General features: G+C 39.5%; 52 protein-coding genes and 2 rRNA genes. 25 read left to right on the top strand and 29 right to left on the bottom strand.

Features of this window, described 5'->3' with window-relative positions:
- Positions 1 to 184: 184 nt before the first annotated feature.
- Positions 185 to 1,402 (top strand): serine hydrolase domain-containing protein, encoded by a 1,218-nt coding sequence (locus BUC20_RS14855; protein WP_200800964.1) that lies wholly within the window; start codon positions 185 to 187, stop codon positions 1,400 to 1,402.
- A 6-nt stretch (positions 1,403 to 1,408) separates the two neighbouring features.
- Here BUC20_RS14855 and recG read toward each other — a convergent pair whose 3' ends face one another.
- The 6 genes from recG to meaB form a co-directional block, all read right to left on the bottom strand.
- Positions 1,409 to 3,514 (bottom strand): ATP-dependent DNA helicase RecG, encoded by a 2,106-nt coding sequence (gene recG, locus BUC20_RS14850; RefSeq protein ID WP_073231897.1) that lies wholly within the window; start codon positions 3,512 to 3,514, stop codon positions 1,409 to 1,411.
- Between the two features lie 4 nt (positions 3,515 to 3,518).
- Positions 3,519 to 4,415, bottom strand: a complete 897-nt coding sequence (locus tag BUC20_RS14845) for an EamA family transporter (RefSeq protein WP_234994521.1) — start codon at positions 4,413 to 4,415, stop codon at positions 3,519 to 3,521.
- An 18-nt stretch (positions 4,416 to 4,433) separates the two neighbouring features.
- Positions 4,434 to 4,820: a RidA family protein gene (locus BUC20_RS14840; RefSeq protein ID WP_073231895.1), complete on the bottom strand. Its 387-nt coding sequence runs from the start codon at positions 4,818 to 4,820 to the stop codon at positions 4,434 to 4,436.
- Positions 4,821 to 4,876: 56 nt separating this feature from the next.
- Positions 4,877 to 5,017, bottom strand: coding sequence for a DUF6728 family protein (locus tag BUC20_RS34395; protein WP_317042787.1), 141 nt, complete (start codon positions 5,015 to 5,017; stop codon positions 4,877 to 4,879).
- Positions 5,018 to 5,093: 76 nt separating this feature from the next.
- The gene (locus BUC20_RS14835) at positions 5,094 to 6,422 is read right to left on the bottom strand and encodes an OmpA family protein (RefSeq protein ID WP_073232673.1); all 1,329 of its coding nucleotides are present in this window, start codon (positions 6,420 to 6,422) and stop codon (positions 5,094 to 5,096) included.
- Between the two features lie 951 nt (positions 6,423 to 7,373).
- Positions 7,374 to 8,276: a methylmalonyl Co-A mutase-associated GTPase MeaB gene (gene meaB / locus BUC20_RS14825; RefSeq protein WP_073231893.1), complete on the bottom strand. Its 903-nt coding sequence runs from the start codon at positions 8,274 to 8,276 to the stop codon at positions 7,374 to 7,376.
- A 142-nt stretch (positions 8,277 to 8,418) separates the two neighbouring features.
- On the opposite strand from meaB, the gene BUC20_RS14820 reads away from it, so the two are divergent.
- The 5 genes from BUC20_RS14820 to BUC20_RS14800 are packed head-to-tail and all read left to right on the top strand — an operon-like array spanning position 8,419 to position 13,746.
- Positions 8,419 to 10,242, top strand: coding sequence for an ABC transporter ATP-binding protein (locus tag BUC20_RS14820; protein WP_073231892.1), 1,824 nt, complete (start codon positions 8,419 to 8,421; stop codon positions 10,240 to 10,242).
- 8 nt (positions 10,243 to 10,250) lie between these two features.
- Positions 10,251 to 11,036: a glycosyltransferase family 2 protein gene (locus BUC20_RS14815; RefSeq protein ID WP_073231891.1), complete on the top strand. Its 786-nt coding sequence runs from the start codon at positions 10,251 to 10,253 to the stop codon at positions 11,034 to 11,036.
- Entirely contained in the window at positions 11,023 to 11,823 is an 801-nt protein-coding gene (locus BUC20_RS14810; protein WP_073232672.1) for a glycosyltransferase family 2 protein, read from the top strand. The genes BUC20_RS14815 and BUC20_RS14810 overlap by 14 nt, the downstream gene beginning before the upstream one ends.
- Before the next feature lie 28 nt (positions 11,824 to 11,851).
- On the top strand, positions 11,852 to 12,769 hold the full coding sequence (locus BUC20_RS14805; protein WP_073231890.1) for a glycosyltransferase family 2 protein: 918 nt from the start codon (positions 11,852 to 11,854) through the stop codon (positions 12,767 to 12,769).
- 8 nt (positions 12,770 to 12,777) lie between these two features.
- Entirely contained in the window at positions 12,778 to 13,746 is a 969-nt protein-coding gene (locus BUC20_RS14800; protein WP_073231889.1) for a glycosyltransferase, read from the top strand.
- Between the two features lie 99 nt (positions 13,747 to 13,845).
- On the opposite strand, the gene BUC20_RS14795 is transcribed toward BUC20_RS14800, so the two are convergent.
- From BUC20_RS14795 to BUC20_RS14785, 3 genes are read right to left on the bottom strand one after another with little or no spacing between them, the layout of a single operon-like run.
- Positions 13,846 to 14,649, bottom strand: a complete 804-nt coding sequence (locus tag BUC20_RS14795; protein WP_073231888.1) for a glycosyltransferase family 2 protein — start codon at positions 14,647 to 14,649, stop codon at positions 13,846 to 13,848.
- On the bottom strand, positions 14,646 to 15,371 hold the full coding sequence (locus BUC20_RS33710) for a hypothetical protein (protein WP_143166818.1): 726 nt from the start codon (positions 15,369 to 15,371) through the stop codon (positions 14,646 to 14,648). The genes BUC20_RS14795 and BUC20_RS33710 overlap by 4 nt, the downstream gene beginning before the upstream one ends.
- A gap of 23 nt (positions 15,372 to 15,394) precedes the next feature.
- Entirely contained in the window at positions 15,395 to 16,219 is an 825-nt protein-coding gene (locus BUC20_RS14785; protein ID WP_073231886.1) for a glycosyltransferase family 2 protein, read from the bottom strand.
- A 109-nt stretch (positions 16,220 to 16,328) separates the two neighbouring features.
- Here BUC20_RS14785 and BUC20_RS14780 point away from each other — a divergent pair, with 109 nt between their 5' ends.
- Positions 16,329 to 17,471 (top strand): glycosyltransferase family 4 protein, encoded by a 1,143-nt coding sequence (locus BUC20_RS14780; protein ID WP_084528926.1) that lies wholly within the window; start codon positions 16,329 to 16,331, stop codon positions 17,469 to 17,471.
- A 54-nt stretch (positions 17,472 to 17,525) separates the two neighbouring features.
- On the opposite strand, the gene BUC20_RS14775 is transcribed toward BUC20_RS14780, so the two are convergent.
- The 6 genes from BUC20_RS14775 to BUC20_RS14750 form a co-directional block, all read right to left on the bottom strand.
- The gene (locus BUC20_RS14775; RefSeq protein ID WP_073231885.1) at positions 17,526 to 18,341 is read right to left on the bottom strand and encodes a class I SAM-dependent methyltransferase; all 816 of its coding nucleotides are present in this window, start codon (positions 18,339 to 18,341) and stop codon (positions 17,526 to 17,528) included.
- Between the two features lie 39 nt (positions 18,342 to 18,380).
- A complete protein-coding gene (locus BUC20_RS14770) occupies positions 18,381 to 19,553 on the bottom strand; it encodes a glycosyltransferase (protein WP_073231884.1) in 1,173 nt (390 codons plus the stop codon).
- A gap of 92 nt (positions 19,554 to 19,645) precedes the next feature.
- Positions 19,646 to 22,714 carry a translation initiation factor IF-2 gene (gene infB, locus BUC20_RS14765; protein ID WP_073231883.1) on the bottom strand — a complete coding sequence of 1,023 codons (3,069 nt, stop codon included), beginning with the start codon at positions 22,712 to 22,714 and terminating at the stop codon, positions 19,646 to 19,648.
- A 116-nt stretch (positions 22,715 to 22,830) separates the two neighbouring features.
- Entirely contained in the window at positions 22,831 to 24,066 is a 1,236-nt protein-coding gene (nusA, locus tag BUC20_RS14760) for a transcription termination factor NusA (RefSeq protein ID WP_069379272.1), read from the bottom strand.
- A 2-nt stretch (positions 24,067 to 24,068) separates the two neighbouring features.
- Positions 24,069 to 24,533: a ribosome assembly cofactor RimP gene (gene rimP / locus BUC20_RS14755; protein WP_073231882.1), complete on the bottom strand. Its 465-nt coding sequence runs from the start codon at positions 24,531 to 24,533 to the stop codon at positions 24,069 to 24,071.
- Positions 24,534 to 24,724: 191 nt separating this feature from the next.
- A complete protein-coding gene (locus BUC20_RS14750) occupies positions 24,725 to 25,159 on the bottom strand; it encodes a hypothetical protein (RefSeq protein ID WP_073231881.1) in 435 nt (144 codons plus the stop codon).
- Between the two features lie 18 nt (positions 25,160 to 25,177).
- Between BUC20_RS14750 and BUC20_RS14745 the strand changes: the two genes are divergently transcribed.
- On the top strand, positions 25,178 to 25,525 hold the full coding sequence (locus BUC20_RS14745) for a phage holin family protein (protein ID WP_073231880.1): 348 nt from the start codon (positions 25,178 to 25,180) through the stop codon (positions 25,523 to 25,525).
- 192 nt (positions 25,526 to 25,717) lie between these two features.
- On the opposite strand, the gene BUC20_RS14740 is transcribed toward BUC20_RS14745, so the two are convergent.
- The 3 genes from BUC20_RS14740 to panC form a co-directional block, all read right to left on the bottom strand.
- Entirely contained in the window at positions 25,718 to 26,857 is a 1,140-nt protein-coding gene (locus BUC20_RS14740) for an acyl-CoA dehydrogenase (RefSeq protein WP_073231879.1), read from the bottom strand.
- A gap of 98 nt (positions 26,858 to 26,955) precedes the next feature.
- Positions 26,956 to 27,306 (bottom strand): aspartate 1-decarboxylase, encoded by a 351-nt coding sequence (panD, locus tag BUC20_RS14735; protein ID WP_073231878.1) that lies wholly within the window; start codon positions 27,304 to 27,306, stop codon positions 26,956 to 26,958.
- A 44-nt stretch (positions 27,307 to 27,350) separates the two neighbouring features.
- The gene (panC, locus tag BUC20_RS14730; RefSeq protein WP_073231877.1) at positions 27,351 to 28,190 is read right to left on the bottom strand and encodes a pantoate--beta-alanine ligase; all 840 of its coding nucleotides are present in this window, start codon (positions 28,188 to 28,190) and stop codon (positions 27,351 to 27,353) included.
- Positions 28,191 to 28,344: 154 nt separating this feature from the next.
- Between panC and BUC20_RS14725 the strand changes: the two genes are divergently transcribed.
- The 3 genes from BUC20_RS14725 to glmS all read left to right on the top strand — a co-directional run bounded on the left by BUC20_RS14725 (position 28,345) and on the right by glmS (position 32,578).
- Complete coding sequence (locus BUC20_RS14725) at positions 28,345 to 29,169, top strand: glycogen/starch synthase (RefSeq protein WP_073232670.1); 825 nt, start codon at positions 28,345 to 28,347, stop codon at positions 29,167 to 29,169.
- A 23-nt stretch (positions 29,170 to 29,192) separates the two neighbouring features.
- Positions 29,193 to 30,665, top strand: coding sequence for a DUF4270 domain-containing protein (locus BUC20_RS14720; RefSeq protein WP_073231876.1), 1,473 nt, complete (start codon positions 29,193 to 29,195; stop codon positions 30,663 to 30,665).
- 74 nt (positions 30,666 to 30,739) lie between these two features.
- On the top strand, positions 30,740 to 32,578 hold the full coding sequence (glmS, locus tag BUC20_RS14715) for a glutamine--fructose-6-phosphate transaminase (isomerizing) (protein ID WP_073231875.1): 1,839 nt from the start codon (positions 30,740 to 30,742) through the stop codon (positions 32,576 to 32,578).
- Between the two features lie 77 nt (positions 32,579 to 32,655).
- Here glmS and BUC20_RS14710 read toward each other — a convergent pair whose 3' ends face one another.
- Genes BUC20_RS14710 through mutY form a run of 3 tightly spaced genes read right to left on the bottom strand, consistent with a single transcriptional unit; the run spans position 32,656 to position 34,637 of the window.
- Entirely contained in the window at positions 32,656 to 33,144 is a 489-nt protein-coding gene (locus BUC20_RS14710) for a DinB family protein (protein WP_073231874.1), read from the bottom strand.
- Positions 33,145 to 33,573: a single-stranded DNA-binding protein gene (locus BUC20_RS14705; protein ID WP_069379262.1), complete on the bottom strand. Its 429-nt coding sequence runs from the start codon at positions 33,571 to 33,573 to the stop codon at positions 33,145 to 33,147.
- Positions 33,574 to 33,584: 11 nt separating this feature from the next.
- Positions 33,585 to 34,637 (bottom strand): A/G-specific adenine glycosylase, encoded by a 1,053-nt coding sequence (mutY, locus tag BUC20_RS14700; protein WP_073231873.1) that lies wholly within the window; start codon positions 34,635 to 34,637, stop codon positions 33,585 to 33,587.
- A 172-nt stretch (positions 34,638 to 34,809) separates the two neighbouring features.
- Between mutY and BUC20_RS14695 the strand changes: the two genes are divergently transcribed.
- From BUC20_RS14695 to BUC20_RS14665, 7 genes are all read left to right on the top strand, one after another.
- Positions 34,810 to 35,112: an HU family DNA-binding protein gene (locus BUC20_RS14695; RefSeq protein WP_008240139.1), complete on the top strand. Its 303-nt coding sequence runs from the start codon at positions 34,810 to 34,812 to the stop codon at positions 35,110 to 35,112.
- Between the two features lie 8 nt (positions 35,113 to 35,120).
- Positions 35,121 to 35,993, top strand: a complete 873-nt coding sequence (locus BUC20_RS14690) for a tetratricopeptide repeat protein (RefSeq protein ID WP_073231872.1) — start codon at positions 35,121 to 35,123, stop codon at positions 35,991 to 35,993.
- A 248-nt stretch (positions 35,994 to 36,241) separates the two neighbouring features.
- Complete coding sequence (locus BUC20_RS14685; protein ID WP_073231871.1) at positions 36,242 to 37,792, top strand: Rne/Rng family ribonuclease; 1,551 nt, start codon at positions 36,242 to 36,244, stop codon at positions 37,790 to 37,792.
- A gap of 131 nt (positions 37,793 to 37,923) precedes the next feature.
- A complete protein-coding gene (gene radA, locus BUC20_RS14680) occupies positions 37,924 to 39,300 on the top strand; it encodes a DNA repair protein RadA (protein ID WP_073231870.1) in 1,377 nt (458 codons plus the stop codon).
- 333 nt (positions 39,301 to 39,633) lie between these two features.
- The gene (locus BUC20_RS14675; RefSeq protein ID WP_084528924.1) at positions 39,634 to 40,104 is read left to right on the top strand and encodes a DUF4920 domain-containing protein; all 471 of its coding nucleotides are present in this window, start codon (positions 39,634 to 39,636) and stop codon (positions 40,102 to 40,104) included.
- A 55-nt stretch (positions 40,105 to 40,159) separates the two neighbouring features.
- The gene (locus BUC20_RS14670) at positions 40,160 to 40,717 is read left to right on the top strand and encodes a LemA family protein (protein WP_073231869.1); all 558 of its coding nucleotides are present in this window, start codon (positions 40,160 to 40,162) and stop codon (positions 40,715 to 40,717) included.
- A complete protein-coding gene (locus tag BUC20_RS14665; protein WP_073231868.1) occupies positions 40,717 to 41,673 on the top strand; it encodes a DUF3137 domain-containing protein in 957 nt (318 codons plus the stop codon). Before BUC20_RS14670 ends, BUC20_RS14665 begins: the two co-directional genes overlap by 1 nt.
- 84 nt (positions 41,674 to 41,757) lie before the next feature.
- Here BUC20_RS14665 and carB read toward each other — a convergent pair whose 3' ends face one another.
- Positions 41,758 to 44,574, bottom strand: coding sequence for a carbamoyl-phosphate synthase large subunit (carB, locus tag BUC20_RS14660; protein WP_073231867.1), 2,817 nt, complete (start codon positions 44,572 to 44,574; stop codon positions 41,758 to 41,760).
- Positions 44,575 to 44,806: 232 nt separating this feature from the next.
- A complete protein-coding gene (locus BUC20_RS14655) occupies positions 44,807 to 45,124 on the bottom strand; it encodes a carboxypeptidase-like regulatory domain-containing protein (RefSeq protein ID WP_073232668.1) in 318 nt (105 codons plus the stop codon).
- Positions 45,125 to 45,388: 264 nt separating this feature from the next.
- Between BUC20_RS14655 and BUC20_RS14650 the strand changes: the two genes are divergently transcribed.
- From BUC20_RS14650 to BUC20_RS14620, 7 genes are all read left to right on the top strand, one after another.
- The gene (locus BUC20_RS14650) at positions 45,389 to 45,913 is read left to right on the top strand and encodes a hypothetical protein (protein ID WP_143166817.1); all 525 of its coding nucleotides are present in this window, start codon (positions 45,389 to 45,391) and stop codon (positions 45,911 to 45,913) included.
- 170 nt (positions 45,914 to 46,083) lie between these two features.
- Positions 46,084 to 46,701, top strand: coding sequence for a nicotinamide riboside transporter PnuC (gene pnuC, locus BUC20_RS14645; protein ID WP_073231865.1), 618 nt, complete (start codon positions 46,084 to 46,086; stop codon positions 46,699 to 46,701).
- Entirely contained in the window at positions 46,685 to 47,215 is a 531-nt protein-coding gene (locus tag BUC20_RS14640) for an AAA family ATPase (RefSeq protein WP_073231864.1), read from the top strand. The genes pnuC and BUC20_RS14640 overlap by 17 nt, the downstream gene beginning before the upstream one ends.
- A 241-nt stretch (positions 47,216 to 47,456) precedes the next feature.
- On the top strand, positions 47,457 to 49,904 hold the full coding sequence (locus BUC20_RS14635; RefSeq protein WP_073231863.1) for a TonB-dependent receptor: 2,448 nt from the start codon (positions 47,457 to 47,459) through the stop codon (positions 49,902 to 49,904).
- A gap of 5 nt (positions 49,905 to 49,909) precedes the next feature.
- The gene (locus BUC20_RS14630) at positions 49,910 to 50,542 is read left to right on the top strand and encodes a thiamine phosphate synthase (RefSeq protein ID WP_073231862.1); all 633 of its coding nucleotides are present in this window, start codon (positions 49,910 to 49,912) and stop codon (positions 50,540 to 50,542) included.
- A gap of 40 nt (positions 50,543 to 50,582) precedes the next feature.
- On the top strand, positions 50,583 to 51,224 hold the full coding sequence (locus tag BUC20_RS14625; protein WP_073231861.1) for an alpha/beta hydrolase: 642 nt from the start codon (positions 50,583 to 50,585) through the stop codon (positions 51,222 to 51,224).
- Between the two features lie 55 nt (positions 51,225 to 51,279).
- Positions 51,280 to 52,554: an MFS transporter gene (locus BUC20_RS14620; RefSeq protein ID WP_073231860.1), complete on the top strand. Its 1,275-nt coding sequence runs from the start codon at positions 51,280 to 51,282 to the stop codon at positions 52,552 to 52,554.
- 9 nt (positions 52,555 to 52,563) lie between these two features.
- Here BUC20_RS14620 and BUC20_RS14615 read toward each other — a convergent pair whose 3' ends face one another.
- The 6 genes from BUC20_RS14615 to BUC20_RS14590 form a co-directional block, all read right to left on the bottom strand.
- On the bottom strand, positions 52,564 to 54,312 hold the full coding sequence (locus BUC20_RS14615) for an ABC transporter ATP-binding protein (RefSeq protein ID WP_073231859.1): 1,749 nt from the start codon (positions 54,310 to 54,312) through the stop codon (positions 52,564 to 52,566).
- An 86-nt stretch (positions 54,313 to 54,398) separates the two neighbouring features.
- Positions 54,399 to 54,962 carry a ribosome recycling factor gene (gene frr, locus BUC20_RS14610; RefSeq protein ID WP_073231858.1) on the bottom strand — a complete coding sequence of 188 codons (564 nt, stop codon included), beginning with the start codon at positions 54,960 to 54,962 and terminating at the stop codon, positions 54,399 to 54,401.
- Positions 54,963 to 55,002: 40 nt separating this feature from the next.
- On the bottom strand, positions 55,003 to 55,710 hold the full coding sequence (pyrH, locus tag BUC20_RS14605; RefSeq protein ID WP_073231857.1) for a UMP kinase: 708 nt from the start codon (positions 55,708 to 55,710) through the stop codon (positions 55,003 to 55,005).
- A 23-nt stretch (positions 55,711 to 55,733) separates the two neighbouring features.
- The gene (gene nagA, locus BUC20_RS14600) at positions 55,734 to 56,855 is read right to left on the bottom strand and encodes an N-acetylglucosamine-6-phosphate deacetylase (RefSeq protein ID WP_073231856.1); all 1,122 of its coding nucleotides are present in this window, start codon (positions 56,853 to 56,855) and stop codon (positions 55,734 to 55,736) included.
- A 317-nt stretch (positions 56,856 to 57,172) separates the two neighbouring features.
- Positions 57,173 to 57,284, bottom strand: a 5S ribosomal RNA gene (rrf, locus tag BUC20_RS14595).
- A 114-nt stretch (positions 57,285 to 57,398) separates the two neighbouring features.
- Positions 57,399 to 57,671, bottom strand: a 23S ribosomal RNA gene (locus BUC20_RS14590); the annotation flags it as partial.

Here is a 57,671-nt window from a genome sequence, read left to right as displayed (position 1 = left end):
ACCGCCGGAGCGCCTTAGTTTGAGTTTTTTATCCATCCATAAAAACGGATCTACAGCATTACATGAGCTAAAAAAACAAAACATTCTGAAAACAAAGCTCCTAATCAACAATGTTTAAAACTCTTTTGCGTTTAAAGCCTTAATATTCCTTATTTTTCGGGCGTTTAAAAGTATTTTATTATTCATGAATTATCGTAATATTTTAGCCGTGGCTTCAATGGCCACTTTTTTGTTTTTTGCCTGCTCCAATTCGAAGAAAAATGCAGCCCACACCACACCAAGTAAGGAACGTACAGCAGAGGACGACAAAGCCGACAGTCTCCTACTCGTTTACAATCCTGCCAAAGGAGATAAATTCATTGCTGATTTTGTGGAAAACCTACATAAGAAATATGGATTTAACGGGAACATGCTGGTGGCAAAAGATGGCAAAATTCTTTATGAAAGAGCAATCGGATGGGCAGATTACCTGCACCGCGATAGTCTGAAGATAAATTCAGAATTTGAACTTGCTTCTGTAACCAAAACCTTCACCGGAACCGCAATTATGCAACTGGTAGAACAAGGGAAATTGCACTTAACAGATGATGTAAAGAAATTCTACCCGAACTTCCCTTATGAAGGCATCAACATTAAATTGCTGCTGACCCATCGTAGCGGAATGATGAACTATGTTTATTTTTCGGATGGAATATGGAAAGATAAGAAAAAACCGATGAGCAATAATGATGTGATGAACCTCATTGCGGAGCATAAGCCCAACCGTTATGCAAAGCCTGACACTCGCTTTCATTACAACAATTCCAATTATATGGTATTGGCTGCCATCATTGAAAAGATAACGGGTAAACCTTATGCTGATTATATGATGGAGAACATCTTCAAACCATCAGGTATGAAGCATACCCATGTATACTCTACTACAGTTTATCCTAAGATCCCTGTTGACGTGGTCGGGCATGACCGCACCTGGAGATATTCAGTCGTTCAAAATTTCCTGGATGGCCCTGTTGGTGACAAAGGAATTTACAGTACATTACATGACCTGGTTTTATATGATAAAGCTTTGAAAAATGGCCGTCTCCTGAAAAAAGAAAGTCTGGATTCTGCATACAAAGGACACAACAAACCTATTAACGGTCATTTTAATTACGGTTATGGGTGGAGAATGTTTGATGGAGAAAATGGCAGAAAAGTCGTTTATCATACTGGTTGGTGGCATGGATTCAGACATATCTATGTACGTGATTTTCAAAAGAACATCGTTGTTATATTTCTAGGGAATTTAACCAATGGAAGCCTGATGCACTTAGATGATTTGTATAAGCACCTGGGGATGCCGATTATTAGAAAAGGTGCTTATTCTGGCTCAGGATCACTTCCGGGAAGTGATGAAGATTAAACCTATTTAAGATATTTTATCGAAAGCAATACCTCTGCTTCTTCTGGCGAGGTATGTTTTCAATAAGCTGTTTTCCGGGAGCTCCAGCTTTGGATCTCCCTCAAGAATATTGATGACCGTTGTTCTTGCCTCCTGTAAGATCAGCTGATCCGTAGCCAGATCAGCAAGCTTCAGTTCCAATACCCCACTTTGTTGTGTTCCTGTAATATCTCCAGGCCCTCGTAGCTGCAAGTCTATTTCAGAGATTTCAAAGCCATTATTTGTTTTCACCATGGTATCCAGTCTCAGCCGGCCATCTGCACTTAGCTTATTCCCAGACATCAGGATGCAATACGATTGCTCAGCTCCCCGGCCTACCCGTCCTCTTAGCTGATGTAGCTGAGACAGGCCAAAACGCTCTGCATTTTCAATAATCATGATGGAAGCATTGGGTACGTTCACTCCTACTTCAATCACCGTGGTGGCCACCATAATCTGACTTTTCCCTTCGATGAAACGCTGCATTTCAAACTGTTTATCCGCATTGCTCATCTTTCCATGCACAATGCTAATCTGATAATCGGGTCTCGGGAACTGATAACTCATTTGCTCTACTCCCGCCTCCAGGTGCAGCAGATCCAGTTTCTCACTCTCCTTGATTAAAGGATATACGACATATACCTGCCGTCCCTTAGCAATCTCTTCCTTCATGAATCCAAACATCCGCAGTCGTTGTCCTTCATATAGATGTCTGGTTTCAATGGGTTTTCTTCCAACCGGCAACTCATCAATCACAGAGACATCCAGATCCCCGTACAAAGTCATTGCCAAAGTTCTTGGGATCGGAGTTGCAGTCATCACCAGAATATGGGGAGGAACGACATTCTTCCGCCAAAGTTTAGCCCGCTGTTCTACGCCAAAGCGATGTTGTTCATCAATGACTACTAAAGCAAGATTTTTGAATACCACCTTATCTTCAATCAAAGCATGTGTACCGACCAGGATATCGATCGCTCCAGCCTCCAACTCTTCATGAAGCCTGGTTCGCTGTTTTTTAGTCGTACTTCCTGTCAGAATCGCGACTTTGGCCAAGCGTCCATCTAACAGTGAAGCTATTGATTCATAATGCTGTCTGGCGAGAATTTCAGTAGGCGCCATCATACAAGCCTGATAGCCATTATCAATAGCAAGCAACATGCTCATTAATGCAACTACAGTTTTACCACTCCCCACATCTCCCTGTACCAGTCTATTCATTTGAATTCCCCGTTGGGTATCCATTCTGATTTCCTTAATTACGCGCTTCTGAGCACCAGTGAGCTCAAAGGGAAGTATTTCCTTATAAAAAGTATTTACAGCTTCTCCAACGGCATTAAACTGATGCCCCTTGAACTTCCATTCTCTGATCTGTTTGTTATGCAACAACTGAAGCTGAATAAAGAACAACTCTTCAAATTTCAATCTCCGCTCGGCTCCTTTTAACGCTTTTACATCCCTTGGGAAATGAATACTCAAAAGTGCTTCCTTCTTAGTGACCATCTGGTATTTATCCAGTATATAGGCCGGTATACTTTCTTTTACTTCCGGAAGTAGTTGTTCGATTACCAGGGTTTGTAATTTCTGAATCCCCTTACTGTCAAGAAAGAACTTCTTTAGCTTTTCCGTAGAATTATAGACCGGCTGCAGCCTAAGATTTCCAGTGATCGTGGCTGGTCTTGGATAGCTTTCCAGTTCAGGATGAGAGATACTGAAAGAGCCATTGAAGGCTGTCGGTTTCCCAAAGACGATATACACCTTTCCACGGGAAACATTTTCATCTACCCACTTTAAGCTTTGAAACCAAACGAGCTCAATAGATCCCGTTTCATCTGTGAGGCGGGCAACAATTCTCTTTTTATGTTTTTCTCCGATCTGCTCTTTTCCTGTGATCCGTCCAAGTATCTGAACATAGGGAAGGTCGGTATCCAATTCATTAATTTTATAAAACCTCGTCCTGTCAATATACCGGAAAGGAAAGTAATTCAACAGGTCATCATAGGTATAAATGCGCAACTCTTTTTGTAAAAGTTCAGCGCGTTTAGGCCCTACGCCTTTAAGATATTCGATCGTGGTATCTAAAGTAGCAGCAAACAAGGCTTTAAATGTTTTTTTTCTTAAATGTAAGTATATCTTTTAGTATACTCCAATTAAAGACGATTACAGAGATCAGCAACAACAGGTATGCGAGTAGCTTATTGGAATCCACATGTTCATTGAAGTACAGGATGGCGACTGTAAAAGCGATAATAGGGTTGGTATAAATGATAATCCCCAACGTTGAGGAGGGAATACCAATCAATGCATATAAACTTAAAAACAACGGAATGATGGTAAATAATACAGCAACTACGATAATATTACCCCAAAACCAGGAGCTTGAAGGAACGTCACCATGCTGAAAGAAATAAAAAGGCAACATCAGTAAAACAGCCAGACCGATCTGAACGGCCAATACATTCAGCTTATCAAGGTGTTGCATTTTGCGTTGTATGATCAGATAGAAAGCATATAAAGAAGCAATCACCACAGACCACATTACCTCCACAAAAGAACCTGTAGCCAGTAGAATGATACTAAGCAATGCAATGGCCAGAGAAATTAGCTTTAACCTCGACAAGTGTTCTTTAAGTAGGACAAACCCTCCAAAAGCAGTAATTAAGGGACAAACCATATAGGCAAAAGCTGCCGACTGCAAACTGACATTATTTACTGCATAGATATAGGTATACCAGTTTGAGGTTAATAAAACAGTAGAGGCCAGGAGTTGCAGGCCTACTACACGCTTCTCTTTTCTGCCCAAACCGGACAGATAATCAAGATCTTTTTTGATTTGCTTTTTTCTGAATACCAGGATTGCTATCCACAGAAAGACCATGGAGGTAAAGATCCGGTAATAAAGAATTTCCTGAGAAGGAAAGGATTTGAGGTTTCTCAGCGGTATAGAGAAAAATCCCCAAATGGCAAATGACAAGACTCCTGCAAAGAAGTACCTCAAATTTGATTTCCCCAAAACTTAGCCCTTACACGCTATGATAGAGATTTCAACATTCACTCCTTTTGGCAATCCTTTAACGGCAACGGTTTCGCGTGCAGGAAAATTACTGCTGCTTTCGAAATAGGAGCCATAAACCTCATTCACTTCTGTAAACAATTCCATATCCGTTAGAAAGATAGTGGTCTTTACAATATCATTAAAATTATAGGAAGCCTCTAACAATACCGCTTTAATATTTCTCATTACCTGGTGAGTTTCCTCAGAGATAGAAGATTGAGTAAGTTCTCCTGTTTGTGGATTAATCGCAATCTGGCCTGATAAGAATAAGAAACCATTCGCTTTTACTGCCTGACTGTAAGGACCAATTGGCGCCGGGGCATTGTTGGTGTTAAATATCTGCTTCATCTTTATGTTTTTTATTTCGTCTTAAGTTCAGGGATTGCGGTTGTTCCCGGATATATTTATTTCAGAAAAAGCCAGTCAATTATTTTCCAAAGGATCCCAGCCAAAAAAACTGTAATCGCGATGGCATTGATCACATGCATGATTTTCAAATTGATATTACTGGGCCTGTTTGGGTCTTTTTTTCTGAATAGATACATACCATCACAAATGTAGGAATAAAAAAAAGAGGGCTTCAAATTGAAGCCCTCTTTTTTAATATTTACTTAGAAATAATTAGTTTCTAGCAGATTCAACACGACGGTTTTGGATACGACCTTCTTCAGTATCGTTTGAAGCGATTGGATTAGCTTCACCATGACCTTTAGTTACAACTTGACTAGCGTTAACACCAGAGTTAACTAAGTAAGTTTTAACAGAGTTAGCTCTGTCTTTAGATAATTTCACATTGTATGCAGCAGTACCTTCGCTTGAAGCATAACCGTTTACAGTTACTTTACCACCGTTTTCACGCAATACTGAAGATAATTTATCTAAAGTAGGGTAAGACTCAGTTTTTAAAACTGAACTGTTGAATTCAAACTGGATAGTTTCGAAACCAGTTACATTGCTAGCGTTTGGGGCTACAACAGTCTCTACTTTAGGTAGAGGACATCCTGAACCGTCAACTGCTGTTCCTGCAGGAGTACCTGGACATTTATCGAATTGATCAGCAACACCGTCACCATCAGAATCTTTTTTCAAAGCTTCAACAGATTGTTCAACGTTAGATACACGAGTTTTCAAAGCTTCAACTTCTTGACGTAATGAAGGATCTTTCAATTCATCATACATTAAAGCAAGTGGGTTAACCCAGTCAAGGTTTGGTTTAGATTTAGAACCTAGAGAGAACTCAAGACCAGCATATCCGTAAGAGAATTTATCTTTAGTAGTTGCTTTAGCATATACTCCGTCAAAATTGTCTCCATCGATGAAGTGCATAGTGTAACCTAAGTTAAATGACACACGGTCAGATACTTTAAATTTAACACCAGCTCCAACAGGGATATAAGCTTCTTTTACGAAATCTTTATCTCCTTTTTCACCCCATTTACCTTTTTGATCAACACCGTTAACTTTAGGATTGTAAGCTACTAAACCGTAACCAGCAGTTACGAAGAAGTTTACAGAGTTTTCGCGACGTAAAAAGTCAACTGTTGCTACGTTAACAACACCTCTTAAATCTACTGCATACTGCATTTCAGTTTCAAATTCTTTGATTCCGTTAACAGCACCACCTGGCATATCTTTGTTAGTTCCAGAAACTTTTCCACGGAAAATGTTACCTTCTAAACCGAATGCATGACCTAGTTGTTTTCTCAATGAAATACCATAACCTAAGTTTACATCGAAGTTACTGAAATCATTTGATCCACCGATAGCAACAAATGGAGATAAAACACCACCGTTAACACCGATTGACCATGATCTGTACTGTGCTCTTCCACCAAATACCTTGGCTGAAGAAGAAGTCGCTGGAGCATCTTGTGCACTAGCAAGAGTCGTTGCTCCCATTAATGCTACGAAAGAGACTGCAAGACCCTTTTTTAAAGTAGAATAATTCATAATTTTCTTTTTTAAGGTTAAACAAATTTTAATTGTATAATTTTTTTGTGTAGCAAAATTAAACAAATTTTTAAATTCTCACAATAGCTACACAAACTCCGTTCCAAACTTAAAAAGTGTCACTAATTACCTAACTATGGCGCTTATTCAGGTCAATATTATCTAGCAGGAGAATATACAATGCAGATTTCACATTGGCTTTAAAACAACCAAAACCCACTGAAAACCAATACGATAACAAATAATATTATTGATTACAATTCCTTAACATAAAAACACTATACTTGTGGTGTAAATTATACACTAGTCATTTTCAATCAGGATAATCCGTCATGCCATGTCACCATTTGACAGGAATTGTCCTATTCCTTCAGACAAAAAAGTCCTTTTTAAAAGACAATTATAGACTGCTGCCAGCTCAGAGGAATCAACATCTTCACTTCTTTAAATATCAGCTATGGCAATTTCGAAAATGATACTACAACCATTTCAGACATCGGCTTCCCATCTTAACTCCCAGGAATACATCCATATTAAATAAAGTGGCCCATAAGATTTCTATAAATTTTAGGACGACTAACATGCCGAAAAATTTATTCCTGAAGAATTTGGGGAAGAAGTTTTCAACTATACCAAAAGAATTAACATAGTCGCTCCGAAGATAACCTATCGTGTCTGGCGTCCATTGTTTATTCAAAACGGCAGAAGTGGTTTTGGAGAATATCTGTCAAAACAAGGACCTGCATGAGACGGGCCCAACGGTATATCCACTCGTCATGAGACGACTCCTGGAAGCAATCCCAAAATCTCCCAGATAGATCATTCTGGTGAGAATATGACCACTATCTTAGTATAAGATATAAACTGGTAAGGTTCTTTTCTTTATAAAAAGAAGCCAGAACACTGGAAAAAATTACAATTGACACCAACTGTACTCAAAATGAGTCGGCCTTAAGTTACCGGATTCAAATAATGATCTACGAATTGGTACAAACTAAAATCACCGGCCTTCATCGCTTTAGCTATATGTTGCTGAAGATCTTGTTTTTCTATATCCTTCATCCTCAGGTTTTGAATCAGCCGGTATGCTTTCTCCGTATATAGGTACAAACGACGATGCTGATCACGATGATTTGCTTTAGTGATCCAGTCCAGCAGTTCATCAATTCCCACATTCTTATCTGCAATAGTTTTCAGAACAGGGATATACTCATGCCGGTCGCGCACCATTTTTTTTAAGTTGCTTGCGAAACTATCGGCACCATCACGATCTGATTTATTAACCACAAAAGCATCCCCAACTTCCATCAGCCCGGATTTGATGTGCTGAATTTCATCACCGGCTTCTGGAACCAGCACGACTACTGTAATGTCAGCCAACCCTGCTATTTCTATTTCTGATTGACCCACACCAACGGTTTCCACGATTACATAATCAAAACCAGCAGATTTTAACACGTCCACTAATTCAATAATTTTTGCAGATAGCCCTCCTACTGAGCCCCTGGTGGCAACGGACCGGATAAACACATTTGGCTTATTAAAATGAGCCGACATCCGAACTCTGTCGCCCAAAAGAGAGCCCAGATTAAAAGGAGAGGTCGGATCTACAGCAATTACGGCAATCCTTTTCTCCTGCTTGCTTAACTGCTCGATCATTGCATTTACCAATGTGCTTTTCCCTGCTCCGGGAGGGCCGGTAATCCCAATCACCGGAACAGCCTGATCAATATTAAGTGCTTTTAATAGCTCACTACTCCCTTCCAGATCATTTTCCACCAAGGTGAGGACCCTCGCTAATGCGTTAAAGTTATGCTCATTAATTTTAACAAGAAGAGATAAGTGGGAATTCATTCTTTCGGTATTATTTTTTACAAATAAACGTATTTTATTTGAGCCTCATTCACTCTGTTTAAAGTCAGCTAAAGAGGGAAACATACGGCATTTCTGCGAACAAGCTAACAAATCAGTATCTTTGAAAAATTTCAAACTTTTAATGAAGACCTATTTTAGACTTTTAACATTCGCAAAGCCAATAGAAAAATACGCTATTCCATATATTCTTGTAACGATATTGGCCATATTTTTCAACACTTTTCTTTTTACTTTGTTAGGCCCTCTACTGGAAACGATTTTCACCTCTAAATCCAGCACAATTTCGCTTTTATCAGATAAATCTACGGACTGGGATCCTGTAGGCAAGTTTAATGCCTATGTGAATTATACAATTGTAACCTATGGAAAAGAATATACTTTAAAAATCGTCTGTGCAGTAATCGTAGGCTGTGTTTTCCTGGCCAACTTTTTCCGCTACCTTTCCCAGCGTTTTATGGAGGATTTAAGGGTTCACACTTTACTTAACCTACGTAAAGCCGTATTTAATAATGTCATGGACCTTCATATCGGATATTTCAGTAATGAAAAAAAGGGCGATATTATTTCTAAAGTAGCCTCAGATGTTCAAGTAGTACAAGGAACAGTTACCAGTACTTTACAGGTTGTATTTAAAGAGCCGTTACAATTGATCTTTTATATTGGTGTATTACTCTCAATTTCTGTAAAACTTACTTTGTTTTCATTGCTTGTCATCCCGGTTTCCGGATTCATCATTAGCAAGATTGTTAAAAGATTAAAACAGCAAGCAATGGAGTCGCATGAAAGCTTTGCCAAAATGATCGGATTTTTAGATGAAGCTTTAGGTGGCATCCGTATTATTAAGGCATTTAATGCCACAGAAAGAATAAAAAGCAAGTTTCATAATGAAAACGTCTTTTACTCAAATCTGAACAAAAAAATGGCACGCAGGCAGCAACTTGCTTCACCGGTTTCTCAGACTCTTGGTGTATTGGTTGTAGTTTTTATTGTGTTGTATGGAGGCACTATGATACTTAGGGCCCAGGGAGACCTTACACCCTCCAAGTTCCTCGTGTACATTGCCATGTTTTCCCAGGTGATGCAACCTATTAAAGCTTTAACAGATTCATTTAGTTCAATTCATTCTGGAATTGCCGCTGGGGTAAGGGTCTTAGAGTTGGTCGATACCAAGCCTGAGATGGTAGATAAGAAAGATGCCATTCCATTGAAAGGTTTTAATGAATCCATCCGTTTTGAACACGTTTATTTCAATTATGGAGATCGTGAAATCCTGACAGATCTTTCATTTACAGTAGAGAAGGGGCAGACTGTAGCACTTGTTGGCCCTTCCGGCGGTGGTAAAAGTACAATCATAGACCTTATTCCGAGATTTCATGACCCTAAATCCGGCAATATCTTTATAGACAATCACAATTTAAAAGATGTTACGTTAAACAGCATTAGAGAACAAATGGGAACGGTAAACCAGGAGTCTATTCTATTTAACGATAGCATTTACAACAACATCATTTTCGGAAAACCAGACGCAAGCAGGGATGAAGTAATCATGGCAGCTAAGATTGCCAATGCTCATGATTTCATTGAGAATACCGAAGATGGCTATGAGACCAATATTGGAGACAGGGGCGGCAAATTATCCGGTGGTCAGAAACAGCGGATTTGTATCGCCCGTGCCGTACTGGCCAACCCACCTGTTATGCTTCTGGACGAGGCAACATCAGCACTGGATACAGAATCTGAAAAACTGGTACAGGATGCTCTGAATAAGCTAATGGAAAACAGAACCTCGATTATTATTGCACACAGGCTAAGTACAATCCAACATGCAGACAAGATTCTTGTAATAGAAAATGGAAAAGTGGTGGAATCAGGGAACCATTCTACCCTAATGAACAACGATGGATTATACAGGCGACTGATAGATATGCAAACATTCACCAGCTAGCTCATCTTATGCCCCAAATATCACTGATTATATCTACATACAACTGGCCTGAGGCACTTAAGTTATGTTTGCTTAGTGTTAAGCAACAAACACAGCTTCCCGTTGAAGTCCTGATTGCTGATGACGGTTCAGGACCAGATACCAAGTCTTTAATTGAAGTCATGCGGGTTGATTTTCCTGTTCCACTGGTTCATATCTGGCATAAAGATCTTGGTTTTAGAAAATCTATCATTGTTAACAAAGCAATTAAAGAAGCTTCGGGGGACTATATCGTTCAGATAGACGGAGATGTGATCCTTGAAAAGCACTTCATTAAAGATCATAACCACGTTGCCGAGAAAGACGTTTTTGTAAGAGGAACCCGGGCACATATCCATCAGGACAGACTCCCTGAGCTATACCGGACAACACAGATCGATTTTTGCTTTTTATCCAAAGGTATTATCAATAGATTTAATGCCATTCGTTTCCCCCTACTTTCTTTTCTTTTTGAAAAGAAAAAAAGAAACTCAAATAGTGTCAGAGGAAGTAACCTTGCCTTTTGGAAGTCAGATTATGTCCTGGTTAACGGATACGACAATGACCTTCAGGGATGGGGGCATGAAGATGAAGAGCTCGCAGCAAGATTTATCAATACAGGAAAGTTAAAAAAAGGAATTAAACTCCGGGCAGTTCAATTTCATCTATCACACAAAGAAGCATCCCGGTCAAACGAGGGTAAACATGCTGAAGCAGTCAGAAACACCCTTAAAAATAAACTAAAAACTTGTATAAATGGTTATGCGCAATCCTAGTCTCACACTAATTGTAACGACTTACAACTGGCCTGAAGCTTTGGAATTATGCTTAAAAAGTATTCTTCAGCAAACCATCATGCCAGATGAAATCATTATTGCTGATGACGGGTCCACTGAGACGACCAAAAACATCATCACCCAATATCAGCAACAATTCAAAGTACCACTAATCCATGTATGGCAGGAAGATACAGGTTTTCAGCTGTCTAAAATTCGAAATAAGGCCATTGCTAAAGCGAAAATGGAATATATTGTTCAGATAGATGGCGATCTGGTGTTAGAGAAACACTTCATCGCGGATCACCTGTCATTTAATCGGACAGGAGCTTTTGTTTCGGGAACCAGGGTTCAAATGTCTCCACAACTTTCTACCAAACTGGTAAGTGAAAATAAAATAGAGGTTTCTGTCTTTTCAAAAGGGATTACAAATTTCTCTAACGGACTAAGGATACCAACGCTACGTGAATTTCTTGCGGAACGATATAAATCCAGTAATATAATGTATGTCAGAGGCTGTAATATGGCTTTCTGGAAGGCTGACCTTGTCAAGGTTAATGGCTACAATGAAGCTATTGTTGGATGGGGCAGAGAAGATAGCGAGCTCGCAGTCAGGTTATCTAATTCAGGAATAAAAAAAAGAATATTAAAATTTGGCGCAGTTACTTTTCACATCTATCATCCTGAAGCACAAAGGCAGCAATTAAACACAAATGATGCTATACTTAAAAACGCCATCGCGAATCATACAAAAACATGTAAATTTGGACTCTCTCAATACCTTTAAATAATTATTCTACTAAGAATTCAACGCAATGATAGCTGTCTCTGTTATAATTCCCAATTACAATCATGCTCCTTATTTAAAGCAAAGAATAGACTCTGTTCTAGCCCAGACCTTTCAGGATTTCGAGGTAATCATTTTAGATGATTGCTCTACCGATAATAGTAAAGAGGTGATAGAAAGCTATGCTCAACATCCAAAAATCAGCCATATCGTTTTCAATACAACAAATAGCGGCAGTCCATTTTTACAATGGGAAAAAGGAATTAATCTTGCAAAGGGGAAGTATGTATGGATTGCCGAGAGTGACGATTGGTGTGAACCATCTCTTCTTGAAGATTTGATTGAAGGCATTCAAAAAGATAAGGACTGTGTCATCAGTTATTGTCAGATGTATTACATTAATGGAGAGAACAAGATAAAATGGCAATCGAGTCATAAATATTTATCTGAAGTAGTCGATAGCAATACTTTTATTCAGGATTATCTAGCTGTAAAGGTATCTATTTACAATGCCAGTATGGCCATCTTCAAAAGAGAGACCTTTAAAAAGGTTGCAAGGGACTTCACCACTTTCAAGTTTTCCGGAGACAGGCTTTTCTGGATCGAGGTTGCAAGACAGGGCAAAACCCATATTAGTGGAAAAGTACTCAATTATTTCAGAAAACATGACAAAGATGTAAGCGGCAAAGCCTTCAAAAGTGGACTCAATTTCATCGAGGAAATAAGAATTATCAATTGGATGTATAAGGAGCAGCTCATTAATGATAAGATATATGCACTTGCTTTCAAAAAACAATATAAAGAATTCTGGAAAGTAAGAAAGACCATTGACCCGATAAATAAAGCACTGATCAAACCCTTATTCAGCAATCCTCTCTCCTCCAAAACCAATATATTTAAGTTTCTGCCTTCGGCAATCTGGGCTGCCTATAGGCATAAAAAGTAAGCGATTCAATGAACAAAGGAATAACAATCATCATCTGCACTTTTAATGGTGTGGATCGGTTAAGCGATACCATAGGTCATATTGCAAGGCAGTCAGTCCCTGGCGAAATTGCCTGGGAGGTCATACTTGCCGACAATGCCTCAACAGATGAATCATCTGAATTTTCCGAACAGGAATGGCATAAATACAACCTTCCTGAGGTATCTTTTAAAACCATCAATGAACCCAAACCAGGGAAGTTATATGCTTTACAACATGCCATAAAGGAAGCACGTTATGAATATCTGATTATCTGTGATGACGACAACTGGTTGGCACCGGATTATGTAAAGACAGTCTATCCGCTTTTAGAAACCATGCCTAAGGTTGCTGCTATTGGCGGGCAGGGAATTCCTGTAACAGCTGGAGCAGCACTCCCTGAATGGTTTCAGAATTATCATTCAGCTTATGCAGTTGGCCCACAGGCCAACAAAACCGGGATCCTAAAGTCCCGAAAGCTGCTATGGGGTGCTGGCTTATCTACCAGAAAATCGTTGTACCTCGAAATGTATAAAACCTATCCCTCCTTTCTACCGGAATATAAAGAGAAAAATATCCTTTCTGCAGAAGATACAGAATATTGTATTCGATTAGTGCTTAAAGGCTATGATCTATATTATGACGCTGCTTTAGTTTATCAGCATTTCATTCCGGATTTTAAGCTGACTACCTCTTTCCGAGATGAGAAATTAATGAAAGGTTTTGAAGATGCGTATGTAATACTGAGAAAGTATTACGCTGCAATGAGAGCGACTTTAAAGACGGAAGGGAGACCCGATATCTGGCTGGCATTGCTTTTAATAGCCCCAATCAACTACTTATTCTCTTTTTCAAAGAAAAGAGCTGAGAAAGCACGAGATACGTTATTTTACCTCCTTCCGTTCCGAAAAGGACCAGATTCCATTACCACACGTATCAAAGCATTTATAAAAGAGTGAGTTTTTCAGGTGCAATTGTCCTTACCGGGGATAATTCCATCCAACAAAAATTAAGTGTGTTCATCTGAGTCAGCCTGAACCTGGCATTTTAAAAGCAGGTTATTTTTTCCGTCTATAATACAAATATAGCCTCATTGCCAGAAGGGCATTTCTAAATTCAGCTTTCTTAAGAAACAATGGGATCGTCTTCCTTATTGACTTCCGATGGGGCTGGAAACTCTTATCAAATAATTTCTCTCCAAAATAATTGACAATATTAGTCCATTTTTCTTTCCTAAAGACAGGATCATCGACCAGCGAACTCAGTCCTCCTGCTTTAAAATTGGACAAGATTACAGGAACATATTCCAACTTATATCTTGAGGCACAGAAAAGGTTAAGATCGTAATCTGCACATATCGGGTAATCTGTATTGTATGAACTGCGGGAATTAAAAACTTCTCTTGAATAACAAATAGCCTGATGGCAGATATTGTTTACCAATAGTGTCGTCAACGGAGTTTCTCCTCTATAAATTTCCCCATCTTCTGCCCAGGGGGCACTACCCACAATTTTAACACTCCCATATACCATACCAGCGTCAGTCTTATCCAGATAACCTTTCATTTCTTCAAGAACCTTATTCGTATATAGGGTATCGTCACTTCCTATAAACAACAGCCACTTGCCCGATGCCCTGCCTATTGCTTTATTCATTGCAAAATATACTCCTTTATCAGGCTCTGAAAAGAACTTGATTCGATTGTCATTAAAGCTTTCAACAACCTCCCGTGTCGCGTCCGTGGAAGCTCCGTCGCTAATCAAAATCTCCAGATCCTCACAACTCTGATTCAAGATGCTATGCAGACACTCCTGAATTGTATTCGCCGAATTAAACGTCGGCACGATTATACTATAGGTCATTTCTTTAACGGTTGTGTGAAAATACTCAAAGCCCATGACTTAAACCGCCTGAATACCGAAGGATAATGTGTTTTATTGTATATTCTAATTTGTTTCCATTCATCCCCAGCAGGCAATTCATTTTCACCAATTCTTTCTCCTACAAAACGATCACCTGATCTCTTGGAGGGGAAGGGCTTTTTTTCAAAAAAATCATCATGAACAGTTATGGAGTTCTTGAATTTTGTATATACGTCCTGTAGAAATGCCTGGTCAATTCCATAATAATCATCTTTGTTCATGCAAAACTCCTTTATTGCTTTAGTCATTTCAAAAGCTCCTCCTTTAATCCCCCACATTCCTGCTAGAATAGAAGGTGATGTTGCACCATATGGAATCAAGAGATGAAACGGATGATCCCTCATCAGATGAAGTGTATCTCCATTTTTCATCCATTCATCCACCGCCAGCTTTTCACGTAAAGATAATCGTGAATCTGTATCTCTGAATATATTGTATTTACTATCAGGCAAATCGGCCACAGTAAACCTCCAGAATGCGCCATAGATCCCAGAGCCGGTCATATCCTTCAGAATGACATTCAATTCATTTAAACGCAGAATAACTGGCTTCGGAACCGTATGATCATAATATACAACTACCTTCCAATCTTTGTATATCTCTCCAGCCATTTCTGCATTTCTTATGGCTCCGGCAGTATAAATTTCTTTATCTCCCCACAAGCTAAAGGCGATGTAATTGTTTGTCATACCAATGGAGACGAAAGCTTTCCTTTCTTTTTTGATCTAAAAATATTCTTGACAAATATACGGGCTTTAGCGAAGTATTCGATCTTTTTAAATGCATGTAGTATCAAAGCATGTCGTTTGTAATCAGCGAGGAAATAAGAAAAATGTCTGTTTAAGGCATCTTCTCTTTCCTTTATCGCGATTGGCAAATTTCTTGGATCAGAACTGATTCCACCGTCGATAAATTTTGAAATGAATTTATTTATATACTGATAGGTACAGTTATATTTACAGGTAGCAACCATAAAGAATTCCCAGTCAGACACAATGGCATTTTTTTCATTGTATAATCCTACACGCTTAAATAGCTCTCTTTTGATAAAGGTTGAGGGATGTGGAATTGTCGATGTATAAAAGACCTCAAATGTAAGTTCAGCTGAAGGATACCACTCTTCTCCCTCCGGACGATTTAAACAACGTAAATTTCCATAAATCAGATCCTCCGTAGGTGAAGTTGCTACAACTTCTGATATGATTTCTTTATCAATCAATAGGTCACCGCTATTCAGAAAAAGAAGATATTCTCCCTTAGCTGCCTGAATTCCTTTGTTCATGGCATTATAAATACCTTCATCTGCTTCAGTTACCCAATAGTGAATCCGGTCCTTATGATCCTCAATAATTTCCTTACTGCCATCCGTTGATCCCCCATCGATTATGATATATTCAATGTTACCATAGGTTTGATCAACAACCGACTGAATCGTCTCCTTCAATCCTCCGGCATTGTTATAGTTAATTGTTACTATTGAAATTTTCAACTGCTCCACCCCATCTGGCATTTAATAATTAGTATTAATTGTAATGGCTTGCTATATTTACGCCAAAGAGGTATAATGCTAATTTAGCAATACATTCTCATATATATATATTTCACCTGCATCAAAGATAATGATAAAAATACTTCTAGATCCACAAATATTTATTGCTCAGAAATTTGGTGGCATTTCCCGATCTTATACAGAAATATATGATCAACTAGAACAAAATGAAGAAGTTGAGGTAAATTGTCCGATTTTTCACACTGAAAATATTCATTTCAAAGAGAAAATGTTATCTCAAAACTCCTTTCAGGAAAGAAACAGATTCCTGATCAAATATCATAAGCTCTTTCGCAACTATGCGCCAAAAAGATTAAATAAAAGAACGCTGAATACGGTTAAAGAAAAACTAAAGAAAGAACCCGTAGATGTATTTATCCCTACTTATTACGACCCTTACTTTCTGGATCAATTGGGTGATATTCCTTTTGTGCTCACCGTATATGACATGATACACGAACTGTTTCCACAATATTTTGGAGGGGACCTGTTCGTTGCTCCAAATAAAAAGCTGCTAATGGAAAAGGCGACTAAGATAATTGCAATATCTAATAGTACAAAAAACGACATTCTCAAGATCTATCCACATATAAATCCCGACAAAATTGAGGTGGTGTATATTGCTCACGCTTTAATTCCTAAAACTGATGTCCAGGTTGAGCTCCCGGAATATTACATTCTTTTTATAGGAAACAGGTCTTTATATAAAAATTTCAACTTTTTTATAGAAGCAGTAACTCCTCTCTTAAAGAAATCTCCTGAATTATACATCATGTGTGCAGGAGGAAATGCATTTGACGAACAAGAACTCCAGCTTCTGGAGAAACTACAGATCGCCAACCAGGTAATTCAACGGAATTTTGAAGATCCAGAACTTGGAGCCTATTATAAAAATGCAAAGTGTTTTGTTTTTCCTTCTCAATATGAGGGATTTGGAATTCCTGTACTTGAAGCAATGGCCTGCGGATGTCCGGTGGTATTAGCACACCATAGTTCCCTCCCTGAAGTCGCAGGAGAGGCTGGAATCTATTTTAACCTGAATGATGCAAAAGACCTTCAAGCTAAAATAGCACTCCTGTTAGAGGATGAAACAGAAAGGCAATCTTATGTTTCAAAGGGTTTAGAGAGATCAAAGTTGTTTAACTGGAATAAAACAACATTAGCATGTCTTGAGGTTTATAAGAAAGCAATATCGAGTAAAAAAAATTCATAAACCCTGTTCAAAAAAGAAGGCAATACAGACTTTGCAGCAAGCTTATATTTATACCTAAAGTCTAAGCTTGCCTTTGATGGCATCAAAGTCTTTTAAAAGCAAAGATTCTTTAGGGCTCTGAATCTTCCTATCATGCCGGCTTAGTTTTCTCCTCATAGTTCTTATCAGGTAAGGCTCTTTGTCTAATGTAAATGGGTCCTTTCTAAACTCATTCCTGGTGAACAAATGCATACTTTTCCCATCGGAATAAAAATTATATCCCATTTCTTTTGCCATATAACGAAGGGAAGCCAAAGTATATAATGCGATATGTTGCCCTGTTTCAGGAGCAATATACCACCATTCAGGAAGATTATTCTTTAGCTCTTCTGGTTGCAATTCCGTAGTAAAGAACAGATGATCGGAAAAACCTAATACCCTTTGTATTTCCTCTTTTGGGTTCACCAAGTGTTCAAATACTTCAAAAGCAGTAACCAGCTCAAAGCCATTTTTGTCAGGACAGTCTTTAAGATCAAAATATTCAGCAAATATATTCTGACAATAAATATCAGAATGGTAATAATCATATCCTTTATCCCTCATTAAACGGGTAAAAATACCATATCCTCCCGCATAGTCAAGAAAACGCTGGTCGGCATTAAAGTAACCTGAGATCAATTTGATGGTCTGATCACGGAGGTATTCATTCCTGGACAACATCCCAATATCCAACTTGGTGATTGCAGAAGAATAAGCTTCATCTAACCAATAGGGCTCTTCAGTCTGTATAAAACCCGTTTCCAGGCAACGAAAATACTTGACATCATATTTATTTAACACACGAAGCGTAAAAACAAGCTCCAGGGGTCCTCCAGTGATTTTACTTTTCATTACTTTTTATTAATTTCTTTGGGAATCTGAATGTATCTTTTATTTAACAAGCTCTAGTGTTAAGATCTTTTTCAATTCAGATTTTACACCAGGAGCCGAAAAATGTTCATTTGTATACATTTTAACCGCTGCACTGTATTCAAAATAAGTTGTGTCATCCAGTTGCATTGCCTTATTTATAGTCGAATTTAGGCCTTCAACACTGAGGTCTTCGATTTCAAAGATAAAATCTTTTGATTCAAAACCACAATATTTACTCACTATAGGAACCAACCCTGAAGACATAGGTTCAATAGTTCCTCCGGGCAAACCATCAACATAACTCGGGGCCACGCTGTAACTACAACGTTCTATTATTTCTTTCATTTCTGACGAATCCATTCTAAGATTCTGATATAAAAACACATGATCACTCTCCCTTAGAATATCCTGATAGTAAGCCCCAAACTGCTCGCTTAGATGCGGAATAATGATATAAAAATTCAAATCCTTGCGGATCTTTGCAACCTCAAGCAGAAGTGCCAGACCTTTCGTAATCAAATAGCCTCCACTTAAAAACAGAAAGTTTGAATTTCTTGTTTTCTTACTTTCAAACTGGCTAAAAGTACCAATGATGTTATTATTCAGTGAATACAATTTCTTCGAAAACCTAAATTTATAGTCATTGAAGACATGTCCATGTGCCAATATAATTGCACTGTCCGCATCAAAATTACCCATAAAACTGATTTCAGTTGAAATATTCGATTCAGTAATTCCCCATAGACCTGATATTTCCCTAAAATCGTTTAAGCTCTTTAAGGCCATTCTATTGTGAAACTCACCATGTGCACCAGTAACAAAATGGATCCGGGGAATATTTCTATCCTGGATATAAAATGATTGTTCAAAATTGAATCCAAATCCAAAAATCACGGCATATTTAGTGTAATCCAGGAAGAGTTGCCTTTCATTGAAATTTACTACATCAACATTATAACCGATTTCACTAAAGCTTTCAGCAACAATATGAGAAGTAATGTAATTTTGATGTTTGAAGTGATTAGAATCTCGGAAAGGAGCTGTTATATAACTAACCAACACCGTTTTATCATAATTGGTATTGTACAAATTAAGAATTATCGGATCAATTTTATCTTTTTTTATCCTTTTTAATCCACAGATTTTTAAGAGCGGGTCAAGTCTTTTATTTATACTTTGTTTTATATTCATATTTATAAATTACCAGATATAAAAAGCCCTGCTATTTAATACTTCTCACAAAGTAATCATTAGCAGGGCTCTAAATATTTATGAAGTTTTACCTATAACTTTCTCTTCACTTCAACTTGTTCGTAAGCTTCAACGATGTCGCCTACTTCGATGTTGTTAAAGTTATGGATGTTCAATCCACACTCGTAACCTCTTGATACTTCTTTCACATCATCTTTATAACGTTTCAATGAAGCAAGTTCACCAGTGTAAACCACCACACCATCTCTAACGATACGGATTTTGCTGTTACGTGTAATCGTACCATCCAACACCATACATCCTGCAATAGTACCCACTTTAGTGATTTTGAAGGTCTCTCTGATCTCCACATTCGCAGTGATCTTCTCTTCAAATTCAGGAGCTAACATACCTTCCATCGCCGCTTTAATCTCATTGATTGCATCGTAAATGATAGAGTATAGTCTGATGTCAATTTGTTCAGCCTCGGCCAGTTTACGAGCTCCTGAAGAAGGACGAACCTGGAAACCGATGATGATCGCATCAGAAGCAGAAGCTAACAATACATCAGATTCAGAGATCTGACCTACTGCTTTACCAATGATATTGATTTGAATCTCTTCAGTAGACAGTTTCAATAATGAGTCAGATAATGCCTCGATTGAACCATCCACATCACCTTTAACGATCAGGTTCAGTTCTTTAAAGTTACCGATTGCCAAACGACGACCAATCTCATCCAAAGTAATGTGTTTCTGTGTACGAAGGCCTTGTTCGCGCATTAGTTGTAAACGTTTGTTAGCAATTTCTCTTGCCTCAACTTCACTTTCCAATGCATTGAATCGATCACCTGCTGTAGGTGCCCCCTGCATACCCAGTACCTGAACTGGTACTGAAGGTCCTGCTTTATCCACTTTCTGTCCACGTTCGTTAAACAACGCTTTTACACGTCCGCTATAACTACCTGCAAGGATCGGATCTCCGATTTTCAAAGTACCTGCCTGAACAAGAACTGTAGTTACAATACCACGTCCTTTATCCAAGGTTGCTTCGATTACACTACCTGTAGCACGCTTGTTAGGGTTAGCTTTAAGGTCAAGCAATTCTGCTTCCAATAACACTTTCTCTAATAACAAGTCTACGTTTAGTCCGCTCTTACCTGAAATCTCCTGCGACTGGAAGTTACCTCCCCAATCCTCTACCAGGATATTCATGATGGATAATTGCTCGCGTATTTTATCTGAGTTTGCACCCGGTTTATCAATTTTTGTGAAGGCAAATACCAATGGTACGCCCGCTGCCTGTGCATGGTTGATGGCCTCTTTAGTCTGTGGCATCACCGCATCATCCGCAGCAACAACAATAATGGCAATATCCGCTACTTTCGCACCACGGGCACGCATCGCCGTAAAGGCTTCGTGACCCGGCGTATCTAAGAAAGTAACTTTCTTACCTGTAGGTGTGGTTACCATATAAGCACCAATGTGCTGTGTAATACCACCGGCTTCACCAGCCACTACATTTGCTTTACGGATATAATCCAGCAATGAAGTCTTACCATGATCGACGTGACCCATGATGGTCACAACCGGAGCTCTTGGTTCTAAATCTTCATCATTATCTTCTTCTTCAATAACGATATCACTTTCATCATCCGGTTTAACGAATTGAATTTCGTACCCAAATTCATCTGCAACAATCGTTAATGTCTCTGCATCCAAACGTTGGTTAATGGATACGAACATTCCAAGACTCATACAAGTTCCGATAATTTTAGTTACCGGCTCATCCATCATTGTGGCCAACTCATTTGCCGTAACAAATTCTGTCACCCTTAACACTTTGGATTGTAGCTCCTGCTCCATTGCCGCTTCATCTGCCGAAAGAGCAACATCATCACGTTTCTGACGACGTAGTTTGGCACGTTGAGCAAATTTACCCGATTTACCAGCACCACTTAAACGTGCAAGTGTTGCTTTGATCTGGTCTTGTATTTCTTTTTCCGTAGGTTCTTCTTTAGGACCGTTTCCAGGGGCTCCTGGTTTGTTGTTTCTAAAGTTAGGCCTGTTGGCTGTATTGTTAGTATTGTTCCTGAAATCAGGTCTGTTGGTAAAAGTCGGAGCTGGTTTTGGTGCTGTAGTACCTTGTCCTGCTTGCCCGCCTGTCTGCTGATTTCCTGTTGGAGTGTTACCACCCTGTCCTGGATGCTGACCCGGAGTCTTTTTACGCTTACGTTTCCTTTTCGCATCATTGCTGTCAGCCGAAGAGGCTACAGGAGATGATTTACGATCTGGTGTGGTCGGTAAAACAATCTTACCGATGATATTAGGTCCTGAAAGTTTTACAGAACGTGCTTTAATCACTTCAACCTCATCTGTTTTTTCAACTTTAGGGGTTTCCACAACTTTTGGCGTTTCAACTATTTTTGGTGCTTCCACTGGTTTAGGAGTTTCTTTTACTTCGGGCTCTGTTTTTGCAACAGGTTGCTCAACAGGCTTTGGAGTCTCTTCCACCTTAGGTTGTTCTACAGGTTTAACCACTTCTTCCTTTACGGCTTCAACTGGTTTTTCTACTGGTTTCTCTTCTACAGGTGCTTTCTCCACTGGAGCAGGGGCTGGTGTTGGTTCTACCACTTTTGGTGCTTCAGCCACAGGCTGAGGCGCTTCAGGTGCTTCTTCTTTCTTCACCGGACGGGTTTTGGAGTTTAAATCATCAAGATTTATTTTTCCTACTATTTTCACACCCGGCAATGCTCCCTCTTCAGGTTTCTCTTCTGTTTTTTCCACCACTGGAGCTACCGGTTTTGCAGGAGCTTCTTCTTTAGGTTTCTCTACAGGAGGAGTATACGAATGAAGGTTCTTGATAAGAATGCCTTCATTTTCGAATTCTACATTTTTTCTAGGTGCTTCTGCAACTTTCTCAGTCACTTCCGGCTCATCACGACGAATTTTACCAATAACAATCTGATTGGCTTCTTCTTTTACGATCTTATCGCCCTGAAACTCTTTCAACAGCGCATTATACATGTCGCGGGAGAGCTTAGTAGTGGGTTTATTCTCAACAGAAAAGCCTTTCTTTTCTAAAAACTCAACGGCCGTAGCAATGCCTACGTTAAGTTCCTTAACTGCTTTAAATAAAATTATTGGTTTGTCGTCTGACATTGATATCCTATTTTTTCTTTAATTCTTATACAAAAGTAACGTTTATTCTTGTTTATTTCATGGGTATGTGATTTGTTTTTAATTGCCACATAGTTCGCACCTATTCAAGATAACGTTTATTCAAACTCTGATTTTAATATACTCATCACTTCTTTGATGGTTTCTTCTTCAAGATCGGTACGTTTTACCAATTCATCAATTGAAAGTGCAAGTACACTTTTTGCGGTATCACAACCGATCGCTTTCAGCTCATCGATGATCCAGCTATCGATTTCATCCGAGAATTCTTCGATATCCACATCCTCATCTTCTTCGCCTGCTTCGCGATACACATCAATTTCGTAACCGGTTAATTTACCAGCCAGTTTAATGTTGTGTCCACCTCTCCCGATAGCCAATGAAACCTGGTCTGGTTTCAGGTATACTGAAGCGTGTTTTGTTTCATCATCTAACTTAATGGAAGTGATTTTTGCCGGGCTTAATGCTCTGGTAATGTATAATGAGATATTGTTGGTGAAATTGATCACATCAATATTTTCATTTTTAAGTTCTCTAACGATACCATGTATCCTTGAACCTTTCATACCCACACAAGCACCAACCGGATCAATTCTGTCGTCATAAGATTCCACAGCAACTTTTGCTCTTTCTCCTGGCTCACGAACGATTTTCTTAATGGTGATTAAACCATCAAAAATTTCCGGAACCTCAATTTCAAACAAACGTTGCAAGAACTCAGGGGCGATCCTTGAAATGATAATTTTTGGAGTAGCATTCACCATGTCTACCTTTAAAATTACCGCACGGACAGTATCACCTTTTTTGAAGTAATCGGCAGGGATCTGTTCAGTTTTAGGCATCATCAACTCATTGCCTTCATCATCCAGTACCAATGTTTCTTTTTTCCAAACCTGGTAAACTTCTCCCGTTACAATTTCTCCAACCCTATCCTTATATTTTTTAAAGATCTCGTCTTTTTCTAATTCCAATACTTTGGAAACCAGCGTCTGGCGTGCAGCTAATATTGCTCTGCGGCCAAAGCTTTCTAAAGTGATCTGTTCAATGTAATCGTCGCCAACTTCCATATCAGGATCTAAAAGCTTTACTTCAGCAAGTTCGATCTCCAGGTCATCGTCTTCGGAAAAACCATCCTCCATCACTTTTCTTGTACGCCAGATTTCCAAATCTCCATTGTCCGGGTTAACGATTACGTCACAATTCTCATCAGTACCGTATTTTTTACGCAACATACTGCGGAATACCTCTTCCAGCACACTAATCACTGTAGGACGGTCGATGTTCTTGAACTCTTTGAATTCCTGAAATGAATCGATTAAATTAATATTGCTCATTTTTATTTAAATGAAATTAAAACCTTTGTTTCTGTTATATTACTAAAGTCGATACTGGTTTCTACCAGTTGCGCCTTTTTACCTTTTTCTTTCACCTTCGCTTCGATCGTTATGCTTTGATCCTCTACAGAAAGCAGTTTACCCTCTTTAATTTCACCACCGTTCAGTTTTACGCTCAATTCTCTGCCAACATTTTTCACATATTGTCTTTGAAGTTTAAGCGGTTCACCGACACCCGGGGAAGAAACTTCCAGGTTGTACGCTTTTTCAATCGTATTTTCTTCTTCCAGATGGAAGCCTACATGTCTGCTGATTGCGGCACAATCCTGAATACTAATTCCCTCATCGCCATCTACATGAATGATCAGCTTATTGTTTGGAAGCATTTTTACCTCTACCAAAAACAACTCCGGTCTATCCGAAATTTTCTCTTCAACTAACGCTGTAACTCTTTTTTCTACCTGCATAACCAATTTTCCAATAAAAGAAAAGAGGGGACCTCTGCCCCCTCTTGCCCTCTATTACAAGTGCAAAGATAGGAAATATTTTTTCAAAATAAAAATCAGAATCATCTTATGTACAATGTATGTGCAACTTTTTCAACAAGATACAGCACAGGATCAGGATTAAAGCAATCCGGACTTAACGAAACTCCTGATTAGCGGGTTAACATTTTTTGCTGAGGCTTCATGCGATAACTCACTTTACCTTTCACAATTTCCTCCATGCCTCCAAAGCGGATATTCAGGTGGGTAATTACCAGATAATCACGCCCCTTTACAAAGGGATGGAGAGGAATAAACACGATATTACTATCCGTCAACAGCATTTTTCCAGGCACCGGCTCTTCTCTGATCGCAGAATCCTGCTCTGATGGTGTCTGAAGTACCACGACCAATTCATTTAATGCAGAATCAGCTTCTTTACTATTTTTAAGTGACAGAAATCCAGTCTCATCGATATGTGATAGCACAATTTTTGTACTATCTAAAGAAAAATCGATAGAAAGTGGCTTATTATTTGCATTAGAACAGGCAACAAATAAACCAAGGGAGTACAACACTCCTGTCAACTTAACAAAACACTTTAACATATCACTAAATTAAAAATTATGAGACTCATTGTAGAAATTTTATTATTGGGGCTGGCGGTATTCCTGGGCGCGAAACTCATTCCAGGCGTTCATGTAGACAGCTATTGGGCTGCTATTGTTGCCGCAGTGCTGATTTCATTGGCCAATGCAACCATTGGAACCATTTTACGTATTTTCACTTTTCCCATTAACTTTCTTACTCTTGGACTGGTCTCCTTCATCATTACAGTGTTAATGATTTTATTAGTAGACAATATGATGAGCAGTTTTAATACAAGTGGGTTCTGGGCAGCCGCATTTCTTGCCATTGTTGTCGCCCTCATCAAAGCGATATTTGGCTCCATTGCTGGAACAGAGAAAGACTAGATGGTTGTTTAGTCAGAGCAGGACAAGGCAGGTTAAAAAACACTTCGGAAAGCACGCGCATGAAACTGACCTGACCGCTACTCTTTCCGAACCTGCCACAAACAGAATCCATCCTTATCCTAAACAAGATTTTTAAACAAAAAAGCGGGCAGCCCAGAGATGGACTGCCCGCTTTTTTGTTTAATCAAATTATTATTTTAAGATTTCTCTTGAGATCACCATTTTTTGTATTTCTGTAGTCCCCTCATAAATCTGGGTAATCTTTGCATCACGCATCATGCGCTCTACATGGTATTCTTTCACAAAACCGTAACCTCCGTGAATCTGAACAGCCTCTACCGTAACATCCATCGCTACTTTCGAAGCATATAATTTCGCCATAGAACCCGCTAAAGTATAAGGAAGCCCCTGATCTTTTAACCATGCCGCTTTATAAACCAACAAACGCGCTGCTTCAATGGTGGTCGCCATATCCGCCAGTTTAAAGGCAATCGCCTGGTGGTCAGAAATCGCTTTACCAAAAGATTTACGCTGTTTTGAATATTCCAGAGCAAGTTCATAGGCACCTGCTGCAATCCCTAACGCCTGGGCTGCAATTCCTATACGTCCGCCTTCCAGAGTTTTCATTGCGAACTTAAAACCGAACCCATCTTCTCCTATCCTGTTTTCTTTAGGCACTTTCACGTCATTAAACATGAGCGAGTGTGTGTCTGAACCACGGATACCCATTTTATTTTCCTTCGGACCAATGGTAAAACCTTCCATTCCTTTTTCCACAATAAAGGCATTGATGCCCCGATGTTTTAAAGAACGATCGGTTTGTGCAATCACCAAATAGGTCGAAGCCGTATTTCCGTTAGTAATCCAGTTTTTTGTACCGTTCAGCAAATAATAATCGCCTTTATCTTCAGCTGTAGTCTGTTGTGAAGTGGCATCTGATCCGGCCTCAGGCTCTGATAAACAAAAAGCGCCGATCTTTTCACCGGAAGCCAATGGTTTCAGGTATTTTTCTTTTTGAAATTCGGACCCAAATGACTCCAGTCCATAACATACCAATGAATTATTGACAGAGACCACAACAGAAGAGGAAGCATCTACCTTAGACAACTCTTCCATCACCAGGACATAAGATAGTGCATCTAAGCCGCTACCGTTATATTTTTCTGAAACCATCATTCCTAGAAATCCCAGCTCTCCAAGTTTTTTTACTTGCTCAGCAGGAAATTTCTGGTGCTCATCTCTCTCGATAACTCCGGGCTTAAGTTCATTCTGTGCGAAATCCCTTGCAGCCTGTTGGATCATCAATTGTTCTTCACTTAATTGAAATAGCATAATTATATAGATAAAAAAATACGTACGGCCAAATTTAGTATTTCTACCTCATTATTACTATGGCTGCATAGTATTATTTTACATTATACAGATTGTTGCTACTTTAAAAGGTGATTATTGTCATCAGGAAAAACAAGAATAGGGTGGTATTTCTTTGCCTCTTCGATTGGCAGGGAGCCGTATGACATAATGATCAGAATGTCACCAACCTGAACCTTTCTGGCCGTCGCTCCGTTTAAACAAATCGTTCCGGTTCCACGTTCACCTTTGATTACATAGGTTTCAAAACGCTCCCCGTTATTATTGTTTACGATCTGCACCTTTTCATTGGCAATGATCTGGGCAGCATCCATCAGATCTTCATCTATGGTAATGCTTCCAACATAATGTAATTCGGCCTGTGTTACTTTAACACGGTGTATTTTCGATTTTAATATCTCGATAATCATAATACAAAGTTAAAACTTTTGGGTTACTATAATATAGTGGATTGTCAGTTGAGCAGCATATTATCTATCAGCCTTGTCTGACCGACCTTTGCAGCTACCAAAGCCACGAGATCAGATTGATTTTTATTACTTTCCGGATGGAGGGTTTTCCCGTTTGCAATGGTAAAATAGTCGAGCTCAACACCTGCTACCTCCGAAATCATATCTTTCGCTGCCTTAAGAAGATCGGGAATACTTTTTTCTGCAAAATGATCTTTTACATAACTCAATGCCCTGCTCAGCACCAATGCATTCTTCCGGTCTGTCTCACTTAAATGTATATTTCTCGAACTCATCGCCAGGCCATCGGACTCCCGTATAATAGGGCAGGAAATGATTTGTACAGGAAGTTTAAAATAAGCCACCATGGTCTCAATCATCAACACTTGTTGAAAATCTTTTTGTCCAAAAAAGGCAAGATCAGGACTCACGGCATCAAATAATTTTTTTACAATCTGAGTAACCCCCTGATAATGACCTTTCCGAAATTCGCCTTCGAGCAGAAATTCGGCAGGACCAAGATCAATATGCCAGTTTTCGGGCCCTGGATACATCTCATTTACCGATGGCATAAACACCACATCACAACCTGCTTCACGAAGCATTTGCATGTCGTGCTCCAGTGGACGCGGATATTTCTCCAGGTCTTTAGGATCGGTAAATTGTGTCGGGTTTACAAAAATACTGCAAACTACCACATCCGCATATTGCTGGGCAATATTGATCAGTGATACGTGTCCTTTGTGCAATGCACCCATAGTAGGCACTAAAGCAATTTTCTGTTGACCCAATTTTATTGGTTCAAGCAACGACTTTAACGCTGCGATGGTGTTTATAACTTTCAAACTAGCCTATAAAATTTCAAAGGGCAAAGTTGGTTATTTATCTATTCCAAACAAAACATCTTGCCTATATAATTGATAAATGTTATTATTTTGCTTACCTTTGCCCCTTGATAATCTTTTCTTTAACATAAATTTTTATTTACAGAATATGGAGATGGCAAAAACGAAGCTACTGATTGTTACACACGAGATGTCGCCTTTCCTTGAACTCACAAAAATTTCAGAAATTACCCGTCAACTACCTCAGGCAATGCAGGACAAAGGATTTGAAATCCGCATTTTGATGCCGAGATTCGGGAACATTAATGAAAGAAGGAACAGATTGCACGAAGTAATACGCCTTTCAGGAATGAACATTATCATCGATGATAATGACAACCCTTTAATTATTAAAGTTGCTTCTATCCCGGCTGCCCGTATGCAGGTATACTTCCTGGATAATGAAGATTATTTCCAACGCAAATACGTTTTTAGAGACAAGGAAGACAAATTCTACGCGGACAATGACGAAAGAACAATATTCTTTTGCAAAGGCGCATTAGAAACTGTGAAAAAGTTAGGATGGGCACCAGACATCGTGCATTGTCACGGATGGATGACGGCATTAGTCCCGGCTTACATTAAAACTTCTTACAAGAATGATCCTACTTTCAAGAATTCCAAAGTAGTTTATTCGATCTATGAGAATTGTTTCACAGAGAAGCTTCATGCTGACCTTCATAAAAAAGCAGTAATGAATGCCATGACGCCTGAAGACACGAAAGTGTTTGAAAACGCAGACTGTAACACCCTACATATTGGAGCCATAACTTACTCTGATGCAGTAGTATTAGCGAATGAAAACATCGATAGTAATGTGTTAAAATTTGTTAAAGATTCTAATAAACCAACTTTAGCTTATAATTTAACCGACGATTTCGAAAACTTCTACGCTTTGTATGAAGAAATTTCGGACGAAGAATTGGTTTCAATAGCATAAACTCAGGTATTATTAACTTAAATATGAAATTTTCAAAACAAGACTTATTAACCATGTTGATAGGTCTTTTTCTTTTTTCTTCTTGTAAAGATGCCAATACCATAGGTTTGGGACAAGAAGAATCTGCCATTGCCGGAGAGCTTTACGACAATACAATCGTCACTTCCCGAACAGAGCTGGATGATGCACAGTCTGCATCATCACTTACCAGATACCCTGTCGGTGCCATAAAGGACGATATTTTTGGAATCACAACAGCTGGTACAGCAATGACGGTTAATATCCCCGCTGTAAAATACAGGTTTGGTAAAAATGCGGTATTGGACTCCGCAGTATTGATACTGCCTTATTCGGCGATCACACAAGCCGATAACTCAAAAGGCACTCCTTTTTATGGTGACTCCACTCAAACCTATACTTTCACGGTGGGCCAAATGGCTAAGGATTTAACCCGCGAACGTAGTTTCCTCAGTTCAACAAATTGGGGAGAAGGGATAACTGAGGTTCTTGGAACACTGGTTACCAATCAGCCAACCGGGCCTCAAGGTGCTATTTTTATAAAACCTTTAACACCGTTTAAAGTAACCGAGATTGTTGCAGGCAAGCCAGACACGCTAAGAAGCGTACCACCTCAACTGAGAATCCGGTTAAATACGGCATTAATTCAAAACAAGATTATCAATATGGATACGCTTGCTTATGATAGAAATAACCTGTTTATTGAAAAATTTAATGGCTTGTATGTGAGCGCATCAGCCACTAATAAGGGGGGAATGATTTTCTTCAATCTTACAGATACGCTTTCAAAGTTGCAGCTTTTTTATAAAAGAGATGGAAAATCCCCTGCAACCAGAGATACTGCTGTCATTAGCTTCCCAATTAAACAAAGCACGACACCTGTAGTAGCTTACGTGAAACATAACTATGATAATACAGCCATTAAAACTCAGCTGGACGACAACAGCGAGAAACAGTTTGATGAAACCTACATACAAGCACTATCTGGACTAAGGAATAGAATTAGCTTTAATTTCGACGCATTTAAAGCAATGTTGGGAACAGCTAAGGTTGCCATTAACAAAGCTGAGCTGGTGATCGACGTCACTCCAGAACGCGATGCCCACTTTAAGCCGGCACCAAGACTAATGATGTATCGTAGAGATGCCGCAGGAACCCGTAAAAATATCACCGACAATGACCCTCTGTCACAAACGAATCCTTATGGAGATCCAAGAGCTAATCCTCTTGTATTTGGTGGATATTTTGATTCAGTAAATGGCAGGTATATCTTTAGCGTCACGAGCCATGTTCAGGATCTTATTGACGGTACAAAAAAAGATGATGGAACTTTCATCGCTCCAACTCCGGTTTCTGAGCCATCTGTGAGCCCCTGGGCAAGTTCTGCAGAAAGATCAATACTGGTCGGACCAAAGAAAGACGCAGCATCAGGTACAAAAAGGATGAAATTAAACATCTACTATACGAAGCTGAAATAATTTCAGAAGAGACATATTTATATCCCCTGAGATTCATTAATTTCGGGGGATTTATTTTTTAAAACATAATTTTTATGTGTGGAATAGTTGGTTATATTGGCCATAGAGAAGCTTGGCCGATCGTCCTTAAAGGACTAAAAAGATTAGAATACCGTGGTTATGACAGCGCTGGAATTGCCTTGATTAATGATACGGGTCTTAATATTTATAAAAAAGCCGGAAAGGTTCTGGAACTGGAAAACTTTTCTGAAGGTAAAGACCTGTCTGGGACAATAGGTATCGGACATACCAGATGGGCTACTCACGGAGCTCCTTCCGACAGAAATTCCCATCCACATACCTCCAACAATGGCAAGCTAACAATCATTCATAATGGGATTATTGAAAACTATGCGACCTTAAAAGAAGAGCTGATCAGCAGGGGGCATGAGTTTAAAAGTGATACCGATACTGAGGTTCTTGTTCACCTGATTGAAGAGATCTATAAAAATGAAGATACTGATCTTCTGGAAGCGGTAAGGATTGCGCTAAATGAGGTTACCGGAGCTTACGCAATTGTATTGATGGACGAAGATCATCCGGATCAACTGATCGCGGCAAGAAAAGGAAGCCCTTTGGTTATCGGTGTCGGAGCCGGAGAGTATTTTATCGCCTCCGATGCGACTCCAATTGTAGAGTACACAAAAAATGTAATTTATCTGAATGACAATGAAATTGCCTTCCTGAAACGTGATGAGCTACTGATCAAACGTCTTGATAATGTTGTTCAAACCCCTTATATCCAGGCACTGGAATTAAAGCTGGAAATGCTTGAAAAAGGCGGATATGAGCACTTCATGCTGAAAGAGATTTTCGAACAATCACGATCGATCAGAGATTGTATGCGTGGAAGAATCTACCCGAATGAAGGCATCGTTCAACTGGGAGGCATAAAGGAGTATGCAGAAAAGCTGAAAAATGTAGACAGGATCATCATCGTTGCCTGTGGCACTTCATGGCATGCAGGTCTGGTTGCAGAATACCTTATTGAAGAATACGCAAGGATTCCGGTTGAAGTAGAATATGCTTCAGAATTCAGATACAGAAATCCCATAATTACTGAGAAAGACGTCGTAATTGCAATTTCTCAATCGGGCGAGACGGCAGATACAATGGCTGCAATTGAAATGGCCAAAGAAAGAGGTGCAACCATCTTCGGAGTATGTAATGTAGTGGGTTCTTCTATCCCAAGATTGACCCATGCAGGAGTTTATACACACGTTGGACCGGAAATTGGGGTCGCATCAACCAAAGCTTTTACAGGGCAGGTTACAGTACTTACGCTAATGGCGTTTTATATGGCCCAACAAAAAGGAACTGTTAGTCATTCTAAACTGGTAGAATTACTTACCGAATTGGATTGCATTCCTGACAAGATTCAAAAAGCGCTGGAATCGAATGATATGATCCAAGAAATTGCCGCGAAATTCAAGGATTCCAGAAACTGCCTGTTCCTGGGTAGAGGTAGTGGCTTTCCTGTTGCGCTGGAAGGCGCTTTAAAGCTCAAGGAGATCTCTTACATCCATGCGGAAGGATATCCTGCAGCTGAGATGAAACACGGCCCTATCGCCTTAATTGACGAAGAAATGCCTGTTGTAGTGATTGCGACTAAAAATTCTTCTTATGAGAAGGTAATCAGTAACATTCAGGAAGTGAAAGCAAGAAAAGGAATTGTACTTGCAATTGTTACCGAAGGTGACACCGAGGTAAGAAAAATGGCAGATTATTGTATAGAAATTCCGGATTCCAGTGAGGCATTTTTACCATTGCTGGCCACGATACCATTGCAACTCCTATCTTACCACATCGCCTTAATGCGTGGATGTAATGTAGATCAGCCAAGAAACCTCGCCAAATCTGTTACCGTAGAATAGTAACTAAAAATAAATAATGGGCCTGCACCTTGAAATAAACACTTTTCGAAGTCCAGGCCCATTTTATGATTCCACAACTATCTTGTTGGATTATTTAATAAAAGTTTGAATTTTTCTATCTGTCGTCTATGCCTTAGCACATGTACAATTGCATGCTCTGTTAATTGTTCAATATCATAAAGCTGGTTCCATCTGGTCATCATTTTTCGCCCGGCATCGAATTGCTCCAGTTCCTCATTATTCACTTCCAGGAAAACTTTCAGGTTAAATTCAAAAGCATCCTTAAGGTCCCGAACATATTCCATAGCACTGGTATGTAGTCGTTCTTCCGGCCTGATATATAGATTTCCTTTGAGTTCATGGATGTAAACAGCATAACTGTAGGAACTGCTGACTACATGTGTGAGAATCGTTTGAATTGATTTACATTCCTCATCATCAGGCAACAAAACAGCCACCAGATCCTCGTCTGATAAGTCTGCGATGCATTCCTGCAATGCGATGAGCGCATCTTCATAGACATCCAGTAATGCTCCTTTCGCCCCTTTCCTTGTCAGCCCTGGCATCTAAAAAGGCAGATCTCCTGAAACCTCATTAGGATCAAGATATTCTGTCTCACTTTTCGGGGTGGTATTTTCATTACTCACTGGTGTATGTTCAAAATCACTCTTTCTACCCAGAATAGTAAAGTTCTCAGCGACCACCTCAGTTACATATTTCTTAACTTTCTCCCGGTCTTCAAAAGAGCGCGTCCGCAGTTTTCCCTCAATGTATACCAGCTTCCCCTTTTGCAAATACTTGGATGCTACTTCTGCAAGTCCTCTCCACAAAACAATATTATGCCATTCCGTTTGCTCAATACGCTTGCCATCTTTGTTATAAGTCTCTGATGTTGCCAATGGAAAACTAGCTACAGTGACTCCTCCTTCTAAATGTCTGACTTCAGGATCTTTGCCTAAATGTCCTACTAAAATAACTTTGTTAATACCTGACATGAAATATAATTTTACTGTTTAATTGAATTGGAGATCATAAAATTTGTAATCACTTTTGGTTGGGGCAACTCCTCAAACTCAGTCAGAGAAACCCATTTTATTTCTGCATTCATATTAAAGTTAATGATATAATTGTCTAAAGCAAAAAATTGAACATATATAGTTTGGTGAGTCAATAAATGTTTTTGCAAGGTTAAAGGCCTGATTACACAGTTAGCTCCAAAGCTGTATTTCAGTCGTTTAAGGAATTGCTCATGGTCCTCCAGGTAAGGTCCTTCTGTCTCAATCAACGGAAAATCATATAGCTCCTGCCAGACATCCCCGGCAGTTCTCTTATTGACCAACAAATTATCGCCGTCAAAACAAACCATATAATTGAAATACCTCGTTCTTTTTTTTAGCTTCTTTAATTTTAGAGGCAACAGGCCAACCTGATCTTTGTTTTTTGCGTAACATCCGGATTGAACCGGGCAACTGCCACAATCAGGAGACTTGGGTTTGCATTGCAAAGCTCCAAATTCCATGATGGCCTGATTGTATAAAGAAGGTTCCTGCCCTTCGATCAGCTCTTGTGCAAGCTCGTTAAACTGCTTTTTTCCTTCGGTACTATTGATGGCGGTTCCTATGCCAAAATATCTGGACAATACCCGGAAAACGTTTCCGTCCAGAACAGCCCTGGATTCGTTGGCCGAAAAAGAAGAGATTGCTGCAGCAGTATATTCGCCAACTCCTTTCAGCTGAATGAGCTCTTCGTATTTAACAGGAAAAATGCCGGAATGTAAGTCCATAACCTGCCTCGCGGTGAACAGCATGTTCCGTCCACGAGAATAATAACCCAATCCCTGCCACAATTTGAGAATTTGCGTTTCGCTTGCATTGGCAAAATCAACTACTGTCGGATAGTTTTGCAAAAAACTATTAAAATAAGGAAGTCCCTGTTCCACCCTGGTCTGTTGCAAAATGATTTCCGAAAGCCAAATCACATAAGCATCAGTAGTATCCCTCCAGGGAAGTGTTCTTTTATTGATTAAATACCATTTTACGATTTCTGTCTGAAAACTCATAGCCACAAAAATACGCGCTAAATATTTGTTTTTGCTAAAACTTGCAATTCGGTGATACAACCGGCGACAAATAAATCATCTTTTATTTTCCTATCTCATTAAAAAGCAATACTTTTGCAACCCCAAAACACTTATAAAGTATATAACACACTATAAATTAATAACAGAGAATATGACTAAGGCAGATATTATTTCAGAAATATCAACGAAAACAGGAATTGAAAAGGTAGATGTACAAGAAACCGTTGAGGCATTTTTCAAGGTCATCAAAAACAGCATGATTGGCGGCGAAAATGTATATGTTAGGGGTTTTGGTAGTTTTGTTGTTAAAAAAAGAGCACAAAAAACTGCGAGAAATATTTCTAAAAACACTGCAATTATTATCCCGGAGCACTTTGTGCCAAGCTTTAAACCAGCAAAAGTATTTGTTGATAAAGTAAAGAATAATTCAAAAAAAGTTAGCGTAGAAGCTTAATTATCATCATGATAAACAGTATCCGATCTAAACAGGCCATTTTAATAGGAGCAGTAGTTTTGCTCATTGCGTTCTTGTTTACAAGGGATATCAAGGGTTTAGTAAAGCCAAAAGAACAAACCAGCAGTACTCCTGCAGGTGGACAGATGGCTGCACAGGCTCCGGCAACAGCTGAGATCAACCTTAAAGAAGTCTCAACTGCCGCGAAGAACATGATTAAAGCTCCGTTAGCTGCCGAAATCACTGCACTTGAAACTGCATATATGTCTGCTTCTGAAGACAACAAAGCCAAAGAAGCTAAATTGCTTGCAAAAAAGTGGGATGACTTAGAGCAATCGGTTCCCAGTGCACTTTACCTGGAAATCGTAGCCAACAAAGAGCAAACGTTAAACAATTGGTTAGCTGCCGGAGAAACATTTATGAAGGCATTTGACAATACCCAGGACAGTCTGTTGCAACCTGCACTTTTGCAAAAAGCGAATGCTGCTTACAGCAGTGCAATGAAAATAGACTCCAACAGTAATGACGCTAAAACAGGCTTAGGAATTACCATCGTAAACGGTATGGGAGCTCCAATGTCAGGAATAGCGATGTTAATGGACGTTGTCAAGAAAGACCCAAAGAACTTAAAAGCAAATATGAGTTTAGGTACTTTCGCGATGAAGTCAGGTCAGTTTGACAAAGCAATTATCAGGTTCAAAAGCATTATTGCCATGAAGCCTTCTCCGGATGCCTATTTCTATCTGGGAACTTCCTATGAAAACCTTGGAAAGAATACTGAAGCTATCGATGCTTACGAAAAGAGCAAAAAATTAGCAGCAAACGCTACATTATCAAAATTTATTGATGACAAGGTGATTGCGTTAAAGAATAAAAATTAATAAACAGATTTAATAAAAATATTTAAAACCTAAGATTATGCCAAGCGGTAAAAAAAGAAAAAGACATAAAATGGCTACCCACAAACGTAAAAAACGTTTAAGAAAAAACAGACATAAGAAAAAATAGTTTTCTTCATGTTTTGCTCAACAACTAAGGCTAGGATTTGATCGTAGCCTTAATTGTTGGTAGCAACGTTTTTTATTGTCCATGTGTTAATAAGGCTTAAAAGCCTTAAAATCTGTAGCTTTTGGTAAAGGAACTAATTATAGATTCATCTCCCTCGGGAGTAACCATAGCTTTAGTTGAAGACAAACAACTTGTAGAACTTCATAAGGAACACATCAATAACAATTACGCCGTAGGCGATATTTATTTAGGCCGCATAAAGAAAATTATGCCCGGACTAAATGCTGCGTTCGTTGATGTGGGTTACGAAAAGGATGCTTTTTTGCATTATTTCGACCTTGGTCCACAAGTACAATCTTTGATAAAGCTTACTAAAATCAAGCGTAACGGCTCTGTTAGCGGAACTTTATTAGATAATTTCAAGCTAGAAGGAGATATTAACAAAGCCGGGAAGATCTCCGAAGTGGTCAGCAAGAATCTTGTGCTGCCAGTTCAAATCGCCAAAGAACCAATTTCAACAAAGGGACCACGCTTAAGTTCTGACCTATCTATAGCAGGACGCTATATTGTACTGGTTCCCTTCTCTAATGTCATTTCGATTTCCAAAAAGATTAAAAGCAATACCGAACGTAATCGTTTAAAAAAGATTATCGAAAGTATTAAGCCTAAAAACTTTGGGGTCATCATTAGAACGGTTTCTGAAGGCAAGGGTGTAGCCGAACTTCAAAAAGACCTGTTAGACTCTGTTACTAAATGGGAAAACTTTATTAAAAAGTTACCTGATGCAGAGCCTTCCAAGCGTGTTTGGGGAGAAATGGACCGCACCTCTACGCTGATCCGTGATATTTTAAGTACTGACTTCACTAATGTATACGTGAATGACAGTAACCTGTTCGAGGACATCCGTTCTTATGTACATGAAATCTCTCCGGAGATGGAAAAGATCGTTAAGATCTATAAGCATAAAGAGCCTATCTTCGAACATTTCGGAATTGAAAAGCAAATTAAAAATGCTTTCGGAAAAACCGTAAACCTGGCCGGTGGTGCCTACCTGGTCGTAGAACATACGGAAGCTTTGCATGTTGTTGACGTAAATAGCGGAAACAGAACGGCAAGCAAAGAAAATCAGGAAGAAAATGCGCTTCAGGTAAATAAAGAAGCAGCAAAAGAAATTGCAAGACAACTGCGTCTACGTGATATGGGAGGGATTGTAGTCATCGATTTTATCGACATGCACAAACCTGTTAACCGTAAAATGTTATTCGACTACCTAAAGGAATTAATGCTCTTGGACCGTGCCAAGCATACCATTCTTCCTCCAAGTAAGTTTGGCCTTGTTCAGATCACCCGTCAGCGTGTCAGACCGGAGATGAACATCGTCACCAGTGAAAAATGCCCAACCTGTGATGGTACGGGTGAAATTAAGGCCAGCATTGTTTTGATGGATGATATCGAAAACAATCTGAACTATATTTTGCAAGAGCAAAACGAAAAAAATATTACACTTTGTGTACACCCTTATATTGAGGCTTACATCAAAAAAGGGTTCATATCTTTACAATGGAAGTGGTTCTTTAAATTCGGTCAAAGAATCAAAATCAAAGCTGTTCCATCGTATAACCTAACAGAATTCCATTTTATTTCTTCCAAAGACGAAGAGATAAAATTATAATCACGGTTCAAATTTCCTTTAAACAGGCCTGCTCCTTTCGGATCAGGCCTGTTTTATTTTACCTCCGTTTTTTAATCCCCGTTTTTATAGAATTAAGCCTAAATTCGTAACTCATTAAAAACCTCTGTCAATTGGCTAAAACTAAATCAGCATATTTTTGTCAGAGTTGCGGATATGAATCAGCGAAATGGCTGGGAAAATGTCCTTCATGCAACTCATGGAACACCTTCGTAGAAGAGGTGATAGAAAAAGCAGGATCAAAGGTTCCTGCCTGGAAAACCTCCACAGGAACAACCCGTGTAAACAAGCCCAATAAAGTAGATAATATCCCTTCCATTACCGAGGAAAGAATCCTTACTGGTGATCAGGAATTAGACAGAGTTTTGGGCGGCGGACTGGTTGCCGGCTCCGTAATCCTTATCGGTGGAGAGCCCGGAATCGGGAAATCTACATTGATGCTGCAACTGGCACTTAATATATCCGGAAAAAAGATTCTCTACATCTCCGGAGAAGAAAGTGAGCAACAAATCAAAATGAGGGCGGAACGCATTACCTCTGCCCCCACTGCCGATTGTTACATCCTCACAGAAACCTCTACACAAAATATATTTAAGCAAATAGAAGAACTGGAGCCTGATTTATTAATTGTAGATTCCATACAAACCCTTCACTCTGCTCATATTGATTCCACTCCGGGAAGTGTCTCACAAGTAAGGGAATGTACAGCAGAACTTCTGAGATTTGCAAAAGAAACAGACACGCCAGTATTTTTAATTGGTCATATCACCAAAGACGGAACCATTGCAGGACCAAAGATCCTGGAACATATGGTGGACACTGTTTTACAGTTCGAAGGAGACAGACACCATGTTTACCGGATCCTACGCTCTATAAAAAACAGATTTGGAGCAGCTGCTGAACTTGGTATCTATGCCATGCATAGCAGCGGACTAAGACAGGTTTCCAATCCTTCAGAAATTTTGCTCTCACAGCGTGACGAAGAACTTAGTGGCATTGCCATATCGGCCACATTAGAGGGCGCCAGGCCCATGTTAATTGAAACCCAGGCCTTGGTTAGCACAGCCGCCTACGGAACCCCTCAGCGATCAGCAAATGGCTTTGACACAAAGAGGATGAATATGCTCCTCGCAGTGCTCGAAAAAAGATGCGGGTTCAGGCTAAGTACCAGGGATGTTTTCTTAAACATTGCAGGCGGCATTAAAGTAGAAGATCCAGCTATTGACCTGGCGATTTTAGTGGCCATCATCTCTTCTCATGAAGATATCTTTATCTCTTCCAAAATATGTTTTGCTGCAGAAGTAGGACTTTCAGGAGAGATCAGGGCCGTGAACAGAATTGAGCAACGTATCTCCGAAGCAGAAAAACTGGGCTTCGAAAGAATTTTCATCTCTAACTACAATATGAAGGGACTGATCACAGAGCGGTATAAAATTGAACTCAGCCCGGTCAGTAAAATAGAAGACGTTTTTGCCCTGCTTTTTGGATAATTTAAGCGTGCCAAAAATGCTCAATATGTGGAAACAAATGATCTGTTTCCACATATTGAGCATTTTTTTCCCCACATATTTTTTTAATGCAAAATTTACATTTTCTTAAATACGCCTGAATATTAGATAGTTATAAATACAGAATGCTGATTTTCAAATTTGGCCTGTTAGTTGCCATATACCTGGTGTTAATCATTTATGAATTAACAAACAATAGGGATGATTATCCTCGTTATCGTTAGATAACGAGGATTTTTTTTATTCAGCCCCTTCCCTCCTTTGCAGAAAATATTTTATATTTATAAATGCAAAATCCATAAAAAGAAAAATCTCATGATAAAAAAAACGCTGCTAAGCATTACATTCTGTGCTTTATCAATTTGCGCTCTGGCTCAGGAAAGCCCCGCAATTAATGGAAAATCATTCGGAGCCGGTGTTACTGGTGGAAATTTACTTCCTATAGAAAAAATGGAGTCTGTGATGGGTGATAAAAAAGTGGCTGAAATGAAAGTTACCGGAGAGGTCGTCGACGTTTGCAAGAAAAAGGGCTGCTGGATGACTTTAAAAACCCCATCCGGAGAATCGATCCGCATCACCTTTAAAGATTATGCGTTTTTTATGCCGATGGATATCGTAGGAAAAAAAGTAGCACTTGATGGTTTAGCAAAAAAACAAACGATCTCAGTAGAGACGCTGCGTCATTATGCAGAGGATGCACACAAGTCCGCAGAAGAAGTTGCAAAAATTACCGAACCTAAGAAAGAACTGGCATTTGAAGCCAAAGGCGTAGTTATTTTAAACTAAACATCTCCTAAATTTATACATCTAGGAATTATATCATTTTCTTAAACACAAAACTATGATTATAGGCGCCATCATACTAGTCGTTCTGATTTTACTGGGTATTTCTTATTACAATTCTTTGATTGCAAAGAAAAACCAGGTCAATAATGCCTTTTCAGCAATAGATGTCATGCTAAAAAAACGATTTGACCTGTTGCCAAACCTGATTGAAACAGTAAAACAATACATGCAGCACGAGGAGAGTGTACTGACAAAGGTCGTAGAACTGAGAAGCCGTGCCATTACGCCAAATATCAGCAATGAAGAAAAATTAGATATTGATAAACAGCTGAGTTCAGCAGTCAAAGGCTTAATTGTTAATGTAGAGAGCTATCCTGACCTAAAAGCAAACCAGAATTTTTTAAACCTTCAAAGTACCTGGACTGAAAGTGAAGAGCAAATTGCAGCTTCCAGAAGGGCCTATAATGCTTCAGTTACGGACTATAACAATGCAATAATGATGTTTCCAGGAAGCATTTTTGCAGGGATGTTAAATTATCAGCAAATCGCTGTTCTTGCGAACACTGAAGAAGAACGTAAAAACATCAGCGCCAAAGAGCTCTTCAATAATTAATGGCACCTCCCATTAATGATGCCGCTACCAGGCAGCAGACTTTAACAGAGATGGAGGTTTTGCGTAAAGAAATTTATGGCATAAAAATTAAAAACTACTCCATCATTGGTCTAAGTGTGCTCATTCTTATCCTTAGTATGGTGCTGGGAGGACTGATCCCGGTGATCATCTTAGGTATTGCAGGAATCATTTATGGTATCGTCATGATCAGCAAAGCCGGAGCAAAAGAAGCACAATACCGATATTCCTACAAACATTCTCTGCTGGCTTACGCCTTAAAGAACATAGATGAAAGTCTTCGGATCGATGATGTACAGGCCTTATCTGAGGAAGAGTTTACCTCTTCCCAACTCTTTGCCAAAGAACCCGACCGATACCACAGTGAGGATCAGGTGTCCGGATTCTCCGGAAAAACAAAATTCAGTTTCTCAGAAGTACATGCGGAATATAAAACGGTTACCCAGACAAAGAATGGTCGGCGCGAAGACTGGTATGATATTCTAAAAGGTGTGGTTTTCTTTGCGGATTTTAACAAGAATTTTAATGGAACAACCATTGTCAGGCCTAAAGATTTTGGCACTGCATTTGGCGCCTGGATCGCAACGGCCCTTCCTATATTTGGTTCGGGAGAGGTTGTAAAACTGGAAAATCCAAATTTCGATCAGAATTTCGTTACTTATTCCAACGATCAGGTCGAGGCACGCTATATCTTAACACCTGCCATGATGGAACGTATTTGTGAACTTAACGAACGTTCCAGCGAAACCATTAGCCTGTCATTTACAGGCAGCCTTGTTTACATTGCTTTTCCACTTAGCGGAAACTACTTTGAACCGCCCTTTTCCAGGACTCTGCTCAACGACACTTTACTTCAGAAAGACATTGAACTTGTCCAGTTTATGTATGACATCATTAAAGAACTTGATTTAAATACCAGAATCTGGGGCAAAAATTAAAGAATACAGGTCTCGAATAAACTTTCAAATTGTTCTAAAATAAAAAGGTCCCGAAAAGGGACCTTTTTATTTTACTTCTATATTTTACTTCGATAAGTACATCGATTTGTCTTTGTATAATTTTCTGAAGTAAGGATCTTCCAGATTTTTAATAAATCTGATGGCCTCACCTGTAGACTTCATCTCCGGACCTAATTCCTTTGCTACTTCAGGGAATTTATCAAAAGAGAATACAGGTTCTTTGATTGCATAGCCTTCCAGCTTTCTTACGATGCTGAAGTCTTTCAGTTTATTTACACCCAGCATTACTTTAGCAGCAATATTAATGTAAGGGACATCATAAGCCTTAGCAATGAAAGGAACGGTCCTGGAAGCTCTTGGATTCGCTTCGATTACATACACCTTCTCGTCTTTTACAGCAAATTGTATATTCAGTAATCCAATTACATTTAATGCTTTTGCGATTTTCCTAGAGTAGGCTTCCATGTCGTTCATTACCTTTTCAGATAAGCTGAATGGAGGTAATACGGCACTAGAATCTCCAGAGTGGATACCTGCAGGCTCAATGTGCTCCATTAATCCGATGATATGTACATCTTCACCATCACAGATAGAATCAGATTCCGTTTCTTCTGCCCTGTCTAAGAAATGATCGATCAGCACACGATTTCCCGGAAGATCACCCAATAGCTTAACTACAGCCTTCTCCAGGTCTTCATCATTGATCACAATGCTCATTCCCTGTCCACCCAATACATAACTTGGTCTTACCAATACCGGGTACCCAACTTCATGAGCAACAACGATCGCCTCTTCTGCATTTTCTGCAACACCATATTTTGGATATGGGATCTCTAATTCTTTAAGAAGATCGGAGAAACGCCCCCTGTCTTCGGCAACATCCATATCGTTGTAAGAAGTACCGATGATCTTAATGCCATTTTCATGAAGTTTCTCTGCCATTTTCAAAGCAGTCTGTCCACCTAACTGAACGATTACACCTTCTGGTTTTTCTAATTCGATGATCTCACGAACATGTTCCCAGAATACCGGCTCAAAGTATAACTTATCAGCCATATTGAAATCTGTAGAGACCGTCTCAGGGTTACAGTTGATCATGATCGCCTCATAACCACTTTCTTTTGCAGCCAGTAAACCATGAACACAAGAGTAATCAAACTCAATCCCCTGTCCGATACGGTTAGGGCCTGAACCCAATACAATCACCTTTTTCTTATCAGATGGAGTGGATTCGTTCTCTTCCTCAAATGTTGAGTAGTAATATGGAGTTTGTGCAGCAAATTCAGCAGCACACGTATCCACCATTTTGTACACACGTTTGATGCCTAAAGATTTTCTGCGCTCGTAAACTTCATCTTCCGTTACATTACCCAACAGGTAGGCAATCTGGATATCCGAAAATCCTTTTTGTTTCAACGTGAAGAAGAAATCTTTAGGGATGTTAGTCAGAGAGTATCTTTTTAATTCTGTTTCCAGATGTACAAGCTCCTGAATCTGTGCAAGGAACCATTTATCAATTCTGGTTACTTTGCGGATAGATTCTAAAGGAACACCCATACTCATGGCATCTTTGATTAAAAACAGACGGTTCCAGCTTGGGTGCTCTAATCCGTGCATGATTTCTTCGATGCTTCTGTTATGTTTACCATCAGCACCCAATCCTGCTCTGCCAATTTCTAAACTCTGACAAGCTTTTTGCAAGGCTTCGATGAAACTGCGACCGATGGACATTACCTCTCCTACAGATTTCATCTGCAATCCCAGTTCCATATTGGCACCCTTGAATTTATCAAAGTTCCAGCGTGGCACCTTTACGATCACATAATCTAAAGTAGGCTCGAAGTAAGCTGAAGTTGTTTTTGTAATTTGATTTTCAATTTCATCTAAGTTATAACCGATGGCTAGCTTAGAAGCAATTTTAGCGATAGGATATCCTGTTGCCTTACTTGCTAACGCTGAAGAGCGGGATACCCTCGGATTGATCTCAATCGCGATGATGTCATCATTATCAGGATTTACAGAGAACTGAACGTTACAGCCTCCTGCGAAGTTACCAATAGCACGCATCATTTTAATCGCCTGATTACGCATATCCTGGTAGCAGCGGTCTGATAAAGTCATTGCCGGAGCTACTGTGATCGAGTCTCCGGTATGGATTCCCATTGGATCAAAGTTTTCAATTGAGCAGATGATGATCACGTTGTCATTGCTGTCTCTCAACAATTCCAATTCGTATTCTTTCCATCCCAATACTGCTTTTTCTACCAATACCTCATGCGTTGGAGAAGCTTCAAGCCCGCGTTGTAAAGCGTGGTCAAATTCTTCTTTTTTATGCACAAAGCCTCCGCCTGAACCTCCTAAGGTATAAGAAGGACGGATTACTAACGGATAACCTATTTCCTGAGCTGCTTCTTTACCTTCTAAGAAAGAGTTTGCAATTCTGGAAGGGGCTACACCTACTCCTATATCAATCATTAACTGACGGAAGGCTTCCCTGTTTTCGGTTTTCTCAATCGCGGCAACATCTACCCCGATTACTCTGACTCCGTATTTTTCCCAGACACCACGTTCTTCTGCCTCTTTACAAAGGTTCAAAGCGGTCTGTCCGCCCATAGTAGGCAGAACTGCATCGATTTTACGTTCTATTAAAATCTGCTCAATGGAGTCTACCGTTAAAGGCCACAGGTAAACATGGTCCCCAATCACCTTGTCGGTCATGATGGTTGCAGGATTAGAGTTGATGATCGAAACTTCAATCCCCTCTTCCTTTAAGGATAGGGCAGCTTGAGATCCTGAATAATCAAATTCACAGGCTTGACCAATGATAATAGGTCCCGATCCGATAATTAATACTGAGCGTATGGAGGTGTCTTTAGGCATAAGGCTTTAAAAAGTCTAAAGTTATATAAGTGAAATTGGTAATAAACGCGTTCTAAAAGACCAGAATAGTCTTGAGATTTTCTGTGCTGGTAAGTATGGAAATTCCCGACTCTTCTGTCGGGATGCAAAGTTACGTTTTTGAACATTAAAAATAACGTATTTTTTAAAAAAGCCTTCAAATAAAAAAGGGCCGTCAGAATTAACTGACAGCCCTTTAATTTATCATCATAAATTACTGGAGTAATTTAATCTCTCCAACGTCTGTTGTGGCACTATCAGTAACCGCAACATTTGCGACAGAAGTATCTTTATAAGGCGCAATTGCCTTTACCCAAACCGTATAAGTTCCTGCTTTAACCTTTCCAAACGTAAAGCTGCCATTGGTAATTCCTGTTCTCAAAGTATCTGTACCGGCAACAGCCAATACCTCAGAAGCGCCTTCTGCGGGACTAACCTTTCCCTGTATACCACCCTCCCGGATAGAAGTAAATGCTAATAAACCTAATGAGAGCCCTAACACTGCTATGAAATTTAAACTTGCCTTTTTCATCACCATCAATTTTAGTTTAACCTTAATGTTTATCGATTGTTTCCACCCTCTAATACAAACAGAATCAGAATAAGTTTTAAAATCTTCCTTTATTTTTTAATTCAAATGATGCTACCTCTATTCTGTCTGTTCATATCAAAATGCAAGGAAACTCCTTTTAATAATATTTGGAACAACATTTGCAGATTCTATACCGTTATAAGCTGCATCAGCTTTCATTCAAAATAAAACACAAGATAACAAATGACAACAAAACACATACAAATGAAAAAAATATTTCCTGCATTAATTGCCTTAGTCGTTCTATTAGCTGGTTGTGCCACCGTACAATCTCTAATCAAATCAACTTTTCCTTATACTGCAACAGTAGTGATTCCAGCTTCTTCAAAAAGTAATACGATTATTTCTGCCAACTCTGCCGCAACAAGCTTTGATCAGGTTTTTGGAAACCAAAATGGAACAGACTATGTAAAAGAGATCAGAATTGCCTCCGCGAAACTTGATGCCAGTAACCCATCGAACAAAAGCCTGGGCATGTTCAAGTCAGTTAAACTGTTTGTTGCAAATGATAAAGGCGCGGAGGTCATGGTAGCGTCAAGAAACGACGTTCAGGAAAATATTGGGCCCGGACTGGTACTAGACATAGACAATTCACGTTTTTTAGATAACTATGTTAAAGGCACCAGCCTACGCATAAGAATGGAATACGTGTTGAGAGACAATACCAGTACTGATGTAAGTGTCAGAGTCTCTTTGAGCTTCAGCACTTCTCCGAAAACAGCAAAATAGTATAAAAAACCCTCGTTTAAGAGGATAATCTTCATAAATAGTTTGTTTGGTTTATTATCCGGCAGGAATCATTTCCCTGCCGGATTTTTTTATCCTGTTTTCTTCTGCCTATCAAGAACCTTTACAAAGGTTTATGTTGCAAATAATTTTAGGATAACTACTTTTGGTCCATGTTACTTCTTGAATCCACTTTTTTTCAATTGATAGTCGACCAGTTTAAGCATACTTCATGGCAGGAATGGCTTGGCGTCATTTCGGGATTCATCTGTATCTACCTGGCAACAAAAGAAAGTATACTCAGCTGGCCGATCTCGATCATTAGTGTCGTAGCCTATGCATGGGTATTTTACGATGCAAAAATGTATGGCGACATGGCCCTGCAGTTCTATTTTCTTTGCAGCGCATTCTATGGCTGGTATTTCTGGGTCAATAACAAGCAAAGCGATGATAAGCCAATTACCAATTTATCTGCAAAAGGCTGGTGGATCGCCTCTGCTGCAGTACTAGCCTTATCCATAGCATTAGGTCTTTACCTTGATAGGTATACCGATACCAACGTTCCTTATGAAGATGGCTTTTGTACAGCATTGAGCTTCGTAGCACAGCTGATGCTAACCAGAAAAATCCTGCAGAACTGGATTCTATGGGTTATTGTTGACCTTTGTTATATCCCATTATACATCTATAAAAACCTAAATCTGAGCGCTGTTTTTTACGCTTTCCTGGTGGCCATTGCCATCAAAGGCTATTTAGACTGGAGGAAAACCTACCGTGAACAAACAAATTAAGAAAATTGCCATTGTCGGACCTGAAAGCACAGGAAAATCGACCATAACACAGCAGCTGGCCAGGCACTACAAAACACTTTGGGTTCCCGAATATGCAAGGTATTACTGTGCCGCGCTAACTGAACCCTGTAATTTACAGGACGAAATCAATATGTATCACGGACAGATCGCACTCGAAGAATCAATTCTGGCAATTGCAGAAAAAGACCTGATCTTTTGTGATACGACCTTTATCACAGTGAAGATCTGGAGCGATGAAGTTTTTGGAGAAACACCAAAAGTGGTATTGGATGCCTTACCAAATTATACTTACGACCTCTACCTGCTGATGGATATTGACCTTCCATGGCAGGAAGATCCACTCCGTGATTTTCCACATAAAAGAGAACATTTCATGCAGGTATGGCACCAGGAGTTACAAGGTTTAAATGCGAACTATATCGTCATCAACGGACAGGAAGAGCGGCTAAATAATGCCATTGCAGCAGTCGGCTCCTTCCTCAGCAAGTCATAATCTAAGCCGTTTTTCTTGCTATTCATTTTTTATCAATACCTTTGCCCCATCAAAAAGGGGTGCCTTGTTTTGTAAAAAACACAAAAACAGGCTGAGAGCATACCCATTATATCTGCTGACAGATATATGCACCTGATCCGGATAATGCCGGCGGAGGGATTGGAGTTATGGAGTTTAACTGGGCTGTAAGTGCCCCTTACTTACAGTGGTTTAACTAAAAATCAAAAAATTGAAAAGATTAATGACCATAGCATTGGCTATGTTACTGCTTCCTGTTTTAACAAAGGCACAGTTTAGTATTTCCGGATTAGTATCCGAAAAATCAAATCAGGTATTGCCAGGAGCATCCATCCGCCTGAAAGGAAAATCGTCCGGAGCAACAGCAGATTCACAGGGAAAATATCAATTTACAAACCTTAGTGCGGGTACTTATACCCTGGTTGTAAGTTTTGTTGGTTATCAGACTATCGAAAGGAACCTGAACTTAAATGCAGATCAGGTGGTAAATTTCAGCTTAACTCCTTCTGCATTTCTAGCTGATGAGGTGATTGTAAGAGCTACCCGCGCCAATGAAAAATCTGCGACAACCTATAAAAACTTAACCAAAGAGGAGATCCAGCAAAACAATTTCGGGCAAGATCTTCCTTTTATCTTAAATAATACCCCAGGAGTGGTCGTGACTTCGGATGCAGGAGCTGGTGTGGGTTATACAGGGATCAGAATCAGAGGAAGCGACGCCAGCAGGATTAACGTCACGATCAATGGGATTCCATATAACGATAGTGAGAGCCAGGGCATCTTTTGGGTCAACATGCCTGATTTTGCTTCTTCTACAGAGAACATACAAATTCAACGAGGTGTGGGTACTTCAACAAATGGCGCCGGAGCTTTCGGAGGAAGTTTAAATATCCAGACTTCAGCACCTGCAGAAAAAGCTTATGCGGAACTTAACAATACCTTCGGCTCTTTCAATACCTTAAAAAACACGTTCAAAGTGGGAACAGGTCTGATAGACAATAAGTGGAGCTTTGACGGACGGCTATCTCGCATAAAATCTGACGGATACATTGATCGTGCAGCCTCTAACTTAAAATCTTATTTCCTCTCAGGAGCTTATTATGGAAAAAATGAATTGTTAAGATTGAATGTCTTTAGCGGAACTGAAAAAACTTACCAGGCATGGGGAGGTATTCCGGAATCCAGATTAAAAGGAGATGTCCAGGGAATGAAAGATTATGCTGCTAATGAAGGTCTGGAGCCATCACAACTGGAAAACCTACTCAATTCAGGAAACAGAACATATAATCCATTTACCTATAAAGATCAGACCGACAACTATACCCAAAACCATTATCAGGCAATTTATGCCAAGCAGTTTAGCGAGCAATTCTCATTCAATGGCGCATTACATTATACAGATGGAAAAGGATATTTTGAAGAATCCAAATTACAGGATAAGTATAAAAAGTATAAATTACCAGGAACCGTTGTAGATGGAGAATTAAAAGAAAAAACTGATCTCGTTCGCCGCCGCTGGCTGGATAATAATTTTTATGGGCTTACCTATGCCTTCAACTACCAGCCTCAATCTGACTTAAACTTCACTCTTGGTGGAGCTTATAACCAATACAGAGGTAAACATTTTGGACAGATAATATGGTCCCAGTATCCTATGAGCCTGAGTAATACGGACCATTATTACGATGGTAAAGGAAACAAAAATGATTTCAACACCTATTTCAAAGTAAACTATAGCCTCCTTGAACAACTTAGCCTCTTTGCCGACCTGCAATACAGAAGAGTAAGCTATGACATCAGCGGTATGGATAAAAATGTGGAGCCAATCAATTTCAGCAATACTTATAATTTCTTTAACCCTAAAATTGGAGCAACATACTTCCTGAATCAGCAGAGTAATTTCTATACTTCCTTTAGCATAGGTAATAAAGAACCCAACCGTGATGATTTTACCTCTTTGAAAAAAGGTATTCCTTCGCCAAAATCAGAGCGATTGAATAACCTGGAAGCAGGTTACCGTTTTAACGATAAAAGGCTTAACGTAGGGGTGAATGTGTACGGAATGTTCTATAAAGATCAACTTATCTTTACAGGAGAAGTAAATGAATATGCAGACGCCTACCGTCAGAATGTAGACAAGAGTTACCGGATTGGAATTGAGCTCGACGGTTCGTATGTCATCAGTCCAAAATTTGCAATAAATGCAAATGCAGCCTTTAGCAGGAATAAGATTAAAAATTATGTGGATTACATCGCCAACACTGAAAAAGACGGGACTGCTAATTTAATCGTTACGAACTATTCCAATCCTGACATCTCCTTTTCTCCTGCAGCGGTCGTATCAGGAGAGCTGGTCTTCAAACCATTTAAAGGCTTCGCTGCCGCTCTGCAAAGCAAATATATCAGCAAGCAATATATGGACAATACCCAAAGTGAGCACAAAATGTTAAAAGCATATTGGGTAAACAATGCCAGAATGGGTTATGATTTCCAGATCAAAGGAATTAAAAACATCAATCTTGGGCTTCTGGTTAATAACATTCTGAACAAAAAATATGAAAGCAACGGTTATACTTATAGCTATGCTTACATGGGAGATGTCACCAGACAAAACTTTTATTTCACGCAAGCCGGAACTAATTTTTTACTTTCGTTAAATTTGAAATTTTAACAAACATGAAGAAGTTCATCGAAAAACTACATTTTATAACACACGACATCCATCAACACAGCCATATAGAACAAGCACAAATTGCCTGCGGAGCAGGTGCAAAATGGATACAATACCGCTGTCTGACTAAAAATGATGTGGCGCTTTTGAAAGATATCAATGCAATTGCCGGAATTTGTGACGATTGGGGAGCTACCCTGATCGTTACAGATCATATCCACCTGAACGGTAAAGCCGATATTCAAGGATTTCATATCGAAGATATGGATGCCGATTTTATAAAAATCCGGGAGCAATTAGGTGAAGCAATTACCATTGGAGGCTCCTCAAACACATTGAAGGGATTAATCAGACTGGCAGAAGAAGGAGTAGATTATGCAGGGTTTGGCCCTTTTTACACGACCACAACAAAGCCGAATAATGCACCTCTTCTGGGAGTAGAAGGATACCAGGCAGCCATGCAGGTCCTCAAAGAAAAATCTATTGACCTGCCTGTACTGGCAGTTGGTGGAATTACCTTGAGCGATGTAGATCCTTTAATGAATACCGGTATTTTTGGAATTGCAGTATCAGCATCGATCAATCAGGCAGAAGACATGAGGGAAGCTTATCTGGATTTTTATGATCAGCTAAAATAAAACCCATCCTTTTCATCAGTGACAATTCAACCGGTTAAATGTGAAAGTATACTTTATAAGTGGATTAGGTGCTGATGAAAGGGTTTTCCAGTTTTTAGATTTACCTGGTATCGAGAAAATCTATATCAAATGGATAGATCCCCAGGATCAGGAATCTTTAGCATCCTACGCAAAAAGACTCATCACACAAATTGAGTTAACAGAGGATGTGATCCTTTTAGGGATTTCATTCGGGGGAATTATTGCACAGGAAATAGCCAAAATCATTCCCTGCAAAAAAGTATTGATTGTTTCCAGTATTAAATCTGCTCAGGAGTTTAGCTGGCAATTATCCCTGGTATCTTCCTCCAGGATCTATAAATTATTTCCTGCTAAAATTTTAAAATGGAGTAATCTGCTAACTGCGGATTATTATTTTAGCACGACTTCCAAAGAGGAGTCCCAACTTCTACACCAGATCATCAAAGAAACTGACAATCGGTTTATGTTATGGGCAATAGACAGGCTTATGACCTGGAAAAACGCCAATCCTCAAAAAAACATCATCCATATTCACGGAACCTCTGACCGGATTTTCCCGATCTCTCCAATTAAAAGCGATATAAAAATTCAGGGAGGCGGTCATTTTATGATGGTCAATAAATCTACAGAACTGAGTAAAATAATTATGGAAAACATCTGATTTACATTTCAGAATTGACATCCTAACACCTACATTTGTTCAAAACAATTTTCTCTTGGATAGTCCCGGTACCATAGAAAAACCAGATCCTTACGCTGCCCTCCGATATCCGGAATTCCGGTCTTACCTTGGAATGCGTTTCTTTTTTACGTTTGCTTATCAAATGCAGGCGGTCATTATTGGATTTCATATCTATCACTTAACAAAAGATCCATTAGCATTAGGCTTAGTGGGACTTTGTGAAGCCATTCCCGCGATCTCCATTGCTTTATATGGAGGATATGTTGCCGACAAGTCTGAAAAAAGAGCATTGTTGCTGAAAGTATTTGCAGGGGTATTTCTTTGTTCTCTCATTATGCTGGTGATTACAACCAACCGGATGCATGCTTATGTCCCGGTCAGTTATATTGTCCCCATCATGTATCTGATGGTTTTTGGAATTGGAATCGCCAGGGGCTTTTTTAGTCCGGCAACCTTCTCTTTAATGGCACAGATTGTACCCAAAAAACTATACCCTAACTCCAGTACCTGGAATAGTTCAAGCTGGCAGGCCGCCTCTATCCTTGGCCCGGCTACAGGTGGACTGATTTATGGGTTTTATGGAATAACCGCAACCTATGCTGTAATTCTTGTTTTTATTGCCATTTCCCTGATTTGCATCTTCTTCTTAAAGCCACATCCACCAACTTACATCCCTAAGGAGAGTATTGTAAAAAGTCTGACCGAAGGCGTGCATTTTGTCTTTAAGAATAAAATGATGTTAGGCGCCATGAGCCTGGATCTCTTCTCTGTATTCTTTGGTGGAGCAGTAGCCTTACTTCCTGTATTTGCCAACGACATTCTGAAAGTTGGTTCTGAAGGTCTTGGCTTTATGCGTGCCGCTGCATCCAGCGGAGCGGTAATCACCATGTTGGCCATGACCCGTTTTTCTCCAATGAACAAACCATGGAGAAATCTATTGATTGCCGTTACAGGATTTGGAACCAGCATTATCTGTTACGGGCTATCTAAGAACTTCTACCTGACCTTGTTATTTCTATTTATGGAAGGGGCTTTTGACAGCATCAGTGTCATCATTCGTTCTACCATCATGCAATTACTCACACCCGACGAGATGCGGGGGAGGGTATCTGCAGTAAACAGTATGTTTATCGGCTCTTCCAATGAGATTGGAGCCTTTGAATCAGGACTTACCGCAAAGCTCATGAGGACAGTACCTGCTGTTGTTTTTGGCGGTAGCATGACCATTCTCGTTGCAGGAATCACTTACCTCAAAACAAAAGGATTAATGAAATTAACCCCACAGGAAATCAACGACCAACAAACCTGAGAAATTGAGTTAATTGTCTTTCCGTTCCCCTACCTGTTGTCTCCACATTGCATAATACAAACCATTCTCTGCTAACAGATCTTCATGTTTCCCTTGTTCGATGATGTGTCCCTTCTCTAAAACATATATACGGTCTGCATGGCGAATCGTAGACAGCCTATGGGCAATTAATATGGTAATGTGATTGGTTTGTACTGAAATATCACGGATCGTCGCTGTAATATCTTCTTCAGTCAACGAATCGAGAGAGGAAGTTGCTTCATCAAAAACCAGGATATCAGGCCTGCGCAGTAATGCCCTTGCAATAGAAAGCCTTTGCTTCTCTCCACCGGAAACCTTTACCCCACCTTCTCCAATTACCGTGTCTAAGCCTTTATCAGCTCTCGCCAGGAGATTGTTACAGGCAGCCTGTTGCATTACCCTTAAACACTCTTCATCTGTCGCATCGGGCCGTACAAACTGTAAGTTCTCCCTGATCGTTCCTGAGAACAATTGGGTATCCTGTGTTACAAAGCCAATCTTCTCTCTCAGCAGATCAAGATCTATATCCTTGCTGGAAGTATCGTTATATAATACATCCCCCTCCATTGGCTGATAAAGTCCTACCAAAAGTTTAACCAATGTCGTTTTTCCCGAACCTGAAGGCCCAACAAAAGCAATTGTCTCTCCATTATGAGTTTGGAAACTGATGTCATTTAAAGCATTATGCTTACCTGTAAGGTGTCTGAAATTTACGTCAGCAAATGCCAGTTTGGTAATCTTATCCAGCTTTACAGGATTTAAAGGTTTCTGATCAATGGGTGTACTTAGAATTTTCTTAAAGTTTCCTAAAGAAACTTCAGCTTCACGCCAGGATAAGATCACGTTTCCCAGTTCCTGAAGCGGTCCAAAAAGAAAGAAGGAATAAAATAAAAAGGAAAAGTATTGTCCGGCAGAGATGGTATTTTCAAAAATCAGGATCAATAAGACTACCACCATGGTACTCCGGACAAAATTAACCGTAGTGCCCTGCACAAAACTCATACTTCTTACATATTTAACTTTCCTCAGTTCAAGACCTAAGATTTTATAGGTCGTTTTATTTAGCCTTTCGATCTCCTGATTAGCCAAACCTAAACTTTTTACCAGTTCAATGTTTCTCAGTGATTCTGTCGTAGATCCAGCCAAAGCAGTTGTTTCTGCTACAATTGTTTTCTGGATGGTCTTTATCTTTCGGCTCAGAAACCAGCTTACAAAGCTGATAATCGGAATGGCAGAAAAATAAACCAGTGTCACCTTATAACTTACAGTCACTGAATAAACGATGACAAAAACCATCCCGATCAGGCTGACAAAAAGAATGCTGATAAAGGAGGTGATAAACTTCTCAGAATCCAGACGTACCTTTTGCAGAATACCCAGTGTCTCTCCACTTCTTTGGTCTTCAAAAACCTGATAAGGCAACTCCAGTGAATGTTTCAAACCATCCGCATACATGCTTGCGCCAACTTTCTGAACGATGATACTGGTAAAGTAATCCTGAAAATTCTTGGCGATCCGGGAAACCATTGCCGCACCCACACTAAGGCCGATTAACCCAAGTACTCCCCAAACGAATGCACTTCTGTCTAATACATCTTTCTTTTGTATAAATTCATCTACAATCCTCCCGGTGATATAAGGATCAAGTAAGGAAAAGCCAATGTTTATAGCTGCTAAAAATAGCGCTAATGCAACCACCCATTTATGGTGCTGCAGATATTGAAGTAGTAATTTCATTTAATTAAATCTAGCCAAAAATAAATAAAGGGAATGAAGCATTGCGCTCATTCCCTTTAAATTACAAGTATATTATAAATCGGGTGTTATACCGTCATTACATCTTTTTCTTTTGCTTCTGCATGTTTATCCACCTTAATGATGTATGCATCAGTTATTTTCTGCACTTCTGCCTCTCCGGTTTTGATCTCATCATCGGAAACGCTTTCGCCTTTTAATTTTTTAATCTTCTCGTTGGCATCTTTACGGATGTTACGAACAGTTATTTTACCACGTTCTGCTTCCTCTTTAACTTTTTTAACCAGGTCTTTTCTACGTTCTTCAGTCAATGGGGGAACCACCAGGCGGATGACAATACCATCATTCTGAGGATTGATGCCGATGTTAGCTTCCATGATTGCCCGTTCTATTGGAACCAACATGTTTTTTTCCCAAGGCTGAACGAGTAAAGTACGTGCATCCGGTGTATTGATACTTGCTACCTGGGATAAAGCAGTAGCACTACCATAATAATCTACAAAGATGCCATCTAACATCCCCGCAGAAGCTTTTCCTGCACGGATTTTCGTCAATTCAGCTTCACAATGGTCAATTGCTTTGTCCATGTTTGCCTGAGCATCTTGTAATTGTTTCTTTATGAGGTCATTCATGTTTTGTAAAATTTAACCAAAAATATAAAATTTATTAGAATCAGCCTTTAACAAGGGTACCAATCTCTTCCCCTTTAGCAATTTTCATGAAATTACCTGTTTTATTCATATCAAAAACGATAATAGGAAGTTCATTTTCCTCACATAAAGTAAAGGCTGTCATATCCATTACGTTTAATCCTTTATCGTACACTTCTTTGAAAGAAATTTTGTTGTATTTTGTTGCTGTTGGATCTTTTTCCGGATCAGCGGTATAGATTCCGTCCACACGGGTTCCTTTCAACACCACATCTGCTTTAATTTCGATTGCTCTCAATGCCGCTGCAGAATCTGTTGTGAAATATGGATTACCGGTACCAGCACCAAAAATCACTACACGACCTTTCTCCAGGTGACGTACTGCTCTTCTACGGATAAATGGCTCACAGATTTGCTCCATTTTAATCGCAGTCAACAGACGTGTTTTCAAACCAACTTTTTCCAGCGCATCCTGCAATGCCATACTGTTAATTACGGTAGCCAGCATTCCCATATAATCAGCTTGTGCACGGTCCATACCAGACTTTTCAGCACTCAAGCCTCTAAAAATATTACCACCTCCAATAACTATTGCTATTTCAAGGCCTTCGCTATGTACAGCTTTAATGTCTTCAGCATATTGCCTTACGCGCTCATTATCAATACCATATTGTTTCTCGCCCATTAGCGATTCACCACTTAATTTTAGCAGGATCCGTTTATACTTCATGACTCCAAAAATAACTATTTGTTTTAATTAATCAGGGTTGAAATGTGCAAACCCTTTACAAAAACTTTATTCAGCTTTAGTTCCGGGGATAAAAACACCAAATCAGCATCATTACCAACACTTACAGCTCCCTTTTTATCTGATAAATCCATTAATCTTGCCGGGTTAGCTGAAGCGAGCCTCAGCGCCTGAGACAAGCTGATATCGCAATGCTCAACACAATTCTGAACAGCCTGCAAAAGCGTAATGTTCGAGCCGGAAAGTGTTCCATCAGGCGTTACAAATTTGTTGCCCTTTAATTGATGCTGATATGGACCAATTTGACATTCGGTTACTGCATCTGTAATTAAAAACAAACGGTCTTTCATTATTTTGTAAGTCATCTTTACCATCTCCAGACTAACATGAGTTCCATCGGCAATGATACTCGCCATAGCTGTCGGGTGACTGAACACTGCTACAGGCAAATTGGGAGCCCTGTGATGGATAGAAGGCATCGCATTGAACAAATGGGTAGTCGTTTTAAATCCGCTGTTGTAAGCATCAGTAGCTTCGTTAAAATCGGCATCACTATGTCCGAGCGACAAAACAATTCCCTGGTCCAGCAAATAACGAATCACTTCTTCATCCTGAAGCTCTGCCGCTATTGTCATCATTTTTACCGTACCATCGGCATAATCCAATAAGCGTTTGACCTCTTCAAGTGAAGCTTTATAAATGTATTCCTCAACATGCGCTCCTTTTCTTTTAGCATTAATGTAGGGACCTTCCAGGTGTAGTCCTAAAAAGCCTTTGGCTTCTTTACGATAAGCTTTTGCTGCATCAAGACACTGGTAGACTATTTCAGGACTATTTGTCGCTACGCAAGCTAAAAATCCCGTTGTGCCTTTAGACAACAAGTTTTCATCCATCTGCCTTAAAGTATCTGCTGTAGGATAGGCCGAAAAGAGTGCCCCTCCACTTCCATAAATCTGAAGGTCTATAAAAGCCGGACTGATATAGTCGCCAGCAGCGTCGATGATTTTATAACCAACGGGGACTTCTTCATCTGTAATGCGATTAATCTTTCCATCTTCAATAAAGATGGTCTGGCCACTCAAGAGCAGGTCATCCTTAAAAAACTGACCATTTGTAATTGCAATCATAAGCTAAGTAATTAGGGTATCCAAATATAAGGGAATACTGCGAAAGCTATTGATCATATGCTACAAGCAAAAAAAACGGAGCTGATTAGTCCTGGATATGGTTTCAGGAAGGTTCCTTAACCAGGTTGCACATCCTGTAATGATCAGATAAGCCATAAGCAGCATGCAGCAGCTGAATAAAGTGATACAGGTTTAATAAAAGAAGAGGGGGATGGCGATCTGCTGCCGGGGATATGGAGATCCTGTAAATCAGTGTCTCCGGACAAAAACCTGATAAACAAGAAAAGCCTGTAGTTTCCTACAGGCTTTCTTTTAAGATTTGGCACCGACCTACTCTCCCACGTGTTACCGCAGTACCATCGGCTCTGGTGGGCTTGACTTCTCTGTTCGGAATGGGAAGAGGTAGACACCACCGATATAGGCACCTAAATATTTTTATTGTTTGATTTTTTTACCAGTGTATGATGCTCTCGCATCCCACCATCAAACAGTGACATATTATTGAAAGAAGTTAAGTTAGGAAGAACAAACAACAGTTTATTGCTCTTGAAAGCTTCGGATTATTAGTATTACTCGACTTTGATGTCACCACCTTTACATCTGTAACCTATCAACGTAGTAGTCTTCTACGGTCCTATATGGAATTCTCATCTCGTGGCTAGTTTCGCACTTAGATGCTTTCAGCGCTTATCTATTCCCAACGTAGCTACTCTGCAATGCCCCTGGCGGAACAACAGATTCACTAGAGGTTAGTCCAACCCGGTCCTCTCGTACTAAGGTCAGCCCCACTCAAAATTCCTACGCCCACAACAGATA

It is taken from the genome of Pedobacter caeni (assembly GCF_900129215.1).
Classification (GTDB): domain Bacteria; phylum Bacteroidota; class Bacteroidia; order Sphingobacteriales; family Sphingobacteriaceae; genus Pedobacter; species Pedobacter caeni.
This window is presented reverse-complemented; position numbering and strand designations above follow the sequence as displayed.

Bases quoted from the DNA above. Each gene is read 5' to 3' on its own strand.
- BUC20_RS14795 (WP_073231888.1), bottom strand. From the start codon at position 14,649: ATGACCTATAGTATAATCGTGCCGACGTTTAATTCGGCGAATACAATT.
- BUC20_RS14780 (WP_084528926.1), top strand. From the start codon at position 16,329: ATGATAAAAATACTTCTAGATCCACAAATATTTATTGCTCAGAAATTT.
- BUC20_RS34395 (WP_317042787.1), bottom strand. From the start codon at position 5,017: ATGTATCTATTCAGAAAAAAAGACCCAAACAGGCCCAGTAATATCAAT.
- pyrH (WP_073231857.1), bottom strand. From the start codon at position 55,710: ATGAAGTATAAACGGATCCTGCTAAAATTAAGTGGTGAATCGCTAATG.
- BUC20_RS14810 (WP_073232672.1), top strand. From the start codon at position 11,023: ATGCGCAATCCTAGTCTCACACTAATTGTAACGACTTACAACTGGCCT.
- BUC20_RS14635 (WP_073231863.1), top strand. From the start codon at position 47,457: ATGACCATAGCATTGGCTATGTTACTGCTTCCTGTTTTAACAAAGGCA.
- nagA (WP_073231856.1), bottom strand. From the start codon at position 56,855: ATGATTGCAATTACAAATGGTCAGTTTTTTAAGGATGACCTGCTCTTG.
- BUC20_RS14690 (WP_073231872.1), top strand. From the start codon at position 35,121: ATGATAAACAGTATCCGATCTAAACAGGCCATTTTAATAGGAGCAGTA.
- BUC20_RS14725 (WP_073232670.1), top strand. From the start codon at position 28,345: ATGGCAAAAACGAAGCTACTGATTGTTACACACGAGATGTCGCCTTTC.
- mutY (WP_073231873.1), bottom strand. From the start codon at position 34,637: ATGAGTTTTCAGACAGAAATCGTAAAATGGTATTTAATCAATAAAAGA.
- glmS (WP_073231875.1), top strand. From the start codon at position 30,740: ATGTGTGGAATAGTTGGTTATATTGGCCATAGAGAAGCTTGGCCGATC.
- BUC20_RS14665 (WP_073231868.1), top strand. From the start codon at position 40,717: ATGGCACCTCCCATTAATGATGCCGCTACCAGGCAGCAGACTTTAACA.
- meaB (WP_073231893.1), bottom strand. From the start codon at position 8,276: ATGAATTCCCACTTATCTCTTCTTGTTAAAATTAATGAGCATAACTTT.
- BUC20_RS14835 (WP_073232673.1), bottom strand. From the start codon at position 6,422: ATGAATTATTCTACTTTAAAAAAGGGTCTTGCAGTCTCTTTCGTAGCA.
- rimP (WP_073231882.1), bottom strand. From the start codon at position 24,533: ATGCAGGTAGAAAAAAGAGTTACAGCGTTAGTTGAAGAGAAAATTTCG.
- BUC20_RS14675 (WP_084528924.1), top strand. From the start codon at position 39,634: ATGATAAAAAAAACGCTGCTAAGCATTACATTCTGTGCTTTATCAATT.
- BUC20_RS14710 (WP_073231874.1), bottom strand. From the start codon at position 33,144: ATGCCAGGGCTGACAAGGAAAGGGGCGAAAGGAGCATTACTGGATGTC.
- BUC20_RS14820 (WP_073231892.1), top strand. From the start codon at position 8,419: ATGAAGACCTATTTTAGACTTTTAACATTCGCAAAGCCAATAGAAAAA.
- carB (WP_073231867.1), bottom strand. From the start codon at position 44,574: ATGCCTAAAGACACCTCCATACGCTCAGTATTAATTATCGGATCGGGA.
- panD (WP_073231878.1), bottom strand. From the start codon at position 27,306: ATGATTATCGAGATATTAAAATCGAAAATACACCGTGTTAAAGTAACA.
- BUC20_RS14745 (WP_073231880.1), top strand. From the start codon at position 25,178: ATGAGACTCATTGTAGAAATTTTATTATTGGGGCTGGCGGTATTCCTG.
- BUC20_RS14840 (WP_073231895.1), bottom strand. From the start codon at position 4,820: ATGAAGCAGATATTTAACACCAACAATGCCCCGGCGCCAATTGGTCCT.
- BUC20_RS14750 (WP_073231881.1), bottom strand. From the start codon at position 25,159: ATGTTAAAGTGTTTTGTTAAGTTGACAGGAGTGTTGTACTCCCTTGGT.
- BUC20_RS14815 (WP_073231891.1), top strand. From the start codon at position 10,251: ATGCCCCAAATATCACTGATTATATCTACATACAACTGGCCTGAGGCA.
- BUC20_RS14805 (WP_073231890.1), top strand. From the start codon at position 11,852: ATGATAGCTGTCTCTGTTATAATTCCCAATTACAATCATGCTCCTTAT.
- BUC20_RS14615 (WP_073231859.1), bottom strand. From the start codon at position 54,312: ATGAAATTACTACTTCAATATCTGCAGCACCATAAATGGGTGGTTGCA.
- nusA (WP_069379272.1), bottom strand. From the start codon at position 24,066: ATGAGCAATATTAATTTAATCGATTCATTTCAGGAATTCAAAGAGTTC.
- BUC20_RS14800 (WP_073231889.1), top strand. From the start codon at position 12,778: ATGAACAAAGGAATAACAATCATCATCTGCACTTTTAATGGTGTGGAT.
- infB (WP_073231883.1), bottom strand. From the start codon at position 22,714: ATGTCAGACGACAAACCAATAATTTTATTTAAAGCAGTTAAGGAACTT.
- BUC20_RS14740 (WP_073231879.1), bottom strand. From the start codon at position 26,857: ATGCTATTTCAATTAAGTGAAGAACAATTGATGATCCAACAGGCTGCA.
- BUC20_RS14775 (WP_073231885.1), bottom strand. From the start codon at position 18,341: ATGAAAAGTAAAATCACTGGAGGACCCCTGGAGCTTGTTTTTACGCTT.
- BUC20_RS14650 (WP_143166817.1), top strand. From the start codon at position 45,389: ATGAAAAAAATATTTCCTGCATTAATTGCCTTAGTCGTTCTATTAGCT.
- BUC20_RS14770 (WP_073231884.1), bottom strand. From the start codon at position 19,553: ATGAATATAAAACAAAGTATAAATAAAAGACTTGACCCGCTCTTAAAA.
- BUC20_RS14720 (WP_073231876.1), top strand. From the start codon at position 29,193: ATGAAATTTTCAAAACAAGACTTATTAACCATGTTGATAGGTCTTTTT.
- BUC20_RS14630 (WP_073231862.1), top strand. From the start codon at position 49,910: ATGAAGAAGTTCATCGAAAAACTACATTTTATAACACACGACATCCAT.
- BUC20_RS14705 (WP_069379262.1), bottom strand. From the start codon at position 33,573: ATGTCAGGTATTAACAAAGTTATTTTAGTAGGACATTTAGGCAAAGAT.
- BUC20_RS14655 (WP_073232668.1), bottom strand. From the start codon at position 45,124: ATGAAAAAGGCAAGTTTAAATTTCATAGCAGTGTTAGGGCTCTCATTA.
- BUC20_RS14695 (WP_008240139.1), top strand. From the start codon at position 34,810: ATGACTAAGGCAGATATTATTTCAGAAATATCAACGAAAACAGGAATT.
- BUC20_RS14855 (WP_200800964.1), top strand. From the start codon at position 185: ATGAATTATCGTAATATTTTAGCCGTGGCTTCAATGGCCACTTTTTTG.
- BUC20_RS14670 (WP_073231869.1), top strand. From the start codon at position 40,160: ATGATTATAGGCGCCATCATACTAGTCGTTCTGATTTTACTGGGTATT.
- pnuC (WP_073231865.1), top strand. From the start codon at position 46,084: ATGTTACTTCTTGAATCCACTTTTTTTCAATTGATAGTCGACCAGTTT.
- frr (WP_073231858.1), bottom strand. From the start codon at position 54,962: ATGAATGACCTCATAAAGAAACAATTACAAGATGCTCAGGCAAACATG.
- BUC20_RS14785 (WP_073231886.1), bottom strand. From the start codon at position 16,219: ATGCCAGATGGGGTGGAGCAGTTGAAAATTTCAATAGTAACAATTAAC.